The organism is Ottowia sp., assembly GCF_047975795.1.
Lineage (GTDB): Bacteria > Pseudomonadota > Gammaproteobacteria > Burkholderiales > Burkholderiaceae_C > Ottowia.
Genome location: NZ_JBKEEE010000023.1, coordinates 1 through 44,754, shown reverse-complemented (window position 1 = coordinate 44,754; position 44,754 = coordinate 1). Strand labels below are relative to the sequence as shown.

The 44,754-nt window shown below is 62.8% G+C and carries 36 protein-coding genes and 1 riboswitch; of the genes, 23 read left to right on the top strand and 13 right to left on the bottom strand.

All coding sequences use genetic code 11. The annotated features are described in order from the left end of the window. The 12 genes from ACK5NW_RS03330 to lpxC form a co-directional block, all read left to right on the top strand. The coding region (locus tag ACK5NW_RS03330; protein ID WP_416925031.1) for a Mur ligase family protein at window positions 1-972 on the top strand (972 nt) is incomplete at its 5' end. Further along, window positions 969-2,387 (top strand): UDP-N-acetylmuramoyl-tripeptide--D-alanyl-D-alanine ligase, encoded by a 1,419-nt coding sequence (locus ACK5NW_RS03325; protein WP_416925029.1) that lies wholly within the window; start codon window positions 969-971, stop codon window positions 2,385-2,387. The genes ACK5NW_RS03330 and ACK5NW_RS03325, both read left to right, overlap by 4 nt. Next, complete coding sequence (gene mraY, locus ACK5NW_RS03320) at window positions 2,377-3,555, top strand: phospho-N-acetylmuramoyl-pentapeptide-transferase (RefSeq protein WP_416925027.1); 1,179 nt, start codon at window positions 2,377-2,379, stop codon at window positions 3,553-3,555. Before ACK5NW_RS03325 ends, mraY begins: the two co-directional genes overlap by 11 nt. 4 nt (window positions 3,556-3,559) lie before the next feature. Next, window positions 3,560-5,143, top strand: coding sequence for a UDP-N-acetylmuramoyl-L-alanine--D-glutamate ligase (gene murD / locus ACK5NW_RS03315; RefSeq protein WP_416925025.1), 1,584 nt, complete (start codon window positions 3,560-3,562; stop codon window positions 5,141-5,143). A gap of 23 nt (window positions 5,144-5,166) precedes the next feature. Then, on the top strand, window positions 5,167-6,411 hold the full coding sequence (gene ftsW / locus ACK5NW_RS03310) for a putative lipid II flippase FtsW (protein ID WP_416925035.1): 1,245 nt from the start codon (window positions 5,167-5,169) through the stop codon (window positions 6,409-6,411). Beyond that, window positions 6,408-7,502 carry an undecaprenyldiphospho-muramoylpentapeptide beta-N-acetylglucosaminyltransferase gene (gene murG / locus ACK5NW_RS03305; protein ID WP_416925023.1) on the top strand — a complete coding sequence of 365 codons (1,095 nt, stop codon included), beginning with the start codon at window positions 6,408-6,410 and terminating at the stop codon, window positions 7,500-7,502. The genes ftsW and murG overlap by 4 nt, the downstream gene beginning before the upstream one ends. After that, on the top strand, window positions 7,499-8,926 hold the full coding sequence (murC, locus tag ACK5NW_RS03300; protein WP_416925021.1) for a UDP-N-acetylmuramate--L-alanine ligase: 1,428 nt from the start codon (window positions 7,499-7,501) through the stop codon (window positions 8,924-8,926). Before murG ends, murC begins: the two co-directional genes overlap by 4 nt. Window position 8,927: 1 nt before the next feature. Next, window positions 8,928-9,905 (top strand): D-alanine--D-alanine ligase, encoded by a 978-nt coding sequence (locus ACK5NW_RS03295; RefSeq protein ID WP_416925019.1) that lies wholly within the window; start codon window positions 8,928-8,930, stop codon window positions 9,903-9,905. Then, on the top strand, window positions 9,902-10,786 hold the full coding sequence (locus ACK5NW_RS03290; protein ID WP_416925017.1) for a cell division protein FtsQ/DivIB: 885 nt from the start codon (window positions 9,902-9,904) through the stop codon (window positions 10,784-10,786). The genes ACK5NW_RS03295 and ACK5NW_RS03290 overlap by 4 nt, the downstream gene beginning before the upstream one ends. Before the next feature lie 30 nt (window positions 10,787-10,816). Then, a complete protein-coding gene (ftsA, locus tag ACK5NW_RS03285; RefSeq protein ID WP_416925015.1) occupies window positions 10,817-12,046 on the top strand; it encodes a cell division protein FtsA in 1,230 nt (409 codons plus the stop codon). Between the two features lie 166 nt (window positions 12,047-12,212). Beyond that, a complete protein-coding gene (ftsZ, locus tag ACK5NW_RS03280; protein ID WP_416925013.1) occupies window positions 12,213-13,439 on the top strand; it encodes a cell division protein FtsZ in 1,227 nt (408 codons plus the stop codon). 161 nt (window positions 13,440-13,600) lie between these two features. Next, complete coding sequence (gene lpxC, locus ACK5NW_RS03275) at window positions 13,601-14,524, top strand: UDP-3-O-acyl-N-acetylglucosamine deacetylase (RefSeq protein ID WP_416925011.1); 924 nt, start codon at window positions 13,601-13,603, stop codon at window positions 14,522-14,524. 217 nt (window positions 14,525-14,741) lie between these two features. On the opposite strand, the gene ruvC is transcribed toward lpxC, so the two are convergent. The 4 genes from ruvC to ACK5NW_RS03255 form a co-directional block, all read right to left on the bottom strand. Beyond that, on the bottom strand, window positions 14,742-15,284 hold the full coding sequence (gene ruvC / locus ACK5NW_RS03270; RefSeq protein ID WP_416925009.1) for a crossover junction endodeoxyribonuclease RuvC: 543 nt from the start codon (window positions 15,282-15,284) through the stop codon (window positions 14,742-14,744). A 92-nt stretch (window positions 15,285-15,376) separates the two neighbouring features. Beyond that, window positions 15,377-16,102, bottom strand: coding sequence for a monofunctional biosynthetic peptidoglycan transglycosylase (mtgA, locus tag ACK5NW_RS03265; protein ID WP_416925007.1), 726 nt, complete (start codon window positions 16,100-16,102; stop codon window positions 15,377-15,379). A gap of 4 nt (window positions 16,103-16,106) precedes the next feature. Next, entirely contained in the window at window positions 16,107-17,042 is a 936-nt protein-coding gene (locus tag ACK5NW_RS03260) for an energy transducer TonB (RefSeq protein WP_416925005.1), read from the bottom strand. Between the two features lie 7 nt (window positions 17,043-17,049). Then, complete coding sequence (locus tag ACK5NW_RS03255) at window positions 17,050-19,119, bottom strand: ribonuclease catalytic domain-containing protein (RefSeq protein ID WP_416925003.1); 2,070 nt, start codon at window positions 19,117-19,119, stop codon at window positions 17,050-17,052. A 231-nt stretch (window positions 19,120-19,350) separates the two neighbouring features. Here ACK5NW_RS03255 and ACK5NW_RS03250 point away from each other — a divergent pair, with 231 nt between their 5' ends. From ACK5NW_RS03250 to ACK5NW_RS03230, 5 genes are all read left to right on the top strand, one after another. After that, window positions 19,351-20,550, top strand: coding sequence for an MFS transporter (locus ACK5NW_RS03250; protein ID WP_416925001.1), 1,200 nt, complete (start codon window positions 19,351-19,353; stop codon window positions 20,548-20,550). A 39-nt stretch (window positions 20,551-20,589) separates the two neighbouring features. Then, the gene (locus tag ACK5NW_RS03245; protein WP_416924999.1) at window positions 20,590-21,006 is read left to right on the top strand and encodes an organic hydroperoxide resistance protein; all 417 of its coding nucleotides are present in this window, start codon (window positions 20,590-20,592) and stop codon (window positions 21,004-21,006) included. Between the two features lie 26 nt (window positions 21,007-21,032). After that, window positions 21,033-21,153: riboswitch (ZMP/ZTP riboswitch) on the top strand. Window positions 21,154-21,202: 49 nt separating this feature from the next. Further along, window positions 21,203-22,468, top strand: a complete 1,266-nt coding sequence (gene glyA, locus ACK5NW_RS03240) for a serine hydroxymethyltransferase (protein WP_416924997.1) — start codon at window positions 21,203-21,205, stop codon at window positions 22,466-22,468. Window positions 22,469-22,600: 132 nt separating this feature from the next. After that, window positions 22,601-23,050 carry a transcriptional regulator NrdR gene (gene nrdR / locus ACK5NW_RS03235; protein WP_416924995.1) on the top strand — a complete coding sequence of 150 codons (450 nt, stop codon included), beginning with the start codon at window positions 22,601-22,603 and terminating at the stop codon, window positions 23,048-23,050. A gap of 15 nt (window positions 23,051-23,065) precedes the next feature. Continuing rightward, the gene (locus ACK5NW_RS03230; RefSeq protein WP_416924993.1) at window positions 23,066-23,800 is read left to right on the top strand and encodes a hypothetical protein; all 735 of its coding nucleotides are present in this window, start codon (window positions 23,066-23,068) and stop codon (window positions 23,798-23,800) included. A 40-nt stretch (window positions 23,801-23,840) separates the two neighbouring features. Here ACK5NW_RS03230 and ACK5NW_RS03225 read toward each other — a convergent pair whose 3' ends face one another. Further along, window positions 23,841-24,383, bottom strand: coding sequence for a cytochrome b (locus ACK5NW_RS03225; RefSeq protein ID WP_416924991.1), 543 nt, complete (start codon window positions 24,381-24,383; stop codon window positions 23,841-23,843). Between the two features lie 111 nt (window positions 24,384-24,494). Continuing rightward, window positions 24,495-25,094 carry a YqiA/YcfP family alpha/beta fold hydrolase gene (locus ACK5NW_RS03220; RefSeq protein WP_416924989.1) on the bottom strand — a complete coding sequence of 200 codons (600 nt, stop codon included), beginning with the start codon at window positions 25,092-25,094 and terminating at the stop codon, window positions 24,495-24,497. A 122-nt stretch (window positions 25,095-25,216) separates the two neighbouring features. On the opposite strand from ACK5NW_RS03220, the gene rodA reads away from it, so the two are divergent. Further along, window positions 25,217-26,371 (top strand): rod shape-determining protein RodA, encoded by a 1,155-nt coding sequence (gene rodA, locus ACK5NW_RS03215; protein ID WP_416924987.1) that lies wholly within the window; start codon window positions 25,217-25,219, stop codon window positions 26,369-26,371. A gap of 38 nt (window positions 26,372-26,409) precedes the next feature. Here the strand turns inward: rodA and ACK5NW_RS03210 are convergent, their stop codons facing one another. The 6 genes from ACK5NW_RS03210 to ACK5NW_RS03185 form a co-directional block, all read right to left on the bottom strand. After that, on the bottom strand, window positions 26,410-27,726 hold the full coding sequence (locus tag ACK5NW_RS03210; protein WP_416924985.1) for a YjgN family protein: 1,317 nt from the start codon (window positions 27,724-27,726) through the stop codon (window positions 26,410-26,412). A gap of 218 nt (window positions 27,727-27,944) precedes the next feature. After that, the gene (locus ACK5NW_RS03205) at window positions 27,945-29,594 is read right to left on the bottom strand and encodes an MBL fold metallo-hydrolase (protein ID WP_416924983.1); all 1,650 of its coding nucleotides are present in this window, start codon (window positions 29,592-29,594) and stop codon (window positions 27,945-27,947) included. A gap of 91 nt (window positions 29,595-29,685) precedes the next feature. Then, window positions 29,686-31,773: a TonB-dependent receptor domain-containing protein gene (locus ACK5NW_RS03200; RefSeq protein ID WP_416924981.1), complete on the bottom strand. Its 2,088-nt coding sequence runs from the start codon at window positions 31,771-31,773 to the stop codon at window positions 29,686-29,688. 460 nt (window positions 31,774-32,233) lie between these two features. Beyond that, window positions 32,234-34,540 carry an NADP-dependent malic enzyme gene (locus ACK5NW_RS03195; RefSeq protein WP_416924979.1) on the bottom strand — a complete coding sequence of 769 codons (2,307 nt, stop codon included), beginning with the start codon at window positions 34,538-34,540 and terminating at the stop codon, window positions 32,234-32,236. A gap of 133 nt (window positions 34,541-34,673) precedes the next feature. Then, window positions 34,674-36,125, bottom strand: coding sequence for a phospholipase D-like domain-containing protein (locus ACK5NW_RS03190; protein ID WP_416924977.1), 1,452 nt, complete (start codon window positions 36,123-36,125; stop codon window positions 34,674-34,676). Window positions 36,126-36,327: 202 nt separating this feature from the next. Beyond that, on the bottom strand, window positions 36,328-37,242 hold the full coding sequence (locus ACK5NW_RS03185) for an intradiol ring-cleavage dioxygenase (protein WP_416924975.1): 915 nt from the start codon (window positions 37,240-37,242) through the stop codon (window positions 36,328-36,330). A 331-nt stretch (window positions 37,243-37,573) separates the two neighbouring features. On the opposite strand from ACK5NW_RS03185, the gene ACK5NW_RS03180 reads away from it, so the two are divergent. From ACK5NW_RS03180 to ACK5NW_RS03160, 5 genes are all read left to right on the top strand, one after another. Then, window positions 37,574-39,292: a SulP family inorganic anion transporter gene (locus ACK5NW_RS03180; protein WP_416924973.1), complete on the top strand. Its 1,719-nt coding sequence runs from the start codon at window positions 37,574-37,576 to the stop codon at window positions 39,290-39,292. Between the two features lie 63 nt (window positions 39,293-39,355). Continuing rightward, on the top strand, window positions 39,356-40,132 hold the full coding sequence (locus tag ACK5NW_RS03175; RefSeq protein ID WP_416924971.1) for a LamB/YcsF family protein: 777 nt from the start codon (window positions 39,356-39,358) through the stop codon (window positions 40,130-40,132). Between the two features lie 20 nt (window positions 40,133-40,152). Then, window positions 40,153-41,805 (top strand): carboxyltransferase domain-containing protein, encoded by a 1,653-nt coding sequence (locus ACK5NW_RS03170; RefSeq protein ID WP_416924969.1) that lies wholly within the window; start codon window positions 40,153-40,155, stop codon window positions 41,803-41,805. Window positions 41,806-41,980: 175 nt separating this feature from the next. Then, complete coding sequence (dusA, locus tag ACK5NW_RS03165) at window positions 41,981-42,946, top strand: tRNA dihydrouridine(20/20a) synthase DusA (RefSeq protein ID WP_416925033.1); 966 nt, start codon at window positions 41,981-41,983, stop codon at window positions 42,944-42,946. A gap of 119 nt (window positions 42,947-43,065) precedes the next feature. Continuing rightward, window positions 43,066-43,311 carry a hypothetical protein gene (locus ACK5NW_RS03160; protein ID WP_416924967.1) on the top strand — a complete coding sequence of 82 codons (246 nt, stop codon included), beginning with the start codon at window positions 43,066-43,068 and terminating at the stop codon, window positions 43,309-43,311. A gap of 106 nt (window positions 43,312-43,417) precedes the next feature. On the opposite strand, the gene ACK5NW_RS03155 is transcribed toward ACK5NW_RS03160, so the two are convergent. Continuing rightward, a partial coding sequence (locus ACK5NW_RS03155; protein WP_416924965.1) for a calcium-binding protein occupies window positions 43,418-44,754 on the bottom strand: 1,337 nt, incomplete at its 5' end.

The window sequence follows — 44,754 nt, the reverse complement described above, 5'->3', positions numbered from 1 at the left end:
ATGGAAGCGTCGTCCATTGGTCTGGCTGAGCACCGGCTGGACGGGGTGGCCATTGATGTTGCCAGCTTCACCAATCTGACCCAGGATCATCTGGATTACCACGGTGATATGGGCCGGTACTGGGCAGCCAAGGCGGCGCTGTTTGACTGGCCGGGTTTGCGCTCGGCCGTGATCAATGTGGATGATTCGCACGGGCGCGAGCTGGTACAGCGCGCGCGTGCTCGCGGGCTGGATGTCTGGACGGTATCGCTGCGTTCTGGTGCGCGGTTGAGCGCAACAGGCATCCGCTACGGCCAGCGCGGACTGGATTGGGTGGTGCATGAAGGCGCACAGTCCTTGCCTTTGTCGACGGCGCTGGTGGGTGAATACAACGTGCTCAACATGCTGGGTGTGATGGGCGTGCTGCGCGCGTTGGACGTTTCGTTGCAGGATGCCGTGGCGGTGTGCGCAGACCTGCCCGCTGTGCCTGGGCGCATGGAAAGCGTGCCATGCCCGGATTCAGCAGACACGCCGTTGGCGGTGGTGGATTTTGCGCACACGCCGGATGCGCTGGACAAGGTGTTGGGCGCATTGCGCCCTCTGGCCGAGCAGCGGGGAGGCAGACTGTGGTGCGTTTTTGGCTGCGGCGGTGATCGCGATGCCAGCAAGCGTTCCCTGATGGGTGCGGCGGCAGCGCGTGGCGCGGACGAGGTGGTGGTGACCAGTGACAACCCCCGAAGCGAGGCACCGCAAGCCATTGCCGGTGCCATCGTGGCGGGCATGCAACATGCGCCGCGTGCGGTGCTGCTCGATCGTGCCGAGGCCATTGAATTTGCACTGTTGACGGCCAAGCCTGCGGATGTGGTTTTGCTGGCAGGCAAGGGGCATGAAAGCTACCAGGAAGTGCAGGGAGAAAAGCGCCCCTTTTCGGACAAAGACCAGGCAGAACAGGCGCTCAAACGCTGTGCGGTCACGATGAAGGGGGGCGCATGAGCGTGATGGATCTGCGTTTGCACGATGCCGCGCAAGGGCTGGCGCAGGCGCGCGTGGTGGGCGATGGTGCGGTCAAGGTGATGCGTGCGCACAGCGATACCCGCACGTTGCAGCCGGGCGATTTGTTTGTGGCGCTCAAAGGAGAGCGCTTTGATGGTGCGCAGTATTTAAAGCAAGCGAAAGCCAGCGGAGCAACTGCCGCGATGTGCTCGGTCCAGGATGCGGCATTGTTGGCCGATGCGGGTTTACCGGGCATCCTGGTGCCAGACACCAAGATGGCGCTGGGTGAGCTGGCACAGTCGTGGCGGCACCAGCATTACCAGGGGCCGTTGATTGCGGTCACTGGCAGCAACGGCAAGACCACTGTGACCCAGATGGTGGCCGCCATCTTGCGTGCCTGGCACGGTGACGCTGCGTTGGCCACCGAGGGCAATTTCAACAACGATATTGGGGTGCCGTTAACGCTGTTGCGTTTGCGGCCAGCGCACCGGGTGGCGGTGGTTGAGCTGGGCATGAACCATCCGGGGGAAATTGCTTATCTGGCGGGCATCGCCCAACCTACGGTGGCCTTGGTCAACAACGCGCAGCGCGAGCATCAGGAGTTCATGAGTTCGGTGGAGGCGGTGGCGGTTGAAAACGGTGCCGTCCTCAGCGCCCTTCAAGGCGTTGGCGTGGCCGTTTTCCCGGCCAGTGATGCGTACAGCCCGCTGTGGCAACGCATGGCGGGCACCAGCCCGTGCGTGTTGTTTGGTGATGCAGCGTCGGGGGCGGACGTTGCGCTGCATGCGGCGCAGTGGCAGGGCGAGCATTGGCGTGCGCAGGCGCGTGCTTCAGGTGCAGACGTTGCCTTTGATCTTTATGCTGCCGGGCGTCATAACCTGAGCAATGCGTTGGCGGCCTTGGCGTGCGCTGCCGCTGCGGGCGCGCCGGTGGAGGCCATGTCCAGCGGTTTGACGGCCTTCCGACCGGTGCAGGGCAGATCGCGCACGCAGGTGCTGAAAGTGCGCGGACGCACCATCACCCTGGTGGACGACACCTACAACGCCAACCCTGATTCCGTGCTGGCCATCGTGGATGTGTTGGCCGAGCTGCCTGGCCCGCGCATGCTGGTGCTGGGCGATATGGGCGAAGTGGGCGAGCAAGGCCCGGCATTCCACGCTGAAGTGGGTGCCTATGCGCGTGAAAAAAATATTGATCGACTGCTGGCGTATGGGCCGCTGGCGATTCATGCAGCCATGGCGTTTGGTGGTGGGCGGCATTTTGAGACCATGGACGATCTCAATAAGGCCGTGCATGCCAATGTGCCCCAATGCGCCAGCGTGGCGGTCAAAGGCTCGCGTTTCATGGCGATGGAGCGGGTGGTGGCTGTACTTACCGCGACCGTATTCGAGGCGGAGGGTGCGCATGCTGCTTGAGCTGGCCAGTTGGCTGCAATCCTTGTCGCCAGAGTTTGGTTTCTTTCGGGTGTTTCAGTATCTGACGTTTCGCGCTGTCATGGCGGCGATGACGGCGCTGGTGATTGGCCTGCTGGCCGGGCCGTGGGTGATTCGCCGATTGACCGAACTGAAAATCGGCCAGCCGATACGTGGCTACGCCATGGAAACGCATTTATCGAAAAGCGGCACGCCCACCATGGGCGGTGTGCTGATTTTGCTGTCCATCGCCATTTCGACCTTGCTGTGGTTCGACTGGTCGAACCGTTTTATCTGGATCATTTTGATCGTGACGCTGGGTTTTGGTGCCATTGGCTGGGTGGACGATTGGCGCAAGGTGGTCAACAAGGATCCGGAGGGCATGCGCTCGCGCGAAAAATATTTTTGGCAATCGCTGATTGGTCTGGCGGCGGCGTTTTATCTGGTGTTCAGCATTTCTGGTCGATCCAATGCGCAGGTTTGGGTGCTGATGGTGGAGTGGGTGCAGTCGGGCTTCACCCTGGATTTGCCCGCGGCTGCCGGGCTGCTGGTGCCGTTCTTCAAAGAGGTGTCTTATCCGTTGGGCGTGGTGGGCTTTGTGGTGCTCAGTTATCTGGTGATCGTAGGGTCAAGCAATGCGGTCAATCTGACGGATGGTTTGGATGGCCTGGCCATCATGCCGGTCATCATGGTGGGGTCTGCGCTGGGCATTTTTGCCTACGTTACCGGCAGCGCGGTGTTTTCAAAGTACCTGTTGTTCCAGCACATTCCGGGTACGGGCGAAGTGTTGATTTTTTGCGCCGCCATGGCTGGGGCCGGTTTGGCGTTCTTGTGGTTCAACGCCCACCCGGCGCAGGTGTTCATGGGCGACGTGGGTGCGCTGGCGCTGGGCGGCGCATTGGGCACGATTGCGGTCATCGTGCGGCAGGAAATCGTGCTGGCCATCATGGGCGGTATTTTCGTGGTGGAGGCGCTGTCGGTGATGGCGCAGGTGGCTTATTTCAAATACACCAAGCGCCGCTATGGCCAAGGCAGACGTTTGCTGAAGATGGCCCCGCTGCACCACCATTTCGAAAAAAATGGCTGGGCCGAAACGCAGGTGGTGGTGCGCTTTTGGATCATCACCATGCTGCTGTGCCTGGTGGGTTTGGCGTCGTTGAAGCTGAGGTAAGCCCATGATTCAACTGCACGATCAACAGGTACTGGTACTGGGGCTGGGTGTCAGCGGTCTGGCCATGGCGCGCTGGTGCGCCAACCAGGGGGCGCAAGTGACGGTGGCAGACACCCGCGAAGCGCCGCCGCAGTTGCCTGCCTTGCGTGCGCAAGTGCCAAGCGCGCGCTTTGTCACCGGGCCTTTGGATGCGGGTTTGCTGGACGATGCTGCGTGGCGTGTGGTGTGCCGCAGCCCCGGTCTGGCACCGGCGGATGTCAGCGCTGTAGTGGCGGCCGCGCAAGAACGTGGTGTTGCGGTACTGGGCGAGCTGGATTTGTTTGGCGCGGCGTTGAAAGCGCTGGCAGATGAACGCCGATACCACCCCAAAGTGATCGCCATTACGGGCACCAACGGTAAAACCACGGTGACGTCGCTGACAGCACAGCTATTGGAGCGCGCCGGCATGACCGTGGCCGTGGCAGGCAACATCGGCCCCAGCTTGCTGGATACGCTGGCAAGAGGCCTGAAAAACAGCCGCTCAGAAGGCGGCAACCCAGAAAGCAGTGATTCAGTAAACGGTGATTCAGAAGGCAGCGGTTTGCCGCAGGTCTGGGTGCTGGAGCTGTCCAGCTTTCAGCTGAACGGTGTCATGGGTTTTGAACCCAGCGCCGCCACGGTGCTGAACGTCACGCAAGACCATATGGACTGGCACGGCAGCATGGCCGCCTATGTCCAGGCCAAGCGCCAGATTTTTGGTGAGCACGCGGTGATGGTGCTCAACCGCGACGACGATCAGGTGATGGCCATGCAGCCGCCACCATCCGCCAAAGCGGGTAAAGGCCCCAAGCCGCCGACTCGGCAGGTGCTGACGTTTGGTGCCGACATGCCTGCTGCGCCGGGTGATTTTGGGCTGGAATCGGTCAACGGCATGACCTGGCTGGTGCGCGCGCTTCAGGCCGATGAAACTCTGCGTCGCCGCAAGGATGAAGAAGTGGAGCTGCACGTGCAGCGGCTGATGCCTGCCGATGCGCTGCGCATCCGGGGCCGCCACAACGCGGTCAATGCGCTGGCGGCTTTGGCGCTGGCTAGCAGTGTGGGTGCTGCGCTGGGGCCGATGCTGTATGGCTTGCGCGAATACCGGGGCGAGCGACACCGGGTGGAGTCGATTGGCGTGCTGGCCGATGTGGAGTATTTTGACGACAGCAAGGGCACCAACGTGGGTGCCACGGTGGCGGCTTTGCAAGGGCTGGGGGTTGAGCGCAAGCTGGTCGTGATTTTGGGTGGCGATGGCAAAGGGCAAGACTTTTTGCCGTTGGTGGCACCGGTCACGCGCTATGTGCGTGCCATCGTCTTGATTGGGCGCGATGCGGGTTTGATCCGTGCGGCACTGGCAGACACGGGCGTGCCGCTGCTGGATGCGGCCACGCTGGAAGATGCCACAACGATGTCACGCGAACACGCCCATGCGGGCGATGCGGTCTTGCTGTCGCCTGCATGCGCCAGCCTGGACATGTTCCGCGATTACACGCACCGAGCGCAGGTGTTTCGCGATGCGGTGACGGCCCTGGCCCATGCTGAAGGGTTGACGCTGGAGGTGCTGACGTGACGACCGCAACCATTGACGTCAGCATCAAAACACCCAAGCGCCGCAAGCGCCGTGAGGCGCGTGCGCCAGTCGATGATTTGCCCGTGCGCATCGGTGGCACGGAATACGTCCGCACCACCAGTACGCCCTCGCGCATGCTGGGGTTCGACCAGGCGCTGGTGTGGGTGTGTGTGGTTTTGCTGGCCTGGGGGCTGGTGATGGTGTATTCGGCCAGCATCGCGCTGTCGGACAACCCGCGCTTTGCACGTTATTCGCCCACCTACTTTGCGGTGCGCCACGCCATGTGGGTCGGACTGGCCTGTCTGGCGGGGTTGGTGGCGTTTCAGATCCGCATGGATTGGTGGCAGCGTATGGCACCCTGGTTGTTTGTGGGCACGCTGGGCCTTCTGATTGCCGTGCTGATTCCGCAGGTGGGCACCATGGTCAACGGCGCGCGACGCTGGATTTCGCTGGGGCCCATCAACTTCCAGCCGTCTGAGTTGGCCAAGCTGGCGGTGTTGATGTACGCAGCCGACTACATGGTGCGCCGCATGGACGTGAAAGAGCGGTTCTTCCGCGCCGTGCTGCCCATGGGCGTGGCCGTGGGCGTGGTGGGGGGCTTGCTGCTGGCGCAGCCGGACATGGGTGCGTTTTTGGTGATTGCCGTCATCGCCATGGGTATTCTGTTTTTGGGCGGCGTGAACGCGCGTATGTTCTTTTTGATCGCCATGGTGCTGGTGGTGGCCTTTGCCATGATGATCTGGACGTCGCCCTGGCGGCGCGAGCGCATCTTTGCCTACCTGGATCCGTTCAGCGAAGACCACGCGCTGGGCAAGGGCTACCAGCTGTCGCATGCCTTGATTGCCATCAGCCGGGGCGAGATTTTTGGTGTCGGTCTGGGTGGCAGCATCGAAAAACTGCACTGGCTGCCCGAGGCCCACACCGACTTTCTGACCGCCATCATTGGTGAAGAATGTGGGCTGATCGGCCTGGTTGCCCTGATCCTGCTGTTCTTCTGGCTCACGCGCCGCATCATGCACATTGGCAGGCAAGCCATTGCGCTGGACCGGGTGTTTTCTGGCCTGGTGGCGCAAGGCATTGCGCTGTGGCTGGGTTTTCAGGCGTTCATCAACGTGGGCGTGAATCTGGGTGCTTTGCCCACCAAGGGGCTGACCTTGCCCTTCATGAGTTATGGCGGCTCGGCCATCTTGATCAACATGGTGGCCATTGCCATTGCGTTGCGCATCGACGTGGAAAACCGCCACCTGATGCGGGGAGGTCGCCCATGACGCCCTCCACATCCACACCCCGCTCCAAATGCGCGCTCGTCATGGCCGGTGGCACGGGTGGGCACATCTTTCCTGGTTTGGCCGTGGCCGATGGCTTGCGCGCCCGCGGCTGGCGCGTGCACTGGCTGGGTGCGCCCGGCAGCATGGAGCAGCAATTGGTACCGCCGCGCGGCTATGCGTTTGAAGCCATTGAGTTTGGCGGTGTGCGCGGCAAAGGTGTGATGGCGATGCTGCTGCTGCCGCTGCGGATTTTGAAGGCATTTGCCCAAAGCGTCGGCGTAGTGCGACGGGTCAAACCCGATGTGCTGGTGGGTTTGGGCGGCTACATCAGCTTTCCTGGCGGCATGATGGGCGTGGCCATGGGCAAGCCGCTGGTGTTGCACGAACAGAACTCAGTGCCTGGCATGGCCAACAAGGTGCTGGCGGGCGTGGCCGATCGAGTGTTCACCGCCTTCCCCGGCGTGTTGGCCAAGGCGCGCCAAGTGCAGTGGGTGGGCAATCCTTTGCGCACGGTGTTCACCGAATACCCTACGCCCGTAGAGCGCTTTGCCGGTCGTAGCGGACCGTTGCGCCTGCTGGTGGTGGGTGGCAGCCTGGGGGCGCAGGCCTTGAACGAAGTGGTACCCAAGGCGTTGGCGCTGTTGCCCGTTGAACAGCGCCCTGCGGTCATTCATCAAAGTGGTGCCAAACAGATTGACGCGCTGCGCGCCAATTACGCAGCGGCGGGGGTTGAGGCCGAGTTGGTGCCTTTTATCGATGACATGGCACGCGCCTACGCCGAGGCCGATTGGGTCATTTGCCGTGCAGGGGCCACTACGGTGACCGAAATTGCGGCTATTGGTGCGGCAGCGTTGTTCGTGCCTTTCCCTCACGCGGTGGACGACCACCAGAGCAGCAACGCCCGGTTTTTGGTTAATCAAGGCGCCGGCAGCCTGATCCAGCAGTCTGATTTAAGTGCAGAAAAACTGGCTGATTTGCTTCAAAAAATGGAGCGCACCGCGCTGATGAATATGGCGCAAAAGGCCAAAAATCTTCAAAAAACAAGCGCCACAGAAAGCATTGTTGCCGCGTGTGAGGAGTTGACGGCATGAAACACGCCATCCAGCGTATTCACTTTGTCGGTATCGGCGGTGCAGGCATGAGCGGCATTGCTGAAGTGCTGCACAACCTGGGCTACACCGTGTCGGGGTCTGACCTGGCTGACAGCGCCACCTTGCGCCGACTGGGCGCGATGGGCATGCGCACGTTTGTGGGCCACGATGGTGCGCATGTGGAGCAGGTGGATGCGGTGGTCACTTCCACCGCCGTGCACGCCGACAACCCAGAGGTGCTGGCCGCGCGCGAGCGGCGCATTCCGGTGGTGCCACGCGCCATCATGCTGGCCGAGCTGATGCGCTTAAAGCAGGGCGTGGCCATTGCCGGCACGCACGGCAAAACTACCACCACCAGCCTGGTGGCCAGCGTGCTGGCCGAGGCCGGGCTGGACCCCACCTTTGTGATTGGCGGCAAACTCAACAGCGCGGGGGCCAATGCGCGCCTGGGTTCGGGCGATTACATCGTGGTGGAGGCGGACGAATCCGACGCCTCGTTCCTCAACCTGTTGCCGGTGATGGCGGTGGTCACCAACATCGACGCCGACCACATGGAAACCTATGGGCACGACTTTGGTCGGCTCAAAGCAGCGTTTGTAGATTTTTTGCACCGCATGCCGTTTTATGGTGCGGCCATTCTGTGCCTGGACAGCCCGGCGGTGCGCGACATCCTGACCGACGTGACCTGTCCGGTCACGACCTATGGCCTGGCTGAAGATGCGCAGGTGCGCGCAGTCAATGTGCAGGCGGCGAATGGGCAAATGCATTTCACCGTGCAGCGCCGCAACGGCGTCACACTGCCCGATCTGCCCGTGGTGCTGAACCTGGCGGGCGAACACAACGTGCTGAACGCGCTGGCGGCCATTGCCGTGGCGGTGGAGCTGAACGTGCCCGATGCGGCCGTGCAAAAAGCCTTGACTGATTTCAAAGGTGTGGGACGACGCTTTCAGCGCTATGGCGACCTGCCTGCTCAAGGCGGTGGCACCTTCACCGTGATCGATGATTACGGGCACCACCCGGTGGAGATGGCCGCCACGCTGGCGGCTGCGCGTGGGGCCTTTCCGGGGCGGCGTTTGGTGCTGGTGTTTCAGCCGCACCGCTACACCCGCACACGCGACTGTTTTGAAGATTTCGTCAGAGTGATCGGTGTGGCCGACCACGTGGTGTTGACCGAGGTGTATGCCGCAGGCGAAGAGCCGATTGTGGCCGCCGATGGTCGTTCGCTGGCGCGTGCGCTGCGCGTGGCGGGCAAGGTGGAGCCGGTGTTCGTCAATGACGTGAACGAATTGCCTGCCTTGATGGCCGAGCAGGCCAAGGCCGGTGACGTGGTGCTGTGCATGGGTGCAGGATCAATTGGTGGCATTCCTGCAAAAATCGTTGAAATGCTACAAAAAACTGAGCATAATCCAGACCAGGCTGGATGACATGGTGCAACAAGACATTCAATTCGGAAAAGTGGCCGTGCTGATGGGTGGCCAATCGGGCGAACGCAAGGTATCGCAGATGTCGGGCGAGGGCGTGCTGCAGGCACTGCGCTCGCGCGGCGTGGATGCGCACGCCTTCGATCCGGCCGAGCAGCCGATGGACGATCTGCGCCGTCAGCAGTTTGAGCGCTGCTTCATCGCCCTGCATGGCCGTTATGGTGAAGACGGCACGGTGCAAGGGGCACTGGAGTTGTTGGGGATTGCCTACACCGGCTCGGGCGTGATGGCCTCCGCCCTGGCGATCGACAAGGTGATGACCAAACGCGTGTGGCAGGCTGAAGGGTTGCCCACACCGCGTTACGTGTTGCTCAGGCAAGGCGAGCACGATGCCGAACATGCCCGTGCGGTGATGGCCGAGTTGGGCTTGCCAGTGATCGTCAAGCCGGTGCGCGAAGGCTCGTCGCTGGGCGTGACCAAGGTTACGAATGTTGAGCAGATGCAAAAAGCGGTGGCTGAAGCGGCCGAGCTGGATGCCGATGTGCTGTGCGAACAGTGTATTGAAGGCGATGAAGTGACCTGCCCAGTGCTTGGTGACGGTGCGGCAGCGCGTGCGTTGCCGGTGATCCACATTGTGGCACCCGCAGGCAACTACGACTACGACAACAAATACTTCACCGACGTGACCGAGTACCGCGTGCCTTGCGGTTTGCCGACTGGTGAAGAAGAGGCCATCCAGGCGCTGGCGCTCAAAGCCTATCGCGTGCTGGGCTGCCGTGGCTGGGGTCGGCTGGATGTGATGATCGACGCCAACACGCGCCAGCCATACCTGCTGGAAGTGAACACGTCGCCCGGCATGACCAGCCATTCGCTGGTGCCCATGGCGGCGCGCGCGGTGGGCATCAGCTACGAAGACTTGTGCCTGCAAGTGCTGGCTAGCGCCACGCTGGATTACGCGGCACTGGTGAAAGGGCGGGCATGACGCAGCACCTGCCGATTCCCGTGGACGTGAAGCTGATGAACCTGACGGCATCGCTGTTGGTCACCCTGCTGGTGCTGGCTTGCCTGGCTGTGGGCGTGCGCTGGGTGGTGCGTCATCCGGTGTTTGCCATCGAGCAGATCACCGTGGGTGGCGATACCACGCACAACAACGCGGCCAGCTTGCGCAGCAGTGTGCTGTCCAAATTGGTGGGCAATTTCTTCACCATGGACTTATCAGCGGCGCAGGCAGCGTTTCAGTCGGCACCTTGGGTGCGCTCAGCCATGGTGCAGCGTGAATTCCCGAACGCGCTGCATGTCACCTTGCAAGAGCACGTGCCCGTGGCGCGCTGGGGCGAAGACAACGCACACATGGTCGATCGTGCGGGCAAGGTGTTTGAAGCCGCTGTGGGTGATGCCGATGAAGACGATTTGCCCACACTGATCGGGCCTGAGGGACGCTCTGCCGAAGTCTGGTCAACCTACCAGCAGTTGCGGCCGCTGGTGCAACCCATCGGTGCCGACATGGTGGAGCTGGCCTTGCTGGCGCGTGGCAACTGGCGTGCCCGGCTGGATGCGGGCGCGGTGATCGAGCTGGGACAAGGCTCGTCTGAGCAGTTGGCGAGCAGGCTTAACCAATTTGCAGGCACGGTCAAGGATGTGGCCAACCGCCATCAGCGCCCGATCGCAGCGATTGAGTCGGCGGATTTGCGCCATCCAGGCGGCTATGCGCTGCGTTTGCGCGGCATCAGCACAGTGGGTGCTGCGGAACAAGTGGTGACGATGCCCACTGCACGCGCAAATACAGCCGCGTCCAGCAATGCCGCTGTCCGTGCGGCAACAACCTCACGCACACCAGCGGTCCGAGCCGCTGCCAGGCGATAACCCGAACAGGCCAAACAAGTACAGAGCGTCATGTCAAAAGAGTACAAAGATCTCATCGTCGGGCTGGACATTGGCACTGCCAAGATCATGGTGGTGGTGGGCGAGGTCTTGCCGGGCGGTGATTTGAAGCTGGCTGGCCTGGGCGTGGCACCCAGCAATGGACTGAAGCGGGGCGTGGTGGTCAACATCGACGCCACGGTGGCCAGCATTCAGCAGGCGCTGAAAGAAGCCGAGCTGATGGCCGACTGCAAGATTGGCCGCGTGTACACCGGCATCACCGGCAGTCATATCCGCGGCATCAACTCCAGTGGCATGGTGGCAGTCAAGGACAAGGAGGTGTCTGCGGCCGATGTGGCCCGGGTGGTTGAAACGGCCAAAGCCATCAATATCTCCAGCGACCAGCGGCTGCTGCTGGTCGAGCCGCAGGAATTCGTGATCGACGAGCAGGATGTACGCGAGCCGGTGGGTATGAGCGGCAAGCGCCTGGAAGCCAAGGTGCATATCGTCACCGGCGCGCAAAGCGCGGCTGAGAACATCATCAAATGCGTGCGCCGCTGTGGGCTGGAAGTGGATCATTTGATGCTCAACCCGCTGGCCTCTGCTCAGGCCGTGCTGACCGATGACGAGCGTGAGCTGGGTGTGGCCTGTGTCGATATCGGTGCGGGCACGACCGATGTGTCGATCTTCTCGGGCGGTGCCATTCGCTACACCGCTGTGATTCCGATTGCGGGCGATCTGGTCACCAGCGATATCGCCATGGCTTTGCGCACGCCGACCATGGATGCCGAAGATATCAAGGTCGAGCACGGTTGCGCCAAGCAGTTGCTGGCCGATGCCGATACGCAGGTGGAGGTGCCAGGCCTGGGCGACCGCACCCCGCGCATGCTGAGCAAACAGGCGCTGGCGGGCGTGATCGAGCCGCGCGTGGAAGAAATTTTTTCGCTGGTGCACCAGGTCATTCGCGACTCCGGTTTTGAAGAGGTGCTGTCTTCCGGTGTGGTGTTGACGGGCGGCAGTGCAGTGATGCCGGGCATGCTGGAGCTGGGCGAAGATATTTTTCTCAAGTCGGTGCGACGCGGTGTGCCCAGGTATTCGCGTGCCTTGTCCGACATGGTGGCGCAACCGCGTGCAGCCACCGTGATGGGTTTGATGGAAGAGGCGCGCCAGGCGCGCTTGCGGGGTTTCAAGGTGGCGCAACAAGCGGGCGGCGTGAAGAGCGCGTTCGGCCGCTTCAAGGACTTTATCGTCGGGAATTTCTGAACATGCATGCATCCATTTCCAAACCCAGGGAGTTCACCTCGAACACGCAGGTGTCACTGAGTACCGGGCCGCCGTCATGACGCGTGTGGTCAGGTTTTCATGCAAATAACGAAGGCAATCTATTCATTCAACCAAGGCAACTGCAAGTCAATACAAGGAGTACACCATGAGCATCGAGATGATTGAAACAGACGGTTTTGATTCTGGCACCCAGATTAAGGTGATCGGGGTCGGCGGCGGCGGCAGCAACGCGGTGGATCACATGATCGTGCGCGAAGTGCAAGGCGTGGAGTTCATCTGCGCCAACACCGATGCGCAAGCGCTGCACCGCACGCAGGCATCGGCCACGATCCAGTTGGGCAACAGCGGCCTGGGCGCAGGCAGCAAGCCCGACAAGGGCCGTGAAGCGGCTGAAGCCGCTGCCGACGATATTCGCCAGGCTATTCGTGGCGCGCACATGCTGTTCATTACCGCCGGCATGGGCGGCGGCACTGGCACGGGTGCTGCGCCCGTGATTGCGCGCATCGCCAAAGACATGGGCATTCTCACGGTGGGCGTGGTGACCAAGCCTTTCGACTGGGAAGGTGGCCGCCGCATGACCAATGCCGAAGCGGGCTTGACCGAGCTGGAGGCCAATGTCGATTCGCTGGTGGTGGTGCTCAACGAGAAGTTGCTCGAAGTGCTGGGCGACGACATCACGCAGGAAGAGGCATTTGCCCAGGCCAACGATGTGCTGAAAAACGCCGTCGGCGGTATTGCCGAAATCATCAACGACTATGGCAACGTCAACGTCGACTTTGAAGACGTGCGCACCGTCATGGGCGAGCCGGGCAAGGCCATGATGGGCACGGCCTCGGCCAGCGGCCCGGATCGCGCTCGCATTGCGGCTGAGCAGGCAGTGGCCTGTCCGCTGCTGGAAGGCATCGATCTGTCGGGTGCCCGGGGTGTGCTGGTGCTGGTCACCGCTTCCAAGGGAACGCTGAAGCTGAGCGAATCCAAAGAAGCCATGAACACCATCAAAGCCTACGCGGCAGCCGATGCGCATGTCATTTATGGCGCGGCTTATGACGAAACCCTGGGTGACGAAATCCGTGTCACCGTGCTGGCCACTGGCCTGTCACGTCAGGGCGCGCGTCGCCAGCCCATCACGGTGGTGCAAGGCGGCCTGCGCACTGGTACCGACAACGTGCCGTTCGCCGTGCCCACGGTGACCCAGCAAGTCGGCCAGGCGGGTGGCATGGGCGCTTCTGCGCAGCCCGGCTACGACAGCACCACCGTGCCCAGCGTGTGGCGCACCAACCGCACGCAGGCCGCAGCCAAGGTGGATGCGCTGTCCAGTGGCGGCATGGGCGACTACGAGATTCCGGCCTTTTTGCGCAAGCAGGCTGATTGAGTGATGAGGGTGAGGGCTGCTCATGTGACCAAAACTTCGGTTTTGTTCGCATGAGCGGTCATCCTGACTGACGGTGTACGAGTTGATGATGGCTTGCCGCCCTTGAGGACATGCCACCCTCGAGAGCCAACACTGGAGTGAAACTTTTAAAATTCCCGACCATGCTGGCACAACGCACTCTGAAATCGCTCACGCGCGCCGTGGGTGTGGGCCTGCACAGCGGCGAGCGGGTCGAGTTGACGCTGCGCCCCGCGCCGCCCGATACCGGTATCGTGTTTCGCCGTGTCGATCTGCCCGAGCCAGTGGATATTCCGGTGAATGCCTTGGCGGTGACGGATACCCGGCTGGCGTCTACGCTGTCGCACGGCGATGCCAAGGTGCGCACGGTGGAGCATTTGATGTCGGCCTGTGCGGGTTTGGGGCTGGACAACCTCTACATCGACATCACGGCTGAAGAGGTGCCCATTCTGGATGGATCGTCCTCATCCTTTGTCTACCTGCTGCAAAGCGCAGGCATCGAGTTGCAGCACGTCCCCAAGAAGTTTGTGCGTGTCAAGAAAATGGTTGAAGTGCGCGAAGGCGAGGGCGATCAGCTTAAATGGGCCCGCCTGATTCCGTACCACGGCTTTACGCTCGGCTTTGAGATCGACTTTCACCATCCTGCGGTCGACTCCACCGAGCAGCGTGTGACTTTCGACATGGGTTCAGGCCGCTACAGTCGTGACATTGCCCGCGCCCGCACTTTTGCGTTCAGCAAAGATGTGGAAACCATGCGCGCCAACGGTCTGGCACTGGGCGGCGGGCTGGACAACGCTATCGTGATGGATGACACCAAGGTGCTCAATGCCGACGGTTTGCGCTATGCCGAAGAATTTGCCAAGCACAAGATTCTCGACGCCATTGGCGATCTGTACTGTATTGGCAAGCCGATGCTGGCTGCGTACAGCGCTTTCCGATCGGGACATGCGTTGAACAATCAATTGTTGCGTGCGCTGCTGGCGCAGCCCGAGGCGTGGGACATCGTCAGCTTTGAACACGAGCGCCAAGCCCCGGCGGGCTTCACCCAACTGGCGGGTGTCTGGTAGGGTGATTCAGGCAGCACTGTGTCAGACGGTGGCTGGCCTGCCTTCTTGATGCTTTTAAAAGAATAGCTTCAAGGTGTACCTGCTATTCGTTATTCCATTTCCAGATCAACAGTGCACTTTGTCGGCCCAGCTTGCCGTACGCCAGTACTGTCTGCGCTTAGCCTTCGCGTTCACTATTGATCTGGAAATGGAATTAGAGGCTGACTGAGCCATCAAACTATCGATTCTGCCGGTACATGCCACTGGTGGTGCGTGTAGCACCAGCGGTTTGCAGCAAGTGCACGGCGCGGCTGGCGTGGGCATGGGTAATCGCCAGACCCAGGGCGTCGGCGGCATCGTGGCTGGGCGCGGCGGGCAGTTGCAGCAGGCGCTGCACCATCGCCTGCACCTGCGCTTTGGCGGCTTTGCCGTGACCGGCCACGGCCTGTTTCATTTGCAGCGCGGTGTACTCCACCACGGGCAAGCTGCGCGCGACCAGCGCTGTGACGCAAGCGCCACGTGCCTGCCCCAACAGCAGGCTGGCCTTGGGGTTGACGTTGACGAACACGATTTCTACCGCCGCCACATCGGGTTGATAGCGGGTGCTTAATTCACCAATGCCGTCGAACAGCAGCTTGAGCCTGGCAGGCAGGTTGCCTTGCGCCACGGAGGTGGTTTGAATCACGCCGCTGGCCACGTAGCGCAATTGCTGGCCTGCGCCAACGTCAAGCACGCCAAAACCTGTGGTGCGCAGGCCGGGATCAATACCGAGGATTCTCATTGCTATTTAGATAATAGCTGCTTTTGCTTGACATACAAGCATCAGAGCGTGCTTGGAGCATGAAATCACAGGGACTGCTCCTGTTGGGCAGGTCAAGGAAGTTCAGCACTGCGCATGCGCGAGACGATGACATTCGCCCGGTGCTTCAGATAGCCCGACTGTGGTTTCTTCTCGAAGTAACGGGGCCGGGGCAGCATCACGGCCAGACGGGCCGACTCCCATGCGGTGAGGCTGGCGGCGCTTTTGTTGAAGTAATGCCGCGCCGCGGCTTCGGCACCAAAAACGCCTTCGCCCCATTCGACGTGGTTGAGGTAAATCTCCAGAATGCGCTGCTTGGTCAGCAACTGCTCCAGGGCAAAGGTCAGCACCAGCTCCTGGCCTTTGCGCAGCATGGTGCGCTCGCCCGATAGCAGCAGGTTTTTGGCCAGTTGCTGGGTGATGGTGGAGCCGCCGCGGATCTTGATCGGGCGCACAGGTTTGTTTTGCTCTGCCCGGCGTTCGGCCTCGGCCTGGGCTTTGGCATTGCGCTCCCAGGCTTGCTCGATGGCGTCCCATGCGACGCCTTCATGATTGACGAAAGCATCGTCTTCCGAGGCGATGACAGCGCGCTTGAGGTGGTCTGAAATCTGGCCGTAGTCGCGCCATTGCTGTCGCCAGCGCAGCCTGTCTTCGGTCGCCAGTTGCCAGGCTTGCGAGCGCTCGAACGTTGTTGATTGCGGATCGACCACCGCCATCATGGCAATGCGGCCGATCAGCACCGCTTGCAGCATGGCCAGTGCCAGCACCGACCAGCCCAGCCACCGCTTGATAAAGCGCATGGCGTTACTGAAGTTCGTCCTGAACGGCGTTGGTCAGCGCGTCGGACTGCAAGGTGGTTTCCAGCATCATGTCGCGGGTGAATTTAAAACGCGCGGTCACGTCGAACTGATCGGTGTCCTTGCGCATGGCCGGGGTGAAGGGGCCAAACGGAGCGGACGACGAAGCAATGGTTTCGGCCAGCCGGTCCAGCATGCGGTTGCCCGAGCTTTTGACCACGCGCGCGTCCAGAATGCGCCCGTCGTGGTTGATCAGCAGCGCCATCAGCAGCTCGCCATACAGTTTGCGGCCCGCCACCTGCGGGAAGTTTTCGGTGCCGCGCGCCTCGATTTTGCGGCGCATGTCGTCGTAGTACTGCGCGTAGGTGGTGCCCAGTGTGGCGGGGCTGAGGTAGCGCTTGCGCGGGCGCGAGTTTTCTTCTTCTACCCGGCGTTCAATGGCCGCCAGCAGCTTGGACAGTTGCTGGCGCTTTTCTTCCTGGGCCTGCGCCTCGGGGTCGTCGGCCAGCTTGGCCGGGTCGATCTCGGGCATGGTGGCCAGTTGCTGGCGTACCTGGGCCATCAGCAGCTCTTGCTGCTCCAGCATGGCGTCGATGCGGCGCTGGTTGGCGTCGATCTGGTCGGTGCCTTCGGATTCTTGCGGGCTGGGCGGCAGCGGCGTGCTGACCATGCGCTTGTCTGCCGCATCGCCACCCCCGGCCAGGCTGTGCTGGGCGATGGCCTGGACCTTGGTTTTGTCGGGTTTTTCGTCCGACTTGGCATTGACCAGCACCACGTCCAGCGTGGTTTCCTGAAACACCCGCTTGAAGCCTTCGGGGTTGACAAAACGGATGGTCAGCAACGCTCCGTGCAGCAGCACCGACAGCGCCAGCGCCCATTGCAGGGTGGACAGTGATTGCAGCGATTGCAGCGTCGGCAGTGGTTTGAGAGAAAGAGACTTCACAGCGATTTCAATTATTGGGGCTGGCAGGCGCTGCCTCGTTCACGTCCACGGCAATGGTCAGTGGCCCAGCGGCGGCGTTGTCGTCATCGCCATCGTCGTCCGTCTGGTCGTTGGTGGTGATGGCCGTGGCGTCGCCCAGCACCTCCAGCACGGTGCCGTGCACGTCCAGCGCAATGTCGTCAACAGCACCCAATTTCACGCGCACGCGGGTGCCGCGCGGTAGCGCTTGCGCGCCCATGATGCTGAACACCAGCGGCAAATTGTCGGCGCGCACCAGCCAGGCCCCGCCGCTTTGCTCTTTGATCAGAGATGCGGTCAACTCGGTCATGCCTTGCTGGCGCAGATAGTGCAAAGTCCAAAAGCGCTCCATGCCCGACTGGTGGGCGTTGTAGGCGGTGTACGCTGCGTCGAATGCGCTGATGACGGCAAACAGTTGCGCGTCTTTGGGTTTGAATGGCGCGGCCAGCGCAGCGGTTTTGCCGTGGCGCGCGCAGGCGATGATTTGCCACTGGTTCACCAGATCCACATAACGGCGCAGCGGCGATGTGCTCCAGGCGTAGCTGGGCACGCCAATGCCCGCGTGCGGCAGCGCCTTGGCCCCCATGCGCACCTTGATGCCGGGGGCCAGGCTGGCCTGGCTGCGGTAAATGCCGGGCACACCCAGGCTGGCGAGCCATTGGCCCCAGGTGCTGTTGGCCAAAATCATGGCTTCGGCCACGATCAAATCCAGCGGCGCGCCGCGTTGACGCGGGCTGATTGTGACGGCCTCGTCGCCGGTGGGCACGGCACCGCTTTGCAGGCCATTCAGGCGAAAGCTGTAGTCGGGACGGTTGAATGTCTCGGGCTTGCCCCGCACCTGCTCGCGCCCGGCTTTCAGGTGCTGCGCCAGTCGGTATAAAAACATGAGCTGTTTGCGCTGCACTGGCGGCGGCAAACTGTCATCTTGAGGCGCTGAATCCGGGCTGGACAGCCACTCGGGCGTGACCAGTGCATCCAGTTGGTCGTGGCGCAGGTTGGCGGCAATGGGCACGCGCTCCAGCCGGGTCTCGCTGCTCTGAATGGCCAGCGTGGCCTCATCCAGTGTGATGTACAGGGACACGGCGGGCACGTCGCGCCCTTCGCTCAGGGTGTAGGTTTGCACCACGTCATCGGGCAGCATGGTGATCTTGTAGCCCGGCATGTACACCGTGGACAGGCGCTGGCGTGCTACTGCGTCCAGCGCATCGTCCGGTTGCAGCGCCAGCGCAGGTGCGGCGATGTGAATACCCAGTACCACGGTGCCGCTGTCCAGGCCTTGCAGCGACAGGGCGTCGTCGATTTCGGTGGTTTGCGAGTCGTCGATCGAAAACGCCTGCACCGCAGCCAGCGGCAGGTCATCGGTGATGCCCGGTGCGGTCAGCGCGGGAAAGGCCGTGCCTTTGGGAAAGTTCTCGAACAAAAAGCGCTGCCAGTGGAACTGGTAGGCCGATTGAATGGCCCCGGCGCGTTGCAGCAAGGTCAGCGGGGCCAATTGCGTGGTGCGGGCAGCTTCTACCACGGCTTTGTACTCGGGCGCGTTTTTGTCGGGCTTGAACAGAATTTTGTACAACTGCTCGCGCACCGGCTCGGGCGTGGTGCCACCGGCCAACTCGCCCGCCCAGGCGCTGATCTGGGTGGCGATCTGCCTTTTCTTGTCGATCGCGGCCAGCGCTTGGGCCACGATGTCGGCCGGGGCTTTTTTAAAGCGCCCTTTGCCTGCGCGGCGAAAGTAGTGCGGGGCGTCGTACAGCGCCATCAGCGTGGCGGTTTGTTCCACCACGCCGGGCGTGCCGCCAAAGTAGTCGCTGGCCAGTTGGGCAAAGCCAAATTCGTCCTCGGGGGCGAATTCCCAGGCCAGGGGCAAATCGACCTCGGTGGAGGCCTGGCTGGCGCTGGCCATCAATTCGGCCGGGGCAGGCTGGTCAAAGCGCAGCAACTGGTTGGCCGCCTTGACCTTGACGCGCTTGCCCGAGTCCAGCTCGACCTGGGCTGAGGCTTCGGCTTCAGAAAGAATGCGGCCAGCCAAAAATTTGCCAGCCTCGTCAAACAGTACATACATAAGAGTGGGCGATTGTCCCATCCTTGAGCCAAGTGGGGCGCAGATGGCGGGCAGACTGCCACTGCGGGCAGGCCATCAAGTGACAAATTGGCGTGAAACGCTGATTTGGTAAGCGCTGCCAGCTATTGATAGCGCAGCAAAGCAGACAGATGCGGAAAAAAACATGCTCTTGGAACAGGCACTTTGCTTTCGGCCAACGTGGTTGCAAAGACTTCGGTAAGCTGCCAGACCATGAAAAACTGGGCATCGTCTGAGGCTCTCGTGCCTGGCCATGTGCTGCCGGTGCTGGTGTTCGCGCAGTTTGCAGGCACTTCGCTGTGGTTTGCCGTCAATGCCATGATGCCGGATTTGCAGCGCGAGCTGGGCTGGCCTGCGGCGGCGCTGGGGTGGCTGACTTCGGCCCTGCAACTGGGCTTCATCGTCGGTACGCTGGGGTTTGCATTGCTGGCGGTGGCTGACCGTTTTTCGGCTCGCCGGGTGTTTTTGCTTTGCGCACTGGCCGGTGCTTCTTGCACGGTGGGAGCCTGGGCCAGTGTGCGCCATTACCCGGCGTTGCTGGCTTGGCGCTTTTTGACGGGCGTTTTTCTGGCGGGCATTTACCCCGTGGGCATGAAGATCGCCGCGCAGTGGTACACGCGCGGGCTGGGCGGGGCGCTGGGCATGTTGATTGGCGCTTTGGTGCTGGGATCGGCCAGTGCGCACGCCTTGCGTGCCGTAAGCGGCGCACTGCCCTGGCCCACGCTGATGCTGGGCGTGGCCGCGCTGGCGGCGCTGGGCGGCGTGCTGCTTTACGCCGCGCTGGACGATCCGCCGCACGCTGCGCCGCAAGTCACCACCTTGCAATGGCGTGCACTGGGCGCGCTGTGGACTGACCGCCACGTGCGCGCCTCGGTGTTGGGTTACTTTGGACACATGTGGGAGCTGTACACCCTGTGGGTGCTGGTGCCGCTGATTCTGGCCGACAGGCTGCAAGGCAGTGCTTTGTCCTGGATGGCTTTTGCGGTGCTGGGTGCGGGCGCGCTGGGCTGCATGGCAGGCGGCTGGCTGGCGGTGCGGTGGGGCAGCGCCCGGGTGGCTTCGGCGCAATTGGCGATCAGCGGGCTGTGCTGTCTGGCTGCGCCCTGGGCCATGACCGCGCCCGATGCGCTGTTCTACGGCTGGCTGCTGCTGTGGGGCGTGACGGTGGCGGGCGATTCGCCCCAGTTTTCCACGCTGACGGCGCGCAATGCCCCGGCCCACGCGGTGGGCAGCGTGCTGACGCTGGCCAACAGCATCGGCTTTACCATCTCTATCCTCAGCATCCTGCTGTTTGTTTCGCTGACCGAGCGGGTGCCGCTGGCACAGTTGCTGCCATGGCTGGCTGTTGGCCCGGTGCTGGGGTTGCTCAGCATGGGGCCGCTGCTGCGGCTGGAGCGCATGGGTGCCCGATGATTTTTTCTTAACCCTGAACCTGCAAGGAGACTATTTCCCATGACCTCACTAGACAAAGTGCTCTACACCGCGCGCGCCCACACCACGGGCGGGCGTGACGGCCAGTCACGCAGCGACGACGGACGGCTGGACGTCAGCCTCAGCTCGCCCGGCGGCGCAGGCACCGGCACCAACCCCGAGCAATTATTTGCCGCAGGCTATTCCGCCTGCTTTATCGGTGCCATGAAAGCCGTGGCGGGCAAACAGAAAATCGCGCTGCCTGATGACCTGTCGGTAGACGCCGAGGTGGATTTAGGCCCCGTGGGCCAGGCGTTTGGCATTGCCGTGCGCATGACTATCCGCCTGCCCGGCATGGAACGCGCGGCAGCGCAAGCGCTGGTGGATACCGCGCACCAGGTCTGCCCCTATTCCAACGCCACGCGCGGCAACATCGACGTGACGCTCACGCTGGCCTGAGCCTGTGGCCCCCGTCGGATAAACTTCGCCCCGTGCGCGACTGGCGATAGGCAATTTGTGAAAACATGGGTTGCTGACGTGGGTCACCACGGGGAAGCGCACCGCCTGGGCACGCCGGGCGTTCAGCCGTTCGCCTGGGCAGCCCTGGTCTTTTTTTGATGAGCACCGGGATCACCTCACCTCCCCAAGGACTGCCATGTTCAACCGCACCACCCACACCATTGCCGCCACCGACGCCGACATCTGGGCCGCCATCCAGGCCGAGCACCAGCGGCAGGAAGACCACATCGAGCTGATCGCCAGCGAAAACTACGCCTCGCCCGCCGTGCTGGCCGCCGCAGGCACCCAACTGACCAACAAATACGCCGAAGGCTACCCCGGTCGCCGCTACTACGGCGGTTGCGAACACGTGGACGTGGTCGAGCAACTGGCCATCGCGCGCGTGAAAGAGTTGTTTGGTGCCGAAGCGGCCAACGTCCAGCCACACTGCGGCGCCAGTGCCAACGAGGCGGTGTTTCTGGCCTTTTGCAAGCCCGGCGACACCATCATGGGCATGAGCCTGGCCGAAGGCGGCCACCTCACGCACGGCATGCCTCTGAACATGAGTGGCAAGTGGTTCAACGTCGTGTCATACGGGTTGAACGACCAAGAAGCCATCGACTACGACGCCATGGAACGCAAGGCGCACGAAACCAAGCCGCGCCTGATCATCGCCGGTGCCAGTGCCTACAGCCTGGAAATCGACTGGGCACGCTTTGCCAAAGTGGCCAAAGACGTGGGCGCGATCTTCATGGTCGATATGGCGCACTACGCCGGACTGATTGCCGGCGGCCAATACCCCAACCCCGTGCCGCACGCCGACGTGGTCACCAGCACCACCCATAAAAGCCTGCGTGGCCCGCGCGCCGGTTTCATCCTGATGAAGGCCGAGCACGAAAAAGCCATCAACAGCGCCGTGTTCCCCGGCTTGCAAGGTGGCCCGCTGATGCACATCATTGCCGCCAAGGCCATCGCCTTCAAAGAAGGGCTGTCGCCTGAGTTCAAGCAATACGCGGCGCAGGTCAAGAAAAATGCGCAAGCGGTGGCGGAAACACTGACCGAGCGCGGCCTGCGCATCGTCTCAGGCGGCACGCAAAGCCACGTCATGCTGGTCGACCTGCGCGAGACCTCGACCTGGAAACACGGCATCACCGGCAAAGAAGCCGAAGCCGTGCTGGGCAGCGCCCACATGACGATCAACAAAAACGCCATCCCCAACGACCCCGAAAAACCCATGGTCACCAGCGGCGTGCGCATCGGCACCCCGGCCATGACCACGCGCGGCTTTAAAGAAGATGAAGCCCGCGCCACCGCCCACCTGGTGGCCGACGTGCTGGACAACCCGCGCGACGAAGCTAACCTGGCCACCGTGCGTGCCAAGGTCGCAGAGTTGACCCAACGGTTTCCGGTTTACGGCAACTGAAACAGTTTCAGCAAACGCCACAACCCACGCCGCCGCGGTTCGTCATGGTGGCGTTTTTACTGCAAATTCAGTAGCTGTGACTGCTTGTTGCAAGAGCGTAAACACTCAATTTCTTGCATAAAATCCTGCGTCATGCACTGCCCCTTTTGCGCCCACACGGAAACCCAGGTCGTCGACACCCGCGTGGCCGACGACGGCGACTTCGTGCGGCGGCGGCGGCAGTGCGCGCATTGCAGCAAGCGCTTCACCACGTATGAGCGGCCCGATGTCAGCTTTCCCAGCGTGGTCAAAAAAGACGGCAGGCGCGTGCCTTACGACCGCGCCAAGCTGCAGGACTCGCTGGATTTGGCGCTGCGCAAGCGCCCAGTCAGCACCGAGCAGATCGACGCCGCGATGGAGCGCATCGAAGAAAAGCTGCTGGCCACCGGTGGGCGCGAAGTGCCCTCGCGCCGCCTGGGCGAGCTGGTGATGCGCGAATTGAAAAAGCTCGACAAAGTCGCCTATGTGCGCTTTGCCAGCGTGTACCGCAGCTTTGAAGACGTTGACGACTTTCGTGCCCTGGTGGATGAAGTGCGGCGCTGAAGGCGGGTGGCTGGCATGACCACACCGTCGCAATGGCCTGAGCGGCGGGCCTGGGCTTGTGCCTTGGTGGGCGCGCTGGCGCTGCACGTGGCGGTTTTTCTGGGACTGCGCACGCCCTACCGGCAGCCCCCCAAAGCACCGCCCCAGGCGGTCTGGCATGTGAGCCTGCGTGCCGCGCCTGTGCCACCAGCGGCCACGCCTGCCCCTGTGCCATCTGTGGCCGCCACGCGCCCGCCGCCTGCGCCGCGCGTGGCGGCGAAAGCGCCTGCGCGGGTCGTGCCGCCGCCCGTGCAACCTCCACCACCTGCTGCGCCTGAACCTGAACCGCTGCCGCCAGCCCAGCCGGAGCCTGAACCGCCGCCGCCTTTACCCCCCACGCCCGAGTTGTCGCCGCCACCCAGCAGTGTGCCGCCCGTGCAGTGGCTCGACGCCAACCATGCCGACCAGGCCCCCGCACCGCAAGACAACACCTGGCTGCTGGCCCAGCACTCTTGGCCTGCCCAATATCCCCAAATTCGCGTGCAACTGTGGATCAGCGCCAGTGGCCGCATGGAACGTTTTGAGTTGGAAGGCGGTGCAGCCGACGACCCGCAAGTGCGCGCGCTGTTCGCCCCTTTCATTGACACTCCCATGCTGCCCGCCATGATTGGCCGCGTGCCCGTGCCCAGCACCATGCGGGTAGAGCTGTGGATGGGCCAGGACATGAAACCCGACTTTATTGGCCCTTTATCGGGCAAGGCTCAAGATTAGAGCCTTGCTTGCAAGACTGAATCTGGCTGGGGCCTCATGACTACGATTTGGGCGCGACGTTCATCATGCGCGGCAGCACATCGTTTTGGCCGGTGCGCCGGTGCCAGAAGGCCATCGCCGCATGGCCGAATGCCAGGGCCAGCAAGGCCCAACCCAGCTCGCCGTGCAGTAAACCGCCCAGTTCAACCATCCACTCGATCTTCTGGCTGGGGTCAAAACCTGGGAACAGCGGCAGCCCCAGAGGTGAGAATGCACGGCCCGAGCCATATTGGCGCAGCAGGCCGATGCTGGGGATGAGCACCATCAGCGCGTACAAGGCCCAGTGCCCCAGTTTGGCCAGCAAGCCAACCGACGGCGGGCGCTGGTGTCGGCAAGCCCATGCCCAGGCTGCGCGTAACCAGATCAGCACCCACATCAAGCTGCCGATTTGCTTGTGGCCGTTGCGGAAAAAAGATTGAACGGCGCGGTCTTCAAACAGGTCGGGCAACAAGGCAGAGATGGGCAACAGCACAATGCAAAGCGCCATGCCCCAGTGCAGCCAGCGGCTGACGCTGCCGTAGCGGTGGGTTGAGTCGGGTGTCATGGGTTGAGGGTTCCTTGGCAGTTAAAAATAATTGTAAAAAGCGGCGGCAGATTCGGCTGTCGCAGTGGCTCTCAGCCGTCAATGGCGCGGCACTTAAGGTAGAGGTGTTTTTCAAGCCTTGAGTTCAAGAAAGCTGAAGACGGCGTCGATCACCTGGTCAAAATCTGACAGGGCATGGTCGCTGCCTTGCAGCAGCCGCACTTGCGCGCCTGCGTAACGGGCGTGCATTTCGCGCCAGTCCAGCAGCTCGTCGCCTTTGGCAATGACGGCGAAAAAGTGCTCTGTTGTGGGCAACGGATCGGCGGGCCGACCCATGGTCAGCGCGTGCAACTCGTCAATGTATTCAGGCTGGAAGAAAAAGCGTTCGCTCGGGTCGTGCCAGGCGGTTTGCTCACCGATGTATTGGGCCAGATCGCGCGCCGGATCGACGGCGGGATTCAGCACCACGGCTTTGCAGCCGCGTCGCTGGGCCAGCCAGGTGGCGTAAAACCCGCCCAACGATGAGCCGATGACGGCCATGTGCGCCGCAGGCCAGTCGGCAGTGCCCGCATCAATCAGCGCGGCAGCGGCCTTGGGCGAGGGCGGCAGTTGCGGACACCACCAGTGCACGTCGGGGTAATCAGCCGCCACGCGCGCGGCCACCTGCTGCGCCTTGGACGACTGGGGTGATGAACGAAAACCGTGCAAATAAAGAAGGTGCGTGGTGGTCATGCCTGCATCCTACCCATCTGCCACGCAGCAGGTTGCCGCAGTGATCAAAATCAGCATGGACATCATTTCAGATGGCCACAGAGCAGGCCACAGGGGAAGCCTTCCAAGAGGGATAATTCTGCATGGCGATTGTTTTTGACCAACCCAGCCTGTGGCAGCGCGTGGGGCCGATGCTGCGCGGGTTTGACCTGCTGCTGTTGCTGGGCGTGCTGCTGCTGGCTGGCGCAGGGCTGGTGGCCATGTATTCGTCGGGCTACGACCACGGCACGCGCTTTGCGGATCACGGGCGCAACATGCTGATTGCGGTGGGCATCATGCTGGTGGTGGCCCAGGTGCCGCCGCAGCGTTTGATGAGCATGGCCGTGCCTTTGTACGGGCTGGGCGTGGCCTTGCTGGTGGCGGTGGCCTTGTTCGGCATTACCAAAAAAGGCGCGCAGCGCTGGCTGAACGTGGGTGTGGTGATCCAGCCCAGCGAGCTGTTGAAGATCGCCACACCGCTGATGCTGGCCTGGTGGTTCCATCGCCGCGAAGGGCAGACGCGGGCGCAGGATTTTGCCGTGGCCTTTGTCATTTTGGCGCTGCCGGTGGGGCTGATCATGAAGCAGCCCGATCTGGGCACGGCGCTGCTGGTGATGGCCTCTGGGCTGGCGGTGATTTTTTTCGCCGGCCTGCCCTGGAAGCTGGTGCTGCCGCCCGTTCTGGTGGCCGTGGCGGGCATCATTTTGCTGGTGTGGAACCAGGACGCGCTGTGCGCCGACGGCGTGGACTGGACGGTGCTGCACGAATACCAGCGCCAGCGTGTGTGCACGCTGCTTGACCCCACGCGCGATCCGCTGGGCAAGGGCTTTCACACGCTGCAAGGCATGATCGCCATTGGCTCGGGTGGCTGGGAAGGCAAGGGCTTTATGCAGGGCACGCAAACGCACCTGGAATTCATCCCAGAGCGCACCACCGACTTTATCTTTGCCGCTTTTTCAGAAGAGTTTGGTTTTCGCGGCAATCTGGTGCTGATGGGTTGCTTTGTCTTTCTGGTGCTGCGTGCGCTGATGATCGCGGCCGTTGGGCCGACCCTGTTTGCGCGTTTGCTGGGCGCGGCGCTGGCCACCATTTTCTTTACCTATGCCTTCGTCAACATGGGCATGGTCAGCGGCATCTTGCCGGTGGTGGGTGTGCCGCTGCCTTTCATCAGCTACGGCGGCACGGCCATGGTCACGCTGGGGCTGGCGCTGGGCATGCTGTTGTCGATATCGCGCGCCAAGCGGCTGATTCAGAGCTGACCGGCTCGAGACTCAAATTGGCGTGGGTGCCTGACACGTCAACCAATCAAATCCAGCCCCATGGCGTCAGCCGCTGCATCGCCAAACGCGCCTTGTTGCTGCACCAGCTCGCCCTCTAACTGGTCGGCACCGCCTCTGACGTAAAAGGTGACCGAGTTGGCCTTGGCCGCGTATTCACTGGCCACCGCAAAGGGGCGGTAAAAGCCCAGCGTGAGGAACGACAGCAGCACGTTTTTGATGCGCAACCCCACGTAGGAGCCGGTGCGCAGACGGGTTTTGGTGCGTGTCATGCCGCCAAAACCGGCGTTGTTCCACACCAGTTGGAACATGCGTGCCTCACGGTAGGCGCGGGCGGGCACTGATATCACGGTGATGCCCACCACGAATGCCAGGATGCTCAAGATCGTCATCAGAACAATGGCACCTACGCTGGGATCGGTGGCGGTGTTTTTCAGCAGACCCACGCCCCCAAAAAGCAGTCCGGTCATCAGCACCCAGCCCAGCACCAAGCACACCACCAGCAGACCGGCAGTGGCCAGCCATACTTTGACGAAATCGCCATACACCGGCTTCCAGCGCCCCGCCTGGCTGCCAATGCGCGCGCGGGCAAACAGCAGGCGTTTGTAGTTGTATTCAAGCCGGATCACGCACAGCAGTGTCAGCACGGCCGCCACCAGCCCCACGCCAATGGCCATCCAGTCGTTGGTGGTCATGGCCGGATCGGCCATGGCGGTGGCCATCCTGACTTCCATCTCCTCTTCGGTTTCGCTGCCCAGCGCTTCGGACAGCTTGGGCAGCAGCGCATTCAGTGCGGCAAAGGTGGCGGCCCAGATGGCGGCGATCACAAACACTGGCCACGAAGCCGTATACACCTCTTTCCAGTTGGCGGTGAACGCCAGCCGGATGCCGCGCCAGCGCGTGGCTCCCAGCCGAAAACGCATGGCGCTGGCCCACAGATAAGGTGCCAGGGCAGCAAAGCCAAAAAACATGATGCTGGCGGCCAGATCTTGCCCGGTGTTTTGCGCCAGCTTGAAAGCGCCGTACAGCCCGGCAAAGGCCAGGAAACCCATCAACATTTTGCGCGCGCTGGCCACAAATTCCAGCGGGCTGCCCACCACCTGGGTGTGGCTGTAAAAGTACTGCGCCGTGCGCCGCCGCGCCCTGGGTGTATAGATGCCCAGGGTGACAATGGTCAGCAGCACATTGACGATCCAGACGCGAAAGTATTCGCTGCCGGAGCCTGAAAACGTGACGGGGTGCTTGTCAATCTCGCGCTGCCGGGCAGGGCGCTGCGGGCGTGGCGAACGCTCGGGTGCGGGCGCGACGCCCAGTGCGCGGACGGTGGGGATGGTCATGCTGGCCTCTTGTCCCTGTTTTTCATTCTGTAACTTTTGCAGTGTAGGGGCTGTCTTGATGTCAAGCGATGTTGTATTTAAGTGTTAAATATGGTATTTGCGCTTTATATATAAGCGTATGCAGCTATTCAAAATGAAGCGTTTTGCTGCGCAACCGTGGCTTAACTGTTGCATGCAGGCGACGTGCGGTGCTGGCCTGGGCGGGTGGCCAGGCCGCTTCAGCCGTTGGGGTGCAGTGTGCGCAGCCGCTCGACATGCGCCAGCATCGAGCGTTTGGCCAGCGGCCAGATGGCGGGTGGCACGTCGTCGTAGGCCAGGGGCACCCAGTCGTCCAGATCGCCGCCGGGTACGGCCTGCATGGCGGCACGCACCTTGGCTTCGCGCGCCAGACGGTGGCCTTTGAGGTGGGCGATGACGGCGCGTGCACTGCCCAGCACGTGGCCGTGGGCGGGCAGGATGAACTGCACGTCGCCCGCCACGCAGGCAGCGTCGAGCTTGTCGAGCGACTCAAGGTAATCCGTCATGTCGCCGTCGGGCGGGTCGACCACGGTGGTGCTGCCGTTGAGGATGTGGTCGCCACTGAACAGCAGACCGTCTTCTTGCAGCAGCAGGCACAGGTGGTTGGCGGCGTGGCCGGGCGTGTGAATGACCCGCAGGGTGTGGGTGATTTCGACTTCTGGCGCTTGCTCGACCAGCGTCAGCAGCTCTTGATCTTGTAGCGTCACATCTGGCGTGAAGGCGCTGTTGGGTCGCGCAGTGGGCTGCGAAGGCAAACCCAGAACGGGGGGCTGACCATTGCACAGGGCTTGCAGTGGCTTGGCACCGGGCGAATGGTCGGCGTGCGAATGGGTGCACACGATCAGGCGAATATCGCCCCCGGTGGCATTGAACAGCCGCTGGATGTGCGTGGGGTCATGAGGGCCGGGGTCGATGACGATGTAGCCCGTGGCGGCGTTACCCACCAGATAGCTGTTGGTGCCGGGGCCGGTCATCAAGTTGGCGTTGGGAGCCGTCAGGCGTTGCACGTTTTTCAGCAATGGCACCGGACGCTCGGACTGCCAGTCTAGGTGGTGCTCGATTTGGCCATCTGGGCAGACCAGCGCCAGCTCGCCAAAGGGTGGCTCGTGCTCCATGTAGCGCGCTTCCTGTCCTTTCAGCCAGCCTGCGCGCGGGCAACTGTGCCACAGCGGCTCGTCAGTGTGGGCGCAGTCGGTGAGTACGGCCTGCACGTCGGCGTAATGCTGCAAGCGATCCAGCGTGCGGATGGTGGGGTAGATCAGCAGAAAATCGCCCGCCGCATGCCGCTCTAGCGCTTGCCGGGGGCGGATCCACACCGGCTCGAACTGCTCGGCCTCATCGGCCACGGGCGTTTGCCCATCGGGCATGCGGGCCACCAGGAACGGTACGTCAAAGCGCTTGGGCAAATCGCGATCAGTAACCCAGTGCGCCAGCACGAACACGTCGTGGGCCGCCAGCTTCAAATTGCGCTCAGCCGCCTGGGGCAAAAAAGCCGCGTCGCGGCGCAGTGCCAGTGCATCGGTGGCGGTGGCCGGTGCGCCGTCGGGGCGCTGTGCCAGCAGTACGCCCAACTCTTCGAAGCTTTCGCGAATGGCGGCAATGGCCTGCGTCAGCCGCACATCGTTTTGTGTGGCGCGGCGCGTGGCCTGATGGTGCGCCTGGGCATCGGCCGCATCGATGCCGCCACCCGGAAACACGTAGGCACCGGGTGCAAAACTGGCCGTGAGTGAGCGGCGCGTCATCAGCACCTCAAAGCCGTCTGGCGCGTCGCGCAGCAGCAGCACCGTGGCGGCAGGGCGTGTGGGTGCGGGAGGTGTTGGCGGATGAATCAGTTGGCTGGTGCGGGGCATGGGGGCATTATCTGTGGCCTGGCGTGGTGGCGCTGGTCGCCTTCGATAAGCCCGTGTGCAGCCATACCAGCCGTGCAAGCCATTGACTTGGCTAAAAGTCAGCCGTCAATCCCACGGTGGCGCGCAGACCGTCCAGCACCACGCCATAAGTGTCGTTGGTGACGGTTTTGTCAAAGACGTTGTAAACACCGGCCTTGAGTTGCACGGTGGGTGTGACCTTGTAGGCCACGCCAATGTCCACAAAACCATAGCTGGGGGTGCCGCTGCTCATGGTGGTGCGTCCCAGGTAGTCGGACGTTTTGCCGCGGAAGTTGCCCTGCACCCAGGCCAGTAGTTGGGGTGTGGCCTGCCATTGGAGCATGGCGTTGAGCATGTGCTTGGGCTGCTTGTTGAGTGGCTTGCCAACGAATGCGCCGGTTTTTTGCTCGGAATGGGTGAAGGTGTAGCTGCTGGAGAGGTTGAGCGTGCGCGTGAACTGGTAATCCAGCGTCAGCTCGACGCCTTGCAAGATGGCTTTGGCAATGTTTTTCGACGTGCTCAGGAAATAGTAGTTGTTGCCGCCAAACGGGCACACCCAGGAACTGGGGTCGTTGCGGTCGCCATTGGGGCTTTCGCAATAGCGGTCTTCGGCAATCTTGTCTTTGTATTGCGTGTGGAACACCATCATGCTGGTTTTGAAACCGCGCTGACTGTCATAGGCATAGCCGGCCTCGAAGTTGGTGGATTTTTCCGGATCCAGATCGGGGTTGCCGATGATGAGTGCGCGTGGGTGCGGCGCGGGCGATCCGCCGCCGCCCGTGCCGCGGCCAAACCCGGCCGTGGCTTGCGACAAAGAAGGCTGGCGGTAGCCGGTGGAGACGCCGCCTTTGAGCGTCCATTGCGGTGTATGGCGGTAAACGCCATACACCCTGGGCGACAGGTGGCCGCCAAACATCTCGTCGTGGTTGTAACGCAGGCCAGTGGTCAGCGACAGTTGGCTGGTCAAAGTCCAGTCCACTTCGGCAAACAGTGCCGCGATCCAGCGGTTCATTTGACTTTCAGCACCTGCAATGCCGCTGGTCAGCAAGCCATTGGTCAGGTCGGTCAACTTTTCTTTGCGGTACTGGCCACCGAAGGTGAGCACATGGCCTTTCCAGGGAAAAAACCCCTGGGTGTTGAGCGTGGTCATTTTTTCCTTCTTGACCAGGTCTTGCACGCGATCAGAAACGTCGTGCTGCAAGTAGGTGTTCAGGCGCAGATCGCCATAGCGCCCATCGTGGGTCAGCGTGTAGATGTCCTTGTCATACCGGGTGGTGGAGGGCAGGCCGGTGGTGGTCGTTTCTACGCTTTTGCCGGGCGTCATGGTGGTGTCCTGGCGCGAGGTTTGGTAGCTCATGGTGAAGCGGTTGGCTTCGTTGGGGGTGAACACCAGCTCCAGGCCACCGCTTTTTTGTCTGGTTTTGGGCCGACTGCCGGTGTTGCTGCCCAGACCGCCGCCCCAGTAGTCGCTTTCGTCGGCACCCAGATAGGCACCATTGACGCGCAAGCCCAGCAGCCCCGCCACCAGCGGGCCACCGACGAAGAAGTTGGCGCTTTGGCCGTCATTGCTGACGTCGTTGAACGATTTGGTGTATTCCGCGCCGACCGAACCTTGCCATTTGCCGCCCGTTTTGCGGGTGATGATGTTGATGACACCGCCCATGGCTTCAGAGCCATAAAGCGATGACATCGGGCCGCGAATCACCTCGATGCGCTCGACCATCGACAGCGGCGGCAGGCCAATTTGCTTGCCGCTGTCGGTGCCGTTGGTGTTGACGCTGCGCCCGGCTGAAATGGGCCTGCCGTCCACCAGGTACAAGGTGTAGCTTTGTGTCATGCCTCGAACGCTGATGTCTTGTGTGGCACCGCCGCCCGTGACGTAAACGCCGGGAATGTTCTTGACCGCATCGACGATGGTTGAATACGACTGCACATCCAGGTTTTCGCGGCTGATCACCGAAATGCTGGCTGGCGCGTCGGCAATGTTCTGCTCGTGTCCTGAGGCGGTGACCACCACGGTTTCCAGTGACTGCACGGCCGCTTGTTCTGGTGCTTGCGCTTCTTGTGCCTCTTGCGTCTGTTGCGCCAGCACGGGCAGGCACAACAGGCCGAGTACGGCGGCGGTCAAGGGTTTGAGTCGATCGGCTGGCACACGCGGCATGCGCATCCTCTCATTTATTTATAAATAAAAATGACAATGATTATCATTATATTAAATGAATGGTGCTGAAATAAATGCTGATGGCAGTTCAATGCCACTGGCTGTTCATCACGTGGTTGCAGCAGCAGCCAAAGGGGCTTTGTGGAGGTGGGCGCGCGAAGCGCCTGGCGTGCATCAGGTGCGTGTCAGACGCTGGTTTTGAACGGCCAGTTATCTTTGCGTGCAGCCGTTACCAGCGGTGGCCCGCTGCGCATGTCCGGTGCGGCAGCGGGCCTTCAAGTGCAAGGCGCAGGGCTTAGAGCGTGTTCAAAGTCTCTGCGCGGGTGTGTGAGCGCGGCCTCGGGCGGTCTGCTGCGTTGCAAATCCTCGCGATACTGCCAGGTATCGTTGCAGTTTGCGCCTTGCAGCCCATCCCGATCCCGCATCCCACGCCCCTCACGCTGAGACGTTGAACACGCTCTTATTGGCGACTGGCTGCTTCGGCCACGGCCAGGGCGGTCATATTGACCAGGCGGCGCACGGTGGCCGAAGGCGTCAGCACATGGGCGGGAGCGGCGGTGCCGAGCAAGATTGGCCCGATGGTGACGCCGTGACCCACGGTGATCTTGAGCACGTTGAACAGGATGTTGGCCGCGTCCAGCGAGGGGCAGATGAGCAAGTTGGCCTCGCCTTCCAGCGTGCTGTCGGGCACCGACTGGGCGCGCAGTGCGGCGGACAAGGCGTTGTCGCCGTGCATTTCGCCGTCGCACTCGACTTCAGGAGCCAGCGTGCGGAACAGGTCGCGCGCTTTGCGCATCTTTTGCGCCGAAGGCCGCTTGGAGGTGCCGAAGTTGGAATGCGACACAAACGCCACCTTCGGCGGCAGGCCAAAGTTGCCCACTTCTTCGGCGGCCATTTTGGCAATGGTGGCCAGCAGCTCGGCACTGGGGTCGTCGTTGACGTAGGTATCAGCGATGAACAGCGTGCGCTCGGGCGTCATGATGGCGTTGAGCGTGGCAAATCCCGGTGCGCCTGCTTCCACGCCAATGATGGTGCGGATGTGTTCCAGGTGGGTGTCAAACCGGCCCAGCGTGCCGCACAGCATGGCGTCGGCATCGCCCAGGCGCACCATCAGCGCGGCAATGGTGGTGGTGGAGCGGCGCACCATGGCCTTGGCGGCCTCGGCGCTGACGCCGTTGCGCGCCATCAGGCCGTGGTAGGTTTCCCAGTACTGGCGAAAGCGCGGATCGTCTTCGGGGTCAACGCACTGCACGTCCTGGCCCAGGCGCATGCGCAGCCCGGCTTTTTTGATGCGTGCCTCGATCACTGCGGGTCGACCAATCAGAATGGGCACAGCCAAACGCTCGTCGATGGCCACTTGCGCGGCGCGCAGCACGCGCTCGTTTTCGCCTTCGGCATAGGCCACGCGCTTGCGTTCGGGCGCAATGGCCTTGGCCGTGGCGTACACCGGGCGCATGACCATGCCGGTCTGGTAAACAAAGCGCTCCAGGCTGGCGCAGTAAGTATCCATGTCCTCGATGGGGCGGGTGGCCACGCCGGATTCAACCGCTGCGCGCGCCACGGCGGGGGCGATGCGCAAAATCAGGCGCGGGTCGAACGGTGTGGGGATGATGTATTCGGGGCCGAACTGCAAGTCTTGGCCCGCGTAGGCGGCGGCCACTTCGGCGCTGGTCTCGGCCTTGGCCAAGGCGGCGATTTCGCGCACGCAGGCCAGCTTCATCTCCTCGGTGATCTTGGTTGCCCCGCAATCCAGCGCGCCGCGGAAGATGTACGGAAAACACAGCACGTTGTTGACTTGGTTGGGATAGTCTGAGCGGCCAGTGGCGATGATGCAGTCGGGCCGGGCGGCCTTGGCGTCTTCGGGGCGGATTTCGGGGTCGGGGTTGGCCAGCGCCAGGATGACGGGCTGTTTGGCCATGGTTTTGACCATCTCGGGTGTGAGCACGCCCGCGGCCGAGCAGCCTAAAAATACGTCGGCACCATTGACCACATCGGCCAGGCTGCGCAAGCCCGTGTCGGGCTGGGCGAAGCGTGCCTTGCTGGCATCAAAGCCGCCCGCGCGGCCTTCATAAATCAGGCCCTTGGAGTCGCAGGCGAATACGTTCGCTGGTTGCACGCCCAGCGCCACCATCACGTCCAGGCAGGCAATGGCTGCTGCGCCCGCGCCGCTGACAGCGACTTTCACCTTGCCGATGTCTTTGCCCACCAGCTCCAGCCCGTTGAGCAAGGCGGCGGTGGAGATGATGGCAGTGCCGTGCTGATCGTCGTGGACCACCGGGATGTTCATGCGCTCGCGCAGTTTCTGCTCGATGTAAAAGCACTCGGGTGCCTTGATGTCTTCCAAGTTGATGCCGCCCAGCGTTGGCTCCAGCGCGGCAATCATGTCCACCAGCTTGTCGGGGTCGCGCTCGGCCAGTTCGATGTCGAACACGTCGATACCGGCAAACTTCTTGAACAGGCACCCTTTGCCCTCCATCACCGGCTTGCCAGCCAGTGGGCCAATGTCGCCCAGGCCCAGCACGGCGGTGCCATTGGTCACCACGCCGACCAGGTTGCCGCGCGAGGTGTATTCCACCGCCTTGGTCGGGTCGGCCTGGATGTCCAGGCACGGATAGGCCACGCCGGGCGAATAAGCCAGCGACAAATCGCGCTGGTTGGACAGCGGTTTGGTGGGCGTGACAGAAATTTTGCCGCGGGTGGGGGCGCGGTGGTATTCGCGTGCGGCGTCGCGCAGGGCGGCCTCAGCGGGCGACGGGTTCTTGGGCATGCCATGTCTCCTGGGGTTGTTTTTGGGTCAAGCTTGATGCGGCGGCGGCTGTGCGTGTTTGTGCGTTGCCTACAGCAGACTGGCAAGACTACCTCAAATTCAACCCGGATTCGGCAGTTGGATGCTGCGTGGCTTACAGCAGAAAATCCAGCCAGCTTGCCAGGGGCTGCACCAGCCGCATGCGCCAGATGCTGCCTGCGTCAGCGCCTTGCACCAGCGCCTGATAGCCGCCTGCCTGGGGCGTGCCAACCACCGGACGCGACTGGGCCAGGCGCGCTTGCAAGCTGGCACCGACAGCCTGGGCCAGTGCGGGGTTGTCGCGACAAATCACGATCAGCTCAGAGTTCAGGTTGGCCGAGCGCGGGTCGATGTTGTAGGTGCCGATGACCACGGTGTGGTCGTCAAACAGCGCACGCTTGGCGTGCACGCCCCAGCGGGCTGAAGCCGGTGGGCGGTCATCTTGCGGCAGCGGGCGACCGTCGTAGCCCCACACTTGCAGCCCCGGAAGTTGCAGTTGATCCAGCGAATCGGCCAGGCTGGCCACGGTGTAAAAAGCGTCGGTCGAATGCAGCGTGTTGGTCAAAAACTGCACTTGCACGCCGCGTTGCAGCACGCTGGCAGTCAACGCCAGCCCGTCGCCGCGCAGCACCAGATAAGGGCTTTCGACCACCACGCGCTGCTTGGCCTCGTGCACCAGCGCGGCAATGGCGGGGTAGACCTTGCGCCGCTCGACGCCAGAGCCGGGGTAGTCGGTGATGAACTGCATGTCGCCGCAAGTGCCTGTGGGTGGCGCGGGCGAGCGGCGTTGTAGATCGGCCAGCAGGGCGGTTTCAGTCGCGCTGGGCGCACTCAGCAGGTTGGCTACGGACTGCTCGTGTTGATCGGCGGCCACGGTTTGGGGGTCGGTCACCCAGTCTGACCCCCAATACAGCTCGAAGCTGTCCGCAATGGCGGCGGCGATGGGGCCGTGAATCAGCAAATCGCTGTCCAGAAAGTTGTAGTGGTCTGAAAGATCAAAGTAGTCGTTGCCGATGTTGCGCCCGCCGACGATGGCGCGCTGCCGGTCCACAACCAGCAGCTTGCGGTGGGTGCGGTGCTGCATGGCAAAAAAGCGCGCTATTCCTGAGGTGTTGTAGTAGCGCACTTGCACGCCCGCCGCTTCCAGCGTGCGCGCCACCTGCGGCGCGAGCTTGAACACGGGCAGCGCAAAGTCCACCAGAATGCGCACCTGCACGCCTTCTGTGGCCTTGCGTGCCAGCGCCTGGCTGATCAGGCGCGCGGCCTCGTCCAGCTCGTAGATAAAAAATTCCAGCTCAATCGTTTGCTGGGCCGATTCGATCAGCCGCAAGCGGGTGGCCAGCGAATCAAAGCCCACGTCCAGCAGCGTGATTGCATGCGGCTCGCGCAGGCGCACGTCAATGGCTTCGTGCTGTGGCGCTTTGCCCAGCCATTCACGCTCGCTGGCGTGCTGAATGCCCAGAAAAACGGCGGCAAACACCACCGGCACCACCACCAGCAGCACAAACAAAGAAAGGCCCAGCCAGCGCAGCACGCGCCGGAGAGGCCATTTCGGAACAAAAAGCATGGGGCAGGCCAGACGGTGACAACAAGCCCACCAGTGTACGGCGCAGAGCGCGTTCGTCCGGTACCCAGCCTGAACACAGCGGCTGGCTTGAGGCGACTGAACAGCTATCTATTACTATCTATTTGATAGCTTTATTCGCTTGCTGTTATGGCGCCAGAGACCAATTTGGCATGCCATCATGGAGTGCCCATCAGCATGCCATTCAGGCCGATACGCCCACCGTTAGCGTGGCGGTGTAACCGTCGGTCAGGTTGCCGGTGACGCTGGCCATCTGTGTGGCAGCACGGTCGTCGCTGAACACGTTGTCGGTGGACAGGGTGATGGCCGACAGGTTGCGGATGCTGGCGCTGTAGCGGCTGTCGCCGTTGTACACCGTCTCGCAGGTGGTTTGCGGCAGGGCCAGTTGCGAGGTGCGAATGTCGTTGTTGCCGCTGGTGGCCAGCGCCAGGCTGCGGTACACCTCGAAGTGAATGTGCGGCCAGCGCCCGCTGTAGCAGCCGGGGAAGATGGTGGTGAAGCTGAGTTCGCCATTGGCGTCTGAGACCTGCACGCCGCGCAGGTAGTTCTGGTTGGCGATGCTGCTGGAGTACAGCGAATAGTTGCCGTCGGCGGTGCAGTGCCACAGGTACACGGCCAGCCCTTCCAGGCTGGCGCAACTGCTGGCGGTGTTGACCAGCTTGAGCGTGACGGTCAGCGGCACGCCGCTGGCGGTGCCTGACATGCCGCCAAAGCTGGAACGAATATCGCTGCGCACCACGCCTGATTGCGTGAGCACGTTGACCACGCTGCCGTTGGCGGTGTTGGTGCCGTCGCCGGGGTAGGGGCCAGCGGTTTCTTCAGGAATGTTGGAGCAGGTGCTGGTGCCGGTGTCTGTTCCCGTGTCGGTGCCTGTATCTGTGCCTGTATCCGTGTTTGTGTCCGTTCCGGTGTCGGTGCTGGAGTCGTCGCTGTCGCTGCCGCCGCAGGCCGACAGCACCAGCGGCGTGCCCGCCGTCAGCGCTCCGGCACCTAGCCAGCGCAGCGCCTGGCGGCGGCCACTGGCCAGACGGTTTTGCAGGATGTGCAAGTCTTCGGCCAGACGGGTGGGGGATTGGGTGACGATGGGGTCGTGGCGCATGGTGGGGCTTTCTTTGTGAGGTGCGTGGTGTGAATACGTGGCAGCCGCCCGTTTTTCCTCCAAGGCGGGCAGCACGCTGAACGCCATGGCTGGCGCGACGTGAATTGTTCACCATCGTGGGAGCTTGGCCTATGCCGCCCGGGTAAAGCCACGCAAAGGTTTTGTAAAGGCGGTGTGCTGCCACTTTGGTGTGCGTTGCACGGCTGGCAATATGCAGGTCGATGCGCGCGACAAGGGAATGTCAGCAGTGTTGCGGTGCAGGCCCTCCGTTACCATTTGATGAATTTATCTGCTTGCCCGCGCGCCTTCAGCGGTGCGTGTGGCTCAAGCCATGCGCCATTCCTTGCCGATTGCCCCTTTTCGCCCCCGCCTGATCCGCAGCTTGCAGGACTACAACCGCACGCGCCTGGTCAAGGACGTGGGTGCGGGGCTGACGGTGGGCGTGGTGGCGCTGCCGCTGGCGATGGCGTTTGCCATTGCCTCAGGGCTGAAGCCCGAGGCCGGGTTGTTCACCGCCATCATCGCGGGCTTTCTGATCTCGGCCCTGGGTGGCAGCCGGGTGCAGATTGGCGGGCCAGCGGGGGCCTTTATCGTCATCGTCTACGGCATTGTCGAGCGCTATGGCGTGGGCAACCTCATCATTGCCACGGCGCTGTCGGGGCTGCTGCTGTTCGTGATGGGTTTGTTCAAGCTGGGCACGCTGGTGCGCTTTATTCCGGTGGCGGTCATCATCGGTTTTACCAACGGCATTGCGGTGCTGGTGGCGCTGTCGCAAATCAAGGATTTTCTGGGCCTGCGGGTGACCAAGATGCCGGGTGACTTTTTCGGCATGCTGGGGGCGCTGTGGGCCAACGCCAGTTCGGTCAACGGCTGGGCGCTGGGGGTGGCGCTGGCGTCGCTGGTGATGGTGGTGGCCTGGCAGCGCTTTGCGCGGCGCGTGCCCGCCATTGGCCCAATCCTGCCGTTTGGCGACAAACTCTCCAGCGTGCCCGGCTCTATCGTGGCGCTGGTGGTGATGACCACCATCGTCAGCGCGTTGCACTTGCCGGTGGAAACCATAGGCAGCCGCTTTGGCGGTATTCCGGCGGCGCTGCCTGCCTTGCAGTGGCCGGATTTCAGTTGGGAATCGGCACGCAACCTGCTGGTGCCCACCGTCACGCTGGCGGTGCTGGGCGCGATTGAATCGCTGTTGTGCGCGCGCGTGGCCGACGGCATGATCGGCGACCGGCACGACCCCAATCAAGAGCTGATGGCCCAGGGCATTGCGAATTTCGTCACGCCGTTTTTTGGCGGGATGCCCGCTACCGGCACCATTGCGCGCACGGTCACCAACGTGAAAAGCGGGGCCAGCAGCCCGGTGGCGGGCATGGTGCATGCGGCGTCGCTGCTGGTGGTGATTTTGGTGGCCGCACCGCTGGCCGGGGCCATTCCGCTGGCCACGCTGGCCGCCATTTTGATGTTCGTGGCCTGGAACATGGGCGAATGGCGCGAGTTTGCGCGCCTCAAGAGCTACCGTCTGCCTTACCGCGTGACGCTGGTGGCGGTATTTTTGCTGACGGTGATTTTTGATTTGACGGTGGCGGTGCAGTTTGGCATTTTTGCCGCCTGCATCACCTTCATCTACCGCATCTCCAGCCTGTCGCGCTCTGAACGACTGACCGCTGCTGATTATTCCGAGCTGGCAGATTCGACGGGCGCTGCAGGCCAGTCCGTGCAAGCCTGGCGCATGTACGGCGCGCTGTTTTTTGGGGCCACCAAGCTGATCGAAGCGCTGGAAGATGACCTGCCCGCCCACACCCTGGTGCTGGACTTGAAAAATGTGATTTACGTCGATTCCAGCGGAGCCGAGGCGCTCGAAAACCTGGTGCACACCTGCCACCAGCACCGCGTGCGCCTGATCGTCAGCGGCTTGATGAATCAGCCGCTGGACATCGCCACCCGAACTGGTCTGGCCGCTCAGTTGACCGCGCAGTCCGCTGCCGATGTGCAGCCGGATGTGGCGCAAGCCATTCACGAGGCGGTGCGCGGCAGTGGCGCATCTCAAAGATGACTGACCCTGCCACGGCTTGGCCATCATGGGTTCAGATCACGGGTTGAGATCAAGGGCTGAAAGATGCATATCGACTTGAACAGCGACCTGGGCGAGGGCTACGGCGCGTGGCGCATGGGTGATGACATGGCCATGCTGGATGTGGTCAGCAGCGCCAACGTGGCCTGTGGTTTTCATGCGGGTGATCCGGCAGGTATCTTGCGCACTGCACGCGCGGCGGTCGAGCGCGGCGTGGTGCTGGGCGCGCACGTGGCCTATCCCGATCTGGCAGGCTTTGGCCGCCGCGAGATGGCCATGGCCAGCGCCGATTTGCGCGCGGCGGTGATTTATCAGATCGGCGCGCTGCAAGGGTTGGCGTGCACGGTGGGTGCACGGGTGCGCTACGTCAAGCCGCACGGCGCGCTGTACAACACCATCGCCCACGACGAGCGGCAGGCGCAGGACGTGATCGCCGCCGTGTGCGCCATCGACTCCAGCCTGACGTTGGTGGTGCTGGCAGGCTCACCCCTGGCGCAATGGGCGCACGTTGCGGGCCTGCGCACCGTGGCCGAGGCGTTTGCCGACCGTGCTTACCGTGCCGACGGCAGTCTGGTGCCGCGCAGTCAACCCGGTGCCGTGCTGCATGACCCCGATGCGGTGGCCGAGCGCATGGTGCAATGGGTGCGCACCGGCATGGTGACGGCCTGCGATGGCAGCGCTGTGCGCATCGCCGCTGAATCCATTTGCGTGCATGGCGACAGCCCTGGTGCGGTGGCGATGGCGCAGCGCGTGCGCGATCGCTTGCTGGCTGAAGGCGTGGGCATCCGTGCCTTTGTCGACGCGCCAGCACCCCAGGGCTGACGCGGTCAAGGTTGATGCTGATGCTGATGCGCGTGCTGCCTGCGGCCGACAACGCGGTGTTGGTGGAGCTGGCCGATTTGTCCCAAACCCTGAGTCTGCTGGCGTCCCTGCAAGCGAAGCCCATCGCTGGGGTGACTGAAGTGGTGCCCGGCGCGCGCACTTTGCTCGTCACCTTTGATGCATGGGCGTTGGATCGGTCGGCTTTGGTGGCCGAGCTGGGGCGCCGCCCGCTGAATCCGCACAGCGCCCAGTCTGGTGATGAGGTTGAAACCCCGGTGCATGACATCCCGGTGTTTTACGACGGCGAAGACTTGCCCGAAGTGGCGGCCCTGCTGGGCATCACGCCGCAAGACGTGGTGCGCCGCCATACGGGGTGCGAATGGCAGGTGGCCTTCACCGGCTTTGCCCCTGGCTTTGCCTACCTGAGCGGTGGTGATGAGTTGCTGCGCCAGGTGCCGCGCAAGCCGACGCCACGCACCCGCTTGCCTGCAGGCGCAGTGGCGGTGGCGGGGGGCTTCAGCGGCATTTATCCCAAGGCCAGCCCAGGCGGCTGGCAGGTGCTGGGCCAGACCCTGCTGTCCATGTGGGATCTGCAACGCGATCCGCCCGCCTTGCTGCAACCAGGCGCGCGCGTGCGTTTTGTGGATGCCGGGCCAAGACCTGCACAGGCGGCGAAAGTGACTGCTGTGGCTACCGCACCTGCTTCTTATGTTGCATCTGCTGCATCTGTTGCGGTGCCGCGTGTGTGCGCTCCGGCCATCGAAATCGTCCGCACCGGCTGGCAGGCGCTGTGGCAAGACCTGGGGCGTCCGGGGCTGGCCCATCTGGGCCTGGGGCCTGCGGGAGCGTTGGATCGCGGCGCGTTGCGCGCGGCCAACCGGCTGGTGGGCAACCCGATGGGTGCCGTCTGCATCGAAGCCGCATACGGTGGGCTGGAACTACTGAGTCACGGCCCCACCACCGTGGCGGTGACCGGTGCCGATGGGCCGCTGAGTTTGATCGCCCCAGACGGCAGGCGCTGTCTCGCGCCGCGCCATGCTCCCATCGTGCTGAAAGAGGGCGAGCGCCTGCACGTGGGCCAGCCGCGCGCGGGCGTGCGCAGCTATGTGGCCGTGCACGGCGGGTGGGACGTGGCCGCAGTGCTGGGCAGTTGCGCTTACGACAGCTTGGCGCAAATTGGCCCTGCACCGCTGGCGGTGGGCCAGCAGTGGGCAGTGCGCACGCCAGCTGTGGATGCTGTGGTGGGCCATGCCAGCGCGCCCTGTGGGGCCTGGCCTGCCCCAGGTGATGAGGTCACATTGAATGTGCGCCTTGGCCCGCGCGCCGACTGGTTCACCCCCGAGGCGCTGGCGCTGCTTGCCACGCAAACATGGACGGTGACGCCAGAATCCAACCGCATCGGCTTGCGTGTGCAGGGCGCGCAGGCGCTGACCCGTGCGGTGCGCGATGAACTGCCCAGCGAAGGCACGGCGCTGGGGGCCATACAGGTGCCCGCCAGCGGGCAGCCGGTGCTGTTTTTGGCCGATCATCCGTTGACGGGGGGCTACCCCGTCATCGGCTGCGTGGTGGCGGGGCAGCTTGATTTGCTGGGGCAGATACCGGCGGGCGTGCGGCTTCGCTTTCGGGTGGTGGCGGGGTTTGAGACGGTTCAAATTCCTCCCGTCAAACTTTGAGAGATATTGACAATGACGTGCATGAGAAATCCCTGATCGCCCACTGCCGCCCCTGCTCAATCAGATAATTCAGCCGATGACTTTGCCTTCTACACGGGCTGGAACTGCAACTGCAACTGCGACTGCGGACGCTGCCAGCCCGGCCCTGAACCCCTGGCGTTTGTCCGTCGCCCCGATGCTCGACTGGACGGACAAGCACTGCCGCTACTTCCACCGCCTGCTGACGCGGCGCACACGGCTGTACACCGAGATGGTGACCACCGGTGGCTTGCTGCACGGCGGCGAGCGGCGACACTTGCGCATGGACGCGGTGGAACACCCGGTGGCCCTGCAACTGGGCGGCAGCGATCCGGCGGATTTGGCGCGCTGCGCGCAGATTGGCCAGCGCTGGGGTTACGACGAAATCAACCTCAACTGCGGCTGCCCCAGCGACCGGGTGCAGCGCGGCGCGTTTGGCGCTTGCCTGATGGCTGCGCCGCCACTGGTGGCTGATGGCGTCAAGGCCATGCTGGACGTGGTGAGCGTGCCGGTCACGGTCAAGCACCGCATCGGCATTGACCGCGAAGAAAGCTACGGCTTTGTGCGCGACTTTGTGGGCACGGTGGCAGAAGCCGGTTGCCGCGTGTTCATCGTGCACGCACGCAATGCCTGGTTGCAGGGCTTAAACCCGAAAGAAAACCGCGAAGTGCCGCCGCTGCGCTATGAAGTGGTGTACCAGTTAAAACAAGACTTTCCGCACCTGACCGTGGTGCTCAACGGCGGCGTGACGACCCATGCGCAGATCGACGAGCACTTGCCCCACGTCGATGGGGTGATGCTGGGGCGCGAGGCTTATCACCACCCGTGGATGATGACCGACTGGGACGCGCGTTATCTCGGTGGTGATATCTGCGCAACGACGCCTGATGAGGTAGAGCAAACTATGGTGGCCTACATGGAGCGCGAGGCGCTGGAAGACGGCACCCCCTGGTCGGCCATTGCGCGTCACATGCTGGGCTTGCACCACGGGCGGCGCGGCGCGCGCCTGTGGCGTCAGGTGTGGAGCGACCACCGGCTCAAGCCACTACCGCCGCGCCAGGTGTGGGCGCAGGCCAGCGCACATGTGAATGCATATGTGAAGGCCAGCGCACCTGTGGTGTAAAGCCAGTTCAAACTTTTAACTACGGTGCAGCGCGGCCAAGGTTGTGACAAGTTGCGCAGCGCCAGCGATTGCGCGATCAGCGGTGCGGCTCTCATGCTGCATTGCAGTATGTTTGTGGCATGACATCCGACCACAAGATCGGCGAGCGCCTGATGGGATGGGGCTTTGTGCTGATGGGGCTGTGCCTGCTGGGCCTGGCCGTGTATTTTTTGAACCAGGGTTATGTGCCAGGGCGCGACGGCCTGCCGATTGACGCGGGCACGCTGCGTTTCATGATTTTGGAAACGGTGGTATTCACCGTGGGCCTGATGGGGGTACTGGCCGGTGGGCAGATGCTGCGGCGGCTGCGCCACGAGCAGGGTTGATGGCACATTGAGATGGCGCGTCAACCACCTCAGGCCAATGGAGCGGCAGCAGCCTGCGCTTGAGTGCTGCCGGAGCCTGGGGGCTTGGTGCCCCACTTATGGTGCCTTACGCGGCGCTGCTGACGGCCAGCAGAGCGGCGCGCTGCTGCTGCATGATCAGCGCCTGATCGCTCAACGAAGTGCTGGCAGCGGCTTGCTCAGGCGCAAAGCTGGCCATGGCCTGCACCAGTTGCTCCACGCTCGTGCCCAGGTCATTGGCGGGCACCTGGCCGCTCAATTGAAAGCCCTCCGATGGCAAGCCTGCCAATTCAAAGTACGGCTTGACACTGACCGCGCCCACCTCTTGCAGCCATTGCAGATCGGCAGGAGAGTGGGCCATCCAGTCCAGCCCACTGGCCATGGAAGCGCTCACCGCCAGGGGCTTGGTGGCCATCGTGTCCGCCGCGACTGCTGCGCTCTTTTGGGCATCCAAGGTTAGCACATCGACACGGCCGACCTTGATCACCGCCTGCGCCTGGATATCGGCGGCACTCAGGCTGACACCATCGCTGAAGCGAATCTGCTCAATGGCCGACGCCCCGGCGGCAAACTGATCGCGCACGACGATGCTGTCGCCCGCATCGCCGTAGGCAATGTGCAGGTCATCGCCCACACGGCTCAAGCTATAGCTGTCCCCTGAGGCAATGGATTGCAACTCAATGGTGTCAAAGGCGGCGGTATCGTCCAACTGCTCGTAAATGGTGTCGGTGCCGCCGCCTGCTTCAATGACATAGAAGTCACCGTCAGCGCCACCATAGAGGCTGTCATTGCCCGCGCCACCGGCGAGCACATCGCGGTCTTGCCCACCGTCCAGGCGATCCTCACCATCGCCGCCATGGAGGTAGTCGCTGTCAGCGCCGCCATAAAGCTGGTCGTTGCCCAGGCCACCATAGAGGTTGTCTTGCCCGTTGTCGGCATACAGCTGGTCATCGCCTGCGCCGCCAAACATCAGGTCATTGCCCTCGTAGCCGGCCAGGAAGTCGTTGCCATCGCCACCGGCCAGGCGATCATCGCCCCAGCCGCCGTAGAGCTGGTCATGACCGGCATCGCCGTACAGCTCGTCGTTGCCCTCGCCGCCGTCGAGCACGTCATCGCCTTCGTTGCCCACCACAAAGTCATGGCCTGCACCGCCTTGCACATTGTCGTGGCCTGCGCCTGCATACACCTGGTCATCGCCTGCCAGCGCATCGATGCTGTCGTCACCGGCCGTGCCGTTGAGGATGTCATCGCCTGGGGTGCCCAGGCTGCCGCTTGGCGTGGCCGGGGCAATGCCCAGCGTCAGGCTCTGGCTGGCTGTGGCCCCAGCCAGATCGGTGGCGGTGACGGTGATGGCCATATCAGCTGCTGAGCCTGTGGGCGGGGTGCCTGAGAAGGTGCCGGTGGCTGCATCAAAGCTCAGCCAGG

Excerpts from the sequence above, each read along its gene's own strand:
- ACK5NW_RS03325 (WP_416925029.1), top strand. The coding sequence starts at position 969 with ATGAGCGTGATGGATCTGCGTTTGCACGATGCCGCGCAAGGGCTGGCG.
- mraY (WP_416925027.1), top strand. The coding sequence starts at position 2,377 with ATGCTGCTTGAGCTGGCCAGTTGGCTGCAATCCTTGTCGCCAGAGTTT.
- murD (WP_416925025.1), top strand. The coding sequence starts at position 3,560 with ATGATTCAACTGCACGATCAACAGGTACTGGTACTGGGGCTGGGTGTC.
- murG (WP_416925023.1), top strand. The coding sequence starts at position 6,408 with ATGACGCCCTCCACATCCACACCCCGCTCCAAATGCGCGCTCGTCATG.
- murC (WP_416925021.1), top strand. The coding sequence starts at position 7,499 with ATGAAACACGCCATCCAGCGTATTCACTTTGTCGGTATCGGCGGTGCA.
- ACK5NW_RS03295 (WP_416925019.1), top strand. The coding sequence starts at position 8,928 with ATGGTGCAACAAGACATTCAATTCGGAAAAGTGGCCGTGCTGATGGGT.
- ACK5NW_RS03290 (WP_416925017.1), top strand. The coding sequence starts at position 9,902 with ATGACGCAGCACCTGCCGATTCCCGTGGACGTGAAGCTGATGAACCTG.
- ftsA (WP_416925015.1), top strand. The coding sequence starts at position 10,817 with ATGTCAAAAGAGTACAAAGATCTCATCGTCGGGCTGGACATTGGCACT.
- ftsZ (WP_416925013.1), top strand. The coding sequence starts at position 12,213 with ATGAGCATCGAGATGATTGAAACAGACGGTTTTGATTCTGGCACCCAG.
- lpxC (WP_416925011.1), top strand. The coding sequence starts at position 13,601 with ATGCTGGCACAACGCACTCTGAAATCGCTCACGCGCGCCGTGGGTGTG.
- ruvC (WP_416925009.1), bottom strand. The coding sequence starts at position 15,284 with ATGAGAATCCTCGGTATTGATCCCGGCCTGCGCACCACAGGTTTTGGC.
- mtgA (WP_416925007.1), bottom strand. The coding sequence starts at position 16,102 with ATGCGCTTTATCAAGCGGTGGCTGGGCTGGTCGGTGCTGGCACTGGCC.
- ACK5NW_RS03255 (WP_416925003.1), bottom strand. The coding sequence starts at position 19,119 with ATGTATGTACTGTTTGACGAGGCTGGCAAATTTTTGGCTGGCCGCATT.
- ACK5NW_RS03250 (WP_416925001.1), top strand. The coding sequence starts at position 19,351 with ATGAAAAACTGGGCATCGTCTGAGGCTCTCGTGCCTGGCCATGTGCTG.
- ACK5NW_RS03245 (WP_416924999.1), top strand. The coding sequence starts at position 20,590 with ATGACCTCACTAGACAAAGTGCTCTACACCGCGCGCGCCCACACCACG.
- glyA (WP_416924997.1), top strand. The coding sequence starts at position 21,203 with ATGTTCAACCGCACCACCCACACCATTGCCGCCACCGACGCCGACATC.
- nrdR (WP_416924995.1), top strand. The coding sequence starts at position 22,601 with ATGCACTGCCCCTTTTGCGCCCACACGGAAACCCAGGTCGTCGACACC.
- ACK5NW_RS03230 (WP_416924993.1), top strand. The coding sequence starts at position 23,066 with ATGACCACACCGTCGCAATGGCCTGAGCGGCGGGCCTGGGCTTGTGCC.
- ACK5NW_RS03225 (WP_416924991.1), bottom strand. The coding sequence starts at position 24,383 with ATGACACCCGACTCAACCCACCGCTACGGCAGCGTCAGCCGCTGGCTG.
- ACK5NW_RS03220 (WP_416924989.1), bottom strand. The coding sequence starts at position 25,094 with ATGACCACCACGCACCTTCTTTATTTGCACGGTTTTCGTTCATCACCC.
- rodA (WP_416924987.1), top strand. The coding sequence starts at position 25,217 with ATGGCGATTGTTTTTGACCAACCCAGCCTGTGGCAGCGCGTGGGGCCG.
- ACK5NW_RS03210 (WP_416924985.1), bottom strand. The coding sequence starts at position 27,726 with ATGACCATCCCCACCGTCCGCGCACTGGGCGTCGCGCCCGCACCCGAG.
- ACK5NW_RS03205 (WP_416924983.1), bottom strand. The coding sequence starts at position 29,594 with ATGCCCCGCACCAGCCAACTGATTCATCCGCCAACACCTCCCGCACCC.
- ACK5NW_RS03200 (WP_416924981.1), bottom strand. The coding sequence starts at position 31,773 with ATGCCGCGTGTGCCAGCCGATCGACTCAAACCCTTGACCGCCGCCGTA.
- ACK5NW_RS03195 (WP_416924979.1), bottom strand. The coding sequence starts at position 34,540 with ATGCCCAAGAACCCGTCGCCCGCTGAGGCCGCCCTGCGCGACGCCGCA.
- ACK5NW_RS03190 (WP_416924977.1), bottom strand. The coding sequence starts at position 36,125 with ATGCTTTTTGTTCCGAAATGGCCTCTCCGGCGCGTGCTGCGCTGGCTG.
- ACK5NW_RS03185 (WP_416924975.1), bottom strand. The coding sequence starts at position 37,242 with ATGCGCCACGACCCCATCGTCACCCAATCCCCCACCCGTCTGGCCGAA.
- ACK5NW_RS03180 (WP_416924973.1), top strand. The coding sequence starts at position 37,574 with ATGCGCCATTCCTTGCCGATTGCCCCTTTTCGCCCCCGCCTGATCCGC.
- ACK5NW_RS03175 (WP_416924971.1), top strand. The coding sequence starts at position 39,356 with ATGCATATCGACTTGAACAGCGACCTGGGCGAGGGCTACGGCGCGTGG.
- ACK5NW_RS03170 (WP_416924969.1), top strand. The coding sequence starts at position 40,153 with ATGCTGATGCGCGTGCTGCCTGCGGCCGACAACGCGGTGTTGGTGGAG.
- dusA (WP_416925033.1), top strand. The coding sequence starts at position 41,981 with ATGCTCGACTGGACGGACAAGCACTGCCGCTACTTCCACCGCCTGCTG.
- ACK5NW_RS03160 (WP_416924967.1), top strand. The coding sequence starts at position 43,066 with ATGACATCCGACCACAAGATCGGCGAGCGCCTGATGGGATGGGGCTTT.